Genomic DNA, 48573 nt, shown 5'->3' with positions numbered 1-48573 from the left:
TTACTACCGTTTTTGTTTTTAGTTCCCGCTAATCCGCGATGAACCATAAAAAAGCCCCGCTATAGGGGCGGGGAAAGTTACCAAAGGTAAAAGAGAAATCAGTGCTCAAATGTCAGCGCTGCGTCTCACAGATCAGCACTGCACATTTCAAAGACAGTTCGTTAGATTGCGAAGCAAAAACCTAGGTTATAGTCTTCACCATTTTTCGCAGTGAACTCTTTGTCTTCACTTGATGCATTCGGGCGGCCACTTTCATCGCCTTTTACTAAGCTCACCCAGTGACGGATGCCAGAAGAACGGCTGGCCTCAGTTTGACCAAACGTAGTGCACGTCTCTAATTGGATATCTTGAATATCAACCAACTCCAGACGGCCTGTGCCTTTACGAGCGCCGATTGTCACTTCAACGTGCGTACCGCTTTCATCACGGAATAGGATTGCTGAAGGCTTAGATTTATCACCTGTGTAAGCTACAAAGTGTTTAGCGCGTTTTAGGCCGGTGTGCTCACCGTTTTTGAAGTAAACCTGAACATGTCGGTAATCAATCTCGTAGCTCACCGCGTCTTCGTGTGAACCCGCCTCAAGAGGAAATAAAGTATCAAGCAACTGTTTCGCCATTTTCTGTTTTTCGAGTTGCTTGTCTGCTTTCACCATTTCGACGGCAAAGACAGCTTCAGCAATAAATGTTGAATGGTTTCTGTGAAGTTCTGTTTTGTCTAGTGTCAGCATATTCATAGTCTATCCCTCGTACGGCTTTAAATTTCATTTAGGTCAAACATCCCAATAGACCCTTTTCAAAATTGTTCTTTACTGTGTGGTTTCCATGTTTTTCATACTACTTGTATTTTTGTCACAATTTCACAACAAAAATTTCACAGTGTGAATTTTACTAAATTGCTTTTTTACACAAACCGGTATTTCGAGCCCCCAGCCCTTTATTTCACTGGGTTGAGGGTTCAGTAGAAACACGTTTACGTGTTGTTTGAATTTGTGTAATAACCCACTCCAACCAACTTATTGTCGATCACTCGATAGTAAGTATGCTTGGTTTCTACTTTGCTCGACAGCGGGTTTAACCATCGGTAGGTGTAAACACCTCGGCCGTTTTCTTTCGCAAGGTGCAACATCTCCGTGAGAATCGGTTTATCGTCAGGACTTAGATTTTTACGCTGATTTTTCCGTCTTTCAGGGTAAACACATCAACCATACGAGCTTCGATGACGCTGCCATCCGGGTTCGTCGCAGAAAACGTTGATTCACTCACAGCACGGTCACCGCATACAAAGTGGACAGGGTCACTCCAAGCCGCATCTGGAAAGTTCTGCCAAACCAATTCAAAGCTATTTCGAACCGCTTCGTACCCTTCGATAGTGTTTCCAAGCAAGCCTTCTCCTGCCACCGTGTGGAATACACAGTCTTCTGTCATGAAAGACATGAGTGCTTCAATATCATGGTTATTCCACGCATCACTGAAAGACTGTAAAAAGGCTGTATCGACTTGGTTTTCCAGCACGAATGTCGCCGCATTGGTTTGCATATTCATATTCCAGAATCCTTTATGTTTTCGTTATTGGTTTAAATTTCAGTAGCTTTGCGCCACTTTTTTATTAGAGTGTTTAAACTAGATTTGTGAAAATTTAACAACTCGATAACAAGGTTCATCACTCTAACTTCGAGTTAGGTTATAAACAATCTCTAAGCTCACAGATTTCATCTTTTTATAAATTAATTAGTGTTCTAATTTTATTTAATCAACTTTTCACTGACGACATAAGAGGTATAATTAAATTAGAACGTGTTAGCCTTTAGTCGAAATCAAAGTCTTGATGATACTTTCGACCATACTGTTCAAGTTGACGATCATGAGTATTAACTTGCAATTCAATATTACCGTCACCTTTATTTATGACTTGGTTGTTATCTGCATGTGCTTCGTTTTTTAAATCCGTTAGTTTCTCTTCGACATACTCTGTCGGTTCATTTAAAACATTCATGGATATTAACTCCTTTATCAGGTTTACTTTCACTGATGGAAGAATATGAACGGACACTAGACCGTTTGAATATTCTTTCTCATCGTACAAAGGCTGAATGGCATCATTGCCACCTTCCTTAAATGGGTGAATGGAATACCACTTGTCCTTGCGTGGCTCTTGCTGATCGCAGTCCGCCACATTAAATATCTGAGTTTTGTTGAGATCACACGGCGAGCTAAAAACACTAACATTTTGATAATCAATAGCTTTTATAATATTGATACAGTCTTTACTTTGGCTATGACACACAGACCACAACGCATTGACCAGGTTATCTGTCCACTCAAGTAAACGGGTAGGAAACCCCTGTTTCTTGGCTAAACACATCAATAACCAATCGTTTATCTCGTGTGCACTCAACGAATGCCCGCCATAAACTCTCACGGTCGAGAGAATCTCTTGTTCGACACGGCGAATATTCTTTCGATTTGAGCGACCTAAGCTTGGCATCAGATTACTGTTTTCATAATCACACACGTTATAAATTAAACCACGATACCCACTACATTCAGCAATTAGCGAATCGATTATTTCATACAGTTCTTCTATTGAACTTATATAACGTTTATTTTTCACAACATGCATGTAATAGGTCACTTAATTTAAATTCGGTACAATCCAAGCATCAACATTTACGATTATAAAATTAACATCGTCAGCTATAACTTTCCAAAATAATAATAGGTATACATCTTCGTCAAAGAACTATTTTTGGATCCATTAGTTAAGGATCGATTAATAATAACGAGTGACAAAGTGTATATATCTAAAACCACTTATATACTTATGAGCCATTTAATTAGTGTTCTAATGTTTAACTAGAGATTATTGAACTAAGCGTTTATGTTCTTCACCTAAGCACTTGCCAATACCCGTTAATATTACCCGACCATGCGCTCGATAACCTTCTCGATGATGCGCTGGCCGGGCAAACTTCCTATGACTTATACGTAATCTTTGTATTTATCTAGGAAACGAACCGGTGTTGATAGTGCATCTCGGCGGAACGGGTCGCCCAACTCCTGAGTACACATGATTTCAATGATGGTTGTTTTGCCTTCGTTCATCTGCATGTCGATGGCTTTTTGCAAGGTTGGACCTACATCTTCAAGCTTATCAACCGTGATACCTTCAGCACCCATTGCTCGTGCAATCTCTGCAAAGCTTTGGTTATCCAGTTCACCAGCAACAAAGCGTCGGTTGTAGAAGTCGACTTGGTTCTTCTTCTCTGCACCCCATTGACGGTTGTGGAATACCACGGCTGTCACTGGAATGTTATGACGAACACATGTCATGGTCTCCATCAAGCTCATACCCCACGCACCGTCACCTGCATAAGAGATAGCAGGACGATGAGGTGCTGCCGCTTTCGCACCAATAATGGTCGGGAACGCGTAGCCACAGTTACCGAAACTCATTGCTGCAAAGAAGCTGCGTGGTTTTTCAAAGCGTAAGTAACTGTTTGCCACTGAGTTGATGTTACCGATATCCGTCGAGACCATTACGTCTTCTGGCATCGCTTTTTCTAGTTCACGCAATACTTGGCGTGGGTGTAGATATTCACCACCAGAGAACGGAGTCTCGTGTGAGTTTTCCTCAATCATATCTAAGCTGAACGAGTCACGTTCGTGTGTCCACTCATCAAGCTCTTTTTCCCAAAGTGCTTTCTCTGTTGCGACTGTATCTTGGCGAGCGCCTTTGTTGTCATCACACAACAGTGCGCGGCCTTCCAATCTTTCAGATAGAGCAACCGCTGCTGCTTTTGCATCACCACAGATACCAACCGAAATCTTCTTAACCAGACCAAGCATCTTGTTGTCTGCATCAATCTGAATGATTTTCGCGTTCTTCGGCCAGTAGTCCATGCCATGTTGAGGCAAGGTACCAAATGGACCAAGACGTGTACCCAAAGCGATAACCACATCCGCTTGAGCCATCAATTTCATTGCTGCTTTCGAACCTTGGTAGCCTAAAGGACCACACCATAATGGGTGACTAGCAGGGAAAGAGTCATTGTGTAGGTAGCTGTTCACTACAGGTGCACCTAGTCTTTCTGCCAACGCTGCACACTCTTGAACTGCATCTGCCATGACCACACCGCCACCAGAAATGATGACTGGGAATTTCGCTTCAGCAATCAGGTCTGCTGCTTCATTCAGAGATTTCTCACCACCTGGACCACGGTCTAAACGCGCGGGTTTAGGGATCTCGGTTTGAGTTTCACCGTAGAAGTAGTCACGTGGAATATTCAGCTGAGTCGGACCCATTTCGCTCATTGCACGGTCAAAGCATCGACCTGTGTATTCTGCCATACGGTCTGGATGCGTTACGTGTCCTTGATACTTAGTAAACTCTTGGAACATTGGAAGCTGGTTACACTCTTGGAAACCACCTAAGCCCATTGTTTTTGTACCTGTCTCTGGCGTCACAATTACGACCGGGCTATGTGCCCAGAACGCCGCTGCAATCGCAGTCACACAGTTACTAATACCTGGGCCATTCTGCCCGATAACCACGCCATGGCGACCAGAGACACGAGAATAACCATCTGCCATGTGAGCAGCACCTTGCTCGTGAACCACTGGGACCAATCGAATGCCAGCAGGAGCAAAGATATCCATTGCGTCCATAAATGCTGACCCCATGATGCCGAACATGTCGGTAACATCATTAGCAACCATAGTTTCAACGAACGCTTCTGATGGTGTCATTGTTACTGTGCCGGAAACAACCGTACGTTTTTCTTGCTCACTCATTCTTCCATTCTCCTTGAGTTAACCAAAATTTCATTTTTCGGAATGAATCGTCTCTTTTTTGAATTCATTTTCACCTTAGTAGTAGATTTTTTGCGCGTCAACTTTTTATATTAAATTGGAACAATTCATTCTAATTAATAAAACTGGATCGCATTATTGATAGTTTTTCGTACAAAAAGTGCCGTTAACTTAGAGTGAGCTGTTATTAATCGATGACATACCGCCCATCGCGGCAGTCATGGAAGCTATTAAGAGGGAAGAAAAATGAATGATGCGGAATTGATACCAACACAACCAATAAGTGTGAGAGAGTGTTTTGGCATCGACAGCAACCTAACCGTATTGGCGTTTGAACATGCGGGAGAGTATGTACCCAAGGTCGATCCTAACTACTGTTTTGATCCTGAAGTAACGCTAGCCATATTGGCGGGCTTCACTTCTAATCGCCGCACGTTGATACAAGGTACACACGGAACGGGCAAGTCTTCCCACATTGAACAAATCGCCGCGAGATTGAACTGGCCGTGTTTGAGGATCAACCTAGACGGGCACTTAAGCCGATTGGATTTCATAGGAAAGGACAGCATCGTCATTAAAGATGGAATGCAGGTGACAGAATTTAAAGAAGGCATTCTTCCACAGAGTATCCAGCAACCCATAGCTCTGGTATTAGACGAATACGATGCAGGACGACCTGATGTAATGTTTGTGATTCAACAACTCTTAGAGCAAGACGGCAAATACACCTCTTTAGAGCAAAACCGAGTGATCACGCCTCACCCTTCTTTCCGCCTATTTGCTACCTGTAACACACTTGGTTTGGGTAATTTCTCGGGTTTGTATTCCGGTACTCAGGTGCTTAACCATAGCCAACTTGACCGATGGAACATCATCGCCACGCTTAACTATTTAGATCCACAACATGAAACTAAGATCGTGTTATCCAAGCGCCCAGAGATGAACAGTGAAATCGGTCAGCAGTTAGTTGAGAAAATGGTCGCAACTGCTGGGTTAACACGAAATGGTTTTAGAGCAGGCGATCTGTCGACGGTAATGTCTCCGAGAACCGTGATCACATGGGCCGAAAATATCCGAATATTCGATAACGTAGCCACGGCATTTAGGCTTTCATTCCTAAACCGTTGTGAAGATGAAGAGAAAGAGTTGGTAAGCGAATATTACTTCCGCTGCTTTGGTGAGGCCCTAGAAACGCCTACTCAGAGTTATGCGCAGTCGGAGTCGTAAACCATGGCCAATGTTTCTTCTCAGCAGAAAAAGATCCTCGACCTTGGTGTGTCTGTCGCTAGAGCGATCAGTGGTGAATTGAACCTGAATTATCGGGGAGAGCGTCTCTATAACGGTAATAGTCCCTGCTATTATCAGTCTGCACACACCAACGATCTCACCTTTGTTTCTCGCCATGATTTAACAAACAGCAAGCTCTCAATGCAAGGCAAGATCGATTCATCGGCACTGAGACTATTGTTGTCAGATACTGATCTTCACTATTCATTACGACCAAAAAACGAAGTCGAACGTCTGTTATATGATTTCTGCGAACAAATACGAATAGAATCACAAGTCCCGTCTTACCTAAAAGGTGTGACTAAGAGCATTCAGTTCAACTTTGCGTATTGGAGCGATCAGTACCATCAAAATGGCTTTACTGAATCACGAATTGGCATGCTGCTGTTCACATTGATGCAGGTTATCCACACCCGCTTAACCGGTGTTCCAGTTTCTGAGCCGATTGCTGAAACCGTTGAATCAACTCGTGCGGGCATCGTACCTATATTCGGAAGCAGCCTGAAGCGCTTGAAGGCACATCGAGCCGACCAACAACAGTTTGCTCACTGCGCCAATGAACTGGCCTCTTTAGCGCAAGAACTCATCAACCAAGAACAAGAGAGTAATAACTCGCCAACCCCTACGGTTGAAGAAGATATCAAGATCCTCGCGCAGCTTGCTCTTATCGTTGATGGCGACATTCAAGACGAAGACGTCGATACCGATATCACGGGTAGTAGTAAGGTGTTTGAACTGTCGGGCGCCAATTATCAGGTCTTTAATTCAGAATTTGACCAAGTGGTTGCTGCAGATAAACTCGTCAGGCGCGCCCTGTTACTCGAACTGAGGCAAAAGCTCACCGATGACATTATGGCGAGACAAGTGAACACCCGCCGTTTAGCCGCTATGCTCACCAGCTTTGTTGCGACGTCCCAAAGGAATCGACGTCAGGATCATTTAGAAGAAGGCATTGTTAACGCCACCACCATCACCAAGCTCATCACTTCACCGTTGGATCGTTCTGTCTTTTATCAGCCAGAGGTTGGCGCATCTCATCAATGTGCTATCACATTTTTGATGGACTGCTCAGGCTCAATGCAAAAACACAGTCACAAACTGAGTCTACTGATGGATACAATTCTCAAATCGGTCGGGCTAGCCAACATCCCTTTCGAGATTATCGGCTTCACCACCAACAACTGGAACGGTGGCAAGGTTTACCGACAGTGGCTCAAGCAAGGCCAACCGAAACACCCAGGCCGTTTAAACGAAGTTCGACACATAGTGTTTAAGGATTTTGATACCCATTGGAGGCGCTCTCGTCTTGGCATTGCGAGCCTTCGCAAAGCAGACATCTTTAAAGAAGGGATTGATGGTGAAGCGGTTCAGTTCGCTAGCCAGCGCTTGCAGCAACATAGCGCACAGCGAAAGGTTTTGATTGTGTTCTCAGACGGCTGCCCGATGGATACCGCCACCAGCGCAGCCAATGATCAGTTCTATTTGGATAATCATCTCAAGCAAGTGATTGAGCGCGAATCGTTCAAAAACAGTATCGAGATTCATGGCGTGGGAATGGGCGTCGATTTGAGCCCGTACTACCGCAGTAACATCACTTTAGATGTGCAGGAGAGCTGCTTGTTTGGGTTATCTAGGAGGATCTTTGAGATGCTAAAGCGTGTTTAATCAGAGAGGCTTAGGCTAGCGAATCACTAGCCTCCTTTGTCGAGAATGATTTTACGAAAAGCCAAGCAACGACCATGCAGAAACAGCCATCAAATACCCACCAATCAACATCAACACTATAAATACCAACTTTCTGAGTTGGTCATTCGACAACGGCGGCGGGAAGCGCCGAGCAAACATAGTCACAAGCGCCACCAAGGGAACAGCAATAGCAGACAACCACAGTATGCTCGCTTCCATATCACCAGCGGCATAGACATTAACGGTACGGGACATCGACGTACAAGCGAACACCATCAGCAATGTACTTCGTACCAGATCTAGGGTAAAAGGCTGTCGATAGAGATGATAAACAATCGGTGGGCCCGCCATCCCAAACAGTCCTCCCGCGAGCCCAGAACTAAAACCAGACAACAAAAACGATACAGTTGCCGAGCGCTCTTTTCTGGTTTTAGGTTTGAACATAAAACTCAAACCTGCGAATAGCACCATCGCACCCAATAGTCCTCGGAGAATATGCGTTGCCGAATCGCTTAACTCGTCCAGCAAGTACACCCCCATCGAAACGCCGGGAATAATACCGATGACCAACACCACCAGAATCTTGAGTTCCCCAAGCAGTGGCTTACCCATCAATGCGACCAAGCAATTGAACAAGGTCACAATACTGACCACAGCGGCTATAACGGGTAAGGAAACCAGATTAAGGCTAACCGTTAAACCAATCACGATGATACCGAGGCCAAATCCGGTGACAGTTTGAAAATAGGTACCCACCGCGATGGTGGCAAGAATAGCGAGTAAAACAGGTAACTCCATCAGCAGTCCTAGTTAGGTTGTTTTTGGGGGGTTGATTTGAATGTGAGTATCAGCTTCAGGAGCTAGATTTTAGTATCTAAAATCAAATGTCGATTCATCTCTTTTTTCAGAATCAGCCGCCACGTCAGTCTTTGAATTTGCTGTTTTTCCTTGCTGCGCTTGTACCGCGGTCACCGCGATCACATTAAAGATGTCTTGTGCGCAACACCCTCTTGATAAGTCATTCGCAGGTTGATTCAACCCTTGTAACAGTGGACCAATCGCAACTGCCCCGCCTAACCTTTCCGCAAGCTTATAACCAATATTACCGGCTTCTAAATTCGGGAATATCAACACGTTCGATTGACCTTTCACCTCTGAATCTGGCAGCTTCTTCGCGGCAATCTCAGTCACAATCGCGGCATCGAGTTGAACATCCTGATCGACGGCGATTCCGGGACAACGCTGTTTCACGAGTTGAGCCGCGTTACGAACCTTATCGACTGATTCGTGCTTGGCGCTGCCGTTGGTCGAAAAAGACAGCATTGCGACTTTAGGTTCTTCCATCAGTAGCGTTTGAGCGCTGTTTGATGCGGCCACTGCAATCGATGCTAGCTCGGTTTCATTGGGGTTAATCACCAAACCACAGTCACTGAAAATCATGCCGCCTTTAAGATTATGGAAAGGCTCACACAACATCATCAGAAAGAAACTGGACACCAATTCACTGTCTGGCGCGGGGCCGATAATCTGCAGCGCAGCTCGCACCACATCAGACGTGGTATAAACCGCGCCATTAACTGTGCCGTCTACCAGTCCTTCCCTTACCATCAAATTGGCAAAAACAAGTGGATCTTGAACCAGCTCTAGGGCGTCATCATAAGTCATGCCTTTAGCTTTTCTTAATGTATACAGCCGCTCAGCGAGCACTTCTTTGAGTGACGACGCCTGTGGAGAAACAATATGAATGCCAGCGAGGTTAATGTGGTGAAGTTCTGCAGCAGCGATGATCGCCGATTCATCGCCCACAAGTGTGATGTGAGCGAGCTGTTTATCGATTGCTATTCTTGCAGCAGCTAGCACTCGCGGGTCCTCCGCTTCACTCAAAACAACGCGCTTACGATCTAAATGAGCTTTATCAATAATCCGTTCAATCGCCTTCATCTTAAAATTCCATTTATTGAGATTAATTGTTCCATAATTTATATTTATATTATTAGAATAATAGAAAAGGTCAAATTTTATTCAGATAATTGAAGAATAATGATTTGGTATGTACACTCTTAGGCATAGACATATCGCAAGGATGAATCACTGTATGCAAACAGAAACACCGCAAGTTCAAGGGGATACACCGACCCTCCGACTTTTTGCACTATTAGAGGTGATAGCGCAAAAAGACGAGTTTATTTCTCTGCAAGGTTTAGTCGAAGAGACCGGATTGCCAAAACCCACGCTGCACCGAATGCTTCAACAGTTAGAAGCGGCGGGCATCATTCAAAGAGATGGCGACGAAAAGCACTACAGCTCAGGTATTCGACTCAGAAAACTTGCCGAAAACCTACTTTTGAATAGCACCATGCACAGCGCGCGACGCACTATCCTTGAGAACCTGAGAGCAGAAGTCGGTGAGAGTTGTAACCTGACCGCTCTTTCAAGTGGCGAAATCATCTATCTCGATCGTGCCGAAACTGAAGCCCCCCTTCGCTTTCACCTGCACCCCGGCTCTCGCGTTCCCGTGCACTGCTCGGCTACCGGCAAACTGTTTTTAGCACACATGTCTAAGTCGCAGCGCAGACGATTAATTGAAAATGTGCCGCTGACTCAATACACAGTAAACACGATTACCGACTATTCGACTCTAGAGAAAGACATTGAAGAAGCGAAAATCCAAGGTTTTGCTATTGATGATGAAGAGTTTTTACCAGGCTTAGTCTGTATCGCTGTGCTGATACCCTCACCAACTGGTCAATCAAACCTAGGCCTAGCGATCCAAGCACCTGTGATTCGAGTGAAACCGGATGAAGCAATAAAATTCTTGCCCGCACTTCAAAAAGCAGCAAAAGCATTAGCGAAGATAGAAGCAGACAACTGGGCGCAAGAATAACCTTGGCAGGCTAAAGCGAATCATCAGCACTGCATAGACATCAACTCAATAACAGCACCAACACGTGTTAAGTAATCATCAAGAAGGAATCACATGCTAGAAATTAATAACCAGCGCTTACTCTCTTTTATGGTGACAGAAGCGAATAACGCGGTTGCCGTGACCAATCCAGCAACGGGTGAACTCATCGGGCACGCACCGGTATCATCAAAAACAGAGTTAGCGAGCGCGATTGAACGAGCTCATGTAGCACAGAAAGAGTGGGCAAAAATTCCTGCTAAATCTCGTGCTGCACTGCTTCATCGCTGGCACCAGCTGATCCTTGAAAACAAAGATGACCTTGCTCGAATCATGACAATGGAACAGGGTAAGCCGTTAGCCGAAGCGACAGGCGAAGTGGTGTATGGCGCGAGCTTCATTGAGTGGTTTGCAGAAGAAGCAAAGCGCACTTATGGTGATTCCATTCCTAGCACAGTCGCTGGCAAACGCTTGGTGACCATCAAGCAGCCTATTGGTGTCGCATGTGCGATTACGCCATGGAACTTCCCGATTGCAATGATCACTCGTAAAGCGGCTCCTGCCTTAGCAGCGGGTTGTAGCTTTGTCGTGAAACCTTCGGATGAGACACCGCTTTCTGCGTTTGCTGTGGTTGAACTGGCTTATCAAGCGGGTATCCCTAAGGATCTACTTCAAGTCGTTCTTGGTGAAAGCCCTGAACAAGTGGGCAACCTATTCACTTCGCATCCGTTGATCAAAAAAATCTCTTTCACTGGGTCGACCCGTGTGGGCAGCATTTTGATGGCTCAAGCTGCAAAAGGCATCAAACGCACCTCTATGGAGCTTGGTGGCAATGCACCTTTTATTGTGTTTGACGATGCTGACATCGACGCGGCCGTTCAAGGCGCAATGGCGTCGAAGTTCCGTAATGCAGGTCAAACATGTGTCTGTGCGAACCGATTCTACGTTCACAGTAAAGTGTACGATGAGTTTGTGGCTAAATTCGATCAAGCGGTTCAGCAGCTTAAGATTGGTAACGGTTTAGATGAGGGTGTCACGATTGGACCTGTTGTCAGCCTGAATGCGAAGAACAACATCCAAGCTTTGATAAACCGAGCGATTGAACAAGGTGCTGCGCCTGTCACGCCAACTCAGGAGCTTAATGGGCTTTTCATTCAGCCTGTTGTTCTTAAAGATGTAAAACACAGCATGGACATCGTTCAACAAGAGATATTTGGCCCAGTCGCGCCTGTGATGAAATTCGACACGGACGAAGAGCTTATCGAGATGGCCAACGATACCATTTATGGATTAGCGTCGTACTTCTACAGTCAGAACATTCATCGAGTATGGAACATCGCAGAGGCACTTGAGTACGGTATGGTGGGTATTAATGATGGCCTGATCTCAACCGAAGTCGCGCCTTTCGGTGGCGTGAAACAATCAGGTATTGGCCGTGAAGGTGCGAAAGAAGGCATCGATGAGTACATGGACATTAAGTATCTTTGCTTTGGCGGAAAATAAGGTTGGTAGTAACTAAGTTCTGGCAGTGATTAGGGCTCGGAAATAATTAAGTCTTAGTGATCACTAACCTGACCCACTTCCACCTTTCCCTTCACAAAAATGAATCAAAAAAAAGCCGCGCTATAAAAGCGCGGCACCTTGGGCTCGGTTAAAGGGGGGTTTCTTTTTTTAGTATTTTACATTCTCTATTTTTGTTATTCGGTTGCTTCGCTATTCCTGTGCTTTCAGTTTTAGACGCATCGCGTGCAGTACTGGCTCGGTGTAACCGCTCGGCTGAGCACAGCCTTCGAATACCAACTGACACGCCGCTGAAAATGCAATGCTGTTTTCAAAGTCAGGCGCCATGTTACGGTAGCTCTGGTCGCCAGCGTTTTGCTCATCCACCACTGCGGCCATGCGCTTCATGGTTTTCATTACCTGAGCTTCCTCGCAAATGCCGTGACGTAACCAGTTCGCAATATGTTGGCTTGAAATACGCAGCGTCGCTCGGTCTTCCATCAAGCCGACATCGTTAATATCAGGTACCTTCGAACAACCAACGCCTTGATCAATCCAACGAACCACGTACCCCAGAATACCTTGTGTGTTGTTATCCAGCTCACTTTGAATATCTTGCGCAGTCAGCTTTTGGTTGCCCAGTAGCGGGATAGTAAGAATATCATCAACATTGGCTCTCACTCGCTCACGAAGCTCTTTCTGACGACTTGGTACACTCACCTTATGATAGTGCAGCGCGTGCAAAGTCGCGGCGGTTGGAGAAGGAACCCAAGCGGTATTGGCACCCGCTTGTGGATGTCCGATTTTCGCGTCCATCATCTTCGCCATATTATCCGGCTCTGGCCACATACCTTTACCAATCTGGGCTTTACCTTGCAGGCCACAAGCTAAGCCAAGATCAACGTTTTGATCTTCGTATGCGCCAATCCAAGTCATGGTTTTCAGCTGTGTTTTAGGAGCAAAAGGCCCCGCTTCCATACTGGTGTGAATCTCATCACCCGTTCGGTCTAAGAAACCTGTGTTGATAAACACAACGCGATCTTTAGCCGCTCGAATACACTCTTTAAGATTGACTGAAGTACGACGCTCTTCGTCCATGATGCCGACTTTGATCGTGAATCGATCTAGCCCTAATGCATCTTCAATGCGGCCAAACAGCTCATTGGTGAACGCGACTTCTTCAGGACCATGCATCTTAGGTTTTACAATATTGATACTGTTCGCGGTCGAGTTTTGGTAAGCACTGTTCCCTTTTAAATCGTGCATTGCGATTAGCGAAGTGACCATGCCATCCATAATTCCTTCAGGGACTTCGTTACCGTCTGCATCAATAATGGCAGGGTTGGTCATCAGGTGGCCCACATTGCGTATGAACAACATGCTGCGACCTTTCAGCGAGATCTCACCGCCCGTCACGCTAGTGTATTGGCGGTCTGGATTAAGGTTACGAACGATGGTTTTGCCGTTTTTCTCTAGCGACTCTTGTAAGTCACCTTTCATCAAGCCTAACCAGTTACGGTAAGCCAACGCTTTATCTTCACCATCGACCGCAGCTACTGAGTCTTCGCAATCCATAATCGTAGTCAGTGCCGATTCCACCAGCACATCTTTAATACCAGCCACATCAACGCTGCCAATTGGTGCGCTTGGGTCAATTTGAATTTCAATATGTAGATTATTGTGCTTAAGCAGAATGCTTGAAGGTGCACTTGCATCACCCTGGTAACCAATGAACTGGTTGCGATCGATTAGAGTGACTTCTTCGCCGTTGTCTAAGGTCGCTGTCAGTGTATTACCAATGCTGACGTTGCTGATGCTGTATTTAGTCACGTCTTTATGAGAGACACCGTTTAACGGTGCAGCGTCATCAAGGAAACCTCGAGCGTAGCTCACCACTTTAGCACCGCGTACCGGGTTAAAGCTTCCTCCCTTTTCCGCGCCATCACTTTCACTGATGACATCTGTTCCGTAGAGCGCATCGTATAAACTGCCCCAACGTGCGTTGGCCGCGTTAAGTGCAAAACGTGCATTCATAATAGGTACAACAAGCTGCGGACCCGCTTGTGTTGCAATTTCAGGCTCAACGCTGGCAGTCGTTACTTGAAAGTCATCACCCTCAGGAACTAGGTAGCCAATCTGCTGTAAGAACTGTTTGTACTCGGCCGCATCTAGCGTTTGTCCCGCACGCTCTTGGTGCCAAACGTCAATTTGATGTTGAAGATCTTCACGCTTGATAAGCAGTGCGCGGTTCTTGGGAGCCAAGTCTTTAAGGATAGTTGCAAATGATTGCCAAAAGTCTTCAGCGACAATGCCTGTTCCAGGAATTACCTGCTCATTAATTAATTGGTAGAGGGTGCTATCAATGTTCAAGCTTCCCTGTTGAATACGACTGCTCATAAAATCTCTCTCAAGCTAACTGATGACTACTCATTAAATCTACGTAACTGGCTTAAATTTACGTTACTAGCTCAAATTTACGTTACTAGATTAAACTTACGCAACGGACATAAATTTAGCTAATTTATGCCAGTTATACTGGATATTCACAAAAAAAATACCCCACAAACTGTGTTATTCCGTCACTCCACTCTCGATTTCATTAGCGACACTTTTAATCAAGCGACGCATCCACTGATGGTCGGGATTGGTTTGTAATAATGGACTCCACGCCATCTTCACCTCAAAGGGTTCAATCGCAAATGGCGCAGGCTTGATCAATAATCTAGGGTTATTGCGCTGCAGTTGAGCCGCTTTGGTTGGAATGGTCAGGATCAGATTCTTTTGTTGTGCGAAGAGAATCGCCGATAAGTAGTGTCGAGTAAACACCGTGATATTGCGCGTTTTACCAATGCGCATTAATGCTTCATCTATCCAACCGAGCTTTTGCGCTTCGCTTGGGTTGATCCCAACTCCGGTTCCCATTCCGGTCTTACTTACCCAGATATGTTGCGCCTTTAGATAAGACAAAATATCGAAGTTGTCGGCTATTGGATTGTCACAACTAAATAGGCAAGAAAACCCGTCGTGCCAAAGGCTCATTTGGTGGAACGACTGTGGAATATCGTCAAATCGATTGATAATTATATCAACGGTACCTTGCTCTACATCCTGATAACTCACGTCACTTGGCGTCATGATATCCAGTCGTATTTTCGGCGCGATCTCGCTTAACCTTTTCAGAAGAGGTTGAATAATAGTCGACTCAGCATAGTCACTCGCCATGATACGAAACACACGTTCACTGTCTTCTGCATTAAATTCCGTGGTCGGCTGCAGTGTCTTCTCTACATTAACCAAGATGTTTCGAATCAGTGGCTGCAACTTATGTGCTCGTTCAGTCGGTATCATCCCTTCACTGGTTCTCACCAATAGCGGATCTTCAAACAGATCACGCAATCGGCGTAGGCCATTACTCATGGCTGGCTGAGTAATACCCAGTTGATTTGCTGCACGCGTTACGTTTCTTTCACGTAGCAACATGTCTAAATACACAAGTAAATTAAGGTCTACACGAGCAATATTCATAAGAAAAATACCGAACATAATAACTATAAATTAACAAAATTATCACATACATGATTATTCTTTGTCCATGGTTAGATTTAATCCAAATCAAATGACCTCGCCAAATTGGCCAACATGTCCACGTGAAACTAAGGAATAGTTATGTCGCAAATTACACAAGATATCGAAAAGATTGAAGTTGCAAAAAGCGCTGCTGGTGCTCCATGGGATGCAATTAACCCTGAATCTGCAGCCCGTATGCGAGCTCAAAACAAATTCAAAACAGGTCTGGATATTGCGCAATACACGGCAGATATTATGCGTGCAGACATGGCGGCTTACGACGAAGATAGCTCTCAATACACTCAGTCTCTGGGTTGCTGGCATGGTTTCATCGGCCAACAAAAGCTGATTTCGATTAAAAAGCACTTTGATGGCAAGACAGACCGTCGTTACCTATACCTTTCAGGTTGGATGGTCGCGGCACTTCGCTCTGACTTCGGTCCACTTCCAGACCAATCAATGCATGAGAAAACCTCGGTTGCAGGCCTAGTAGAAGAGCTATACACCTTCCTACGCCAAGCAGATGCTCGTGAACTAGGTGGTTTGTTCCGTCAGCTAGACGCGGCACGTGAAGCTGGCGATGTGAATCTACAAGACCGAATCCAAGACAAAATCGACAACCACGTAACACACGTAGTGCCAATCATTGCCGATATCGATGCTGGTTTCGGTAACGCAGAAGCAACTTACCTAATGGCTAAGCAGATGATTGAAGCAGGCGCATGTTGTCTACAAATCGAAAACCAAGTAGCCGATGAGAAGCAATGTGGTCACCAAGACGGCAAAGTAACGGTTCCTCATGCTGACTTCCACGCAAAACTTCGCGCACTTCGTTACGCTTTCCTTGAACTAGGCATCGACAATGGCGTTATTGTTGCTCGTACCGATTCACAAGGTGCTGGTCTAACAAAAGAAATCGCCGTAGTGAAAGAACCTGGCGACCAAGGTGATATCTACAACTCATACCTAGATGTTGAAGAGATCGATGTTGCTGATATGGCTGAAGGCGATGTTTGCTTCAACCGTGACGGCAAGCTAGTTCGACCTAAGCGTTTGCCTTCAGGCTTATACCAATTCCGCGAAGGTACAGGTGAAGACCGCTGTGTATTCGACTGTATTGAAGCAATCAACGCGGGTGCTGACCTTCTTTGGATTGAGACTGAGAAACCACACATTGGTCAAATCAAAGAGATGATGGATGGCGTACGTGAAGTTCACCCTAACGCTAAACTGGTATACAACAACTCTCCATCATTCAACTGGACGCTAAACTTCCGTCAACAAGCATACGATGCACTGGCAGCAGAAGGTAAAGATGTATCAGCTTACGACCGTGCAAGCCTAATGAGTGCGGAATACGATGAAACTGAACTGTCTGCAAGTGCTGACGAGAAGATTCGTACATTCCAAGCGGACGCATCTCGTGAAGCGGGTATCTTCCACCACTTGATTACTCTGCCTACTTACCACACTGCAGCGCTGTCTACCGACAACCTTGCGAAAGAGTACTTCGGCGACCAAGGCATGTTGGGTTACGTTGCTAATGTTCAACGTAAAGAGATCCGCCAAGGTATCGCATGTGTTAAACACCAAAACATGTCTGGTTCAGACATCGGTGATGACCACAAAGAGTACTTCGCTGGTGAGAATGCACTAAAAGCAGCGGGCGAAGCGAATACGTCTAACCAATTTGATTAATCGCTAAAACTAAAGCCTCCCCCGCCCTTCTCTCTTACTTAGGTAAGATCCGGGGGAAGGCTTTGAGATAAAGCTTGTACTGCCAGCTTTATCTCAAAGCCTCAGATTTGTGTTCCACACCACGGTTAACCGAACAACTTCTGTTTAAGCTAACTGTATACATAATTGTTCAGATTCCTATTTGTTGAGAGTGCCTATGACTTCAATACCTACACACCTACAAGATGCAAAAACACTGTTATCAGAGAATGGTTTCGCGACGGGTGATACTTGGTATCACGGCACATCTTCCGCTTTATTGGCTTCTATTCAAGGCCAAGGTTTAAAACGTTCTGGAGACAAAGCGCTCAACGAAGCAGCTTCAAAAACTATGGCGACCATCGGCAACAACTACACCGAATCGGTTGAGCCAGTGTTTCTCACCCAGAGCAAAGAACTGGCATATTACTGGGCTCAACAAACCGTTCGTGAGCGAGGCGTTCGCTTCGAAGGTGAAGAACAGCCTATCGTATTAGCGGTAAACTTATCTGAAAAGCAACGTGCCAAAGTAAGACCGGACGTAGGAGCAATGAGTCTATTGATGATGAGTGTGGGCGAGCAATTCATGTCTCACCTCACTGAAATTTATCAAGCCAATAACATTGCAGGCCCCGACATCGAGCTTCGCACTGCTGATCGCATGGACTACCTCAATAAACTCGGTATGGCCTACATTGATGAAGACATCAGCCGTGCTTGTGTTCAGGAGTTAGCTGAGCCCGAGTTGGCCGACTGAAAACGTTCAACAAATCAGTCTTCTTAAAAACAAAAATGGCTCCCAATACGGAGCCATTTTTATTTGCTATCAGCCTATCTCACAAGACACTGGCACATCTAGATTATGAGCACAGAAGACCTTTCTGTGCAGGTTGCGTCATTTCGATGTCACCTTGTAGAGAACGGTAAACGATGGTGTTCCACACTTCACCATTATCCATTTCAAACTCAATAGCGTAATTCAAACCCGCGACAACCTGAGTTCGAACACTCAGGATCTGCTTGAGCTCAGCTGAAGTGTTCATTTGGCTAAGAACTGCGTTTAAAGCTTGCTTGGCTTCTGGTGTTATCTCACTTTTCGACCAACCACCCGTCAGGTTTTTAGTGCTGCAGATAGGGTTCGCATTCTCTTGCGGTTGAGTTGGTACCTCTGATTTCTGACTACACCCAGCTAACGCCACGACACTAAACAAGGTTGCTGTTCCAAGTAATGATGTTAATCGTACGTTCTTCATAAATTCTCTCTACCTCAATCATTTACGAGGGATTACTCGCAATAATGTTTCATATGCAGGCAAGCTTAAACCTCGAATGTCATCACTTCATCAGAGATTATGGTGTAACTACTCTATAAACACAGGAGATTGTCAGGAAAACAAGACGAGCACTGGAGCTCTGCTTTTATCCACCTGATATTTAAATCATTAAAATGAGTAGCGAGAGAATAAGCGAGTAATAATACAGACATAATTAATCAGATAATTACATACTTCACACCAAAAACATTCCTATCACGATTAATAAGATGAGCTCATCTTGATGTGGATTATGATATTGGTTCAAAAAATAGATATTTGAAATTATTTTATAAATCCAAAAGTTTATGCTCGACTTAATCATGTCTGATTTTAAAACTGTGATCCAACCCTACAAGTTGTTGATAATAATGTATTTTGTTCATCTTTGAATTCATTCAAATATGGAAAATCTTTATTGTTGAGGGTGAGTGCAAGTAGTAAAATCTCGCCCGATTATGCAACTTACTTCTCACACCATGGACACAAGTAAAGTTACGATTGGCTCTCTCAAAGTAACGTAACTTCAAACACATACCTAAAATCAGTGTCCTATAGATAGTGCAGATCAAATAAAAATAATTATATAAACCTAGGCTAGGTTAAACATGAAATTAACGTCGTCTTTAGGCTCACTGTTGGCTAGCAGTCTGTCTATCGAAATAAAACAGCGAGCGCTGATAGAGCTCGTCATCAGCACTTATCAGCCACATGAGCGCACTGAGCTTTTTCAAAGCGTGACTGAATATCGTAGAAGCCAATTAGAATTGCTTTTCCCAGAGCATCAAAACAAAAGCTACTCTGTATTGTTTGAGGTGATGGACTACCGCGATCTGATTCTGCGCTATCCAAATACACTATCTGCAGAGATTGCTCTTCTAGAGCAGGCTGTAGGGCAGTGCTATATGCATTGGCTAGATTTCTGGTGTGAGTGTGAAATTGCTGCGATCAAAGCAAAATCTCCATTAAATCCAAGCTCCATTTCTCATGTCGACCTCCCTATCAATGACAGTGCTTATTACGGTGCGATCATCGAACAGATAGAACATGAGCCACTTTTGGTACAAACACCGAGTCACCCACAAGGAATGCCAATCAGCGATGCCATTGCTTTAAGCAATCTCGAGGTGTTCATCAAGGGCGAGAAATGGTTTGAGATGCTGCCTTTATTACACCTTTCTCAGGCAGGTAAGCATTTTATTCTGCTCAAGCATCCAGTCGATGAAGCCTTTCCAACACTGGTTTCCTCTGCGCTGATTCAAGACTGGTCTAAGAATGACACTTGGCTAAGTTACGCACCGCCGTTCAGCAATGAGCAATGGCAATACTGTTTACCCAATTACGGCTACGATGAACTCGCAGGGTTACAACTTTTCACACCGCCTACACTGTCAAAATGTTACTCTCTCCCAGAATTTGACCAACAATTCCAGTTACAATTGTCCGACAAAGATGCCCTGTGTGAGGTGTTACGTCTGACAGTCAGTGGCAATACCCAACAAAAGCTCTATTTCCTCTACCTTTCTCAAAAAGAGCTGATGAGTGTGTTACACCAAATAGGCTATAAGATTGGCTTCACTATTATCGAGCAACCTTTCATGCTTCAGTTTTATCAAACCATTGATTCCAATGCATACTTCCATTCTGGATATTGCGAATTAAATGACGATGGCACGACAATTTATCGTGGATTCTGGAATTTTGAGATGATGGTAAAAGCGTTCAATAATGTCGATTTTCGAAGCTACAAACGCGCAGTGCGAGAAAGCAGAAAGTCATTAGAAAAGTCGCGCTCGGCAGGAAAAACTAGCTCGGTGAAAAAGGATGAACATGTTTGATTTCGGCCTAGAGGCGATCATCTATGCAAAAGCAATCACACTGCTTGCAACCGTGGCTGTGGTTGTCATGTGGTTGTTCTATTACTGCTATCGCCTGAAACAGAAGAACGAAGTGATCGCAGGGACACACCATGCCCCTTACATCGCGTATTCGATCTGCATTGTTGCGTGGATCAGCAGTAACGCTTATTTCCATACCGACTTATTACCGGAACTTGGGGCCTCGGCCGCCGTGTTCGCCGCAAAGTTTGCCAACCTCGCCTCGTTCTTTGCGTTTGCCTTTGCCTATTACTTCTCGTGCAAACTCGCCGCTGAACAACGTAATGGTAAGGTTCATGTGTGGCAGCAAGCCATTTTCGTCACCCTGACCGTCTACTCCTTCTTTATCAATTTAAGTCCGGGGTTAACCGTTGAACACGTCACCATTGCAGGCCCAAGCCAGTTCGTGATTGAGTTTGGCCCGCATACGCCGTACTTCTTTATTGGGATGATTAGCTTTGTAGTGCTAACACTACTCAACCTGGTGGCCATGCGCGCCAACAGCAGCAAGCTAACTTTAGCCAAAACCAACTATATGATCGCCGGCATTTTAGTCTTCATGCTGTCTACTGCGACGATCCACCTAGGCATGACCTACTTCTTGCGTGATTTCTCGCTCACTTGGCTGCCACCAGCTTTGTCGATAAGTGAAATGTTGTTCGTTGGCTATGCCCTGCTGACCTCGCGCTTCTACAGCGTGAAATACCTGGCGTACATGAGCCTAAATGCGATGTTGGTTTGTGCTATTTTGGTGATCCCTTTTGCCGCGATATTTATCCCGCTGACAGACGACAGTCAATGGCTTGTTGCTATCCCAATCTGCGCGATTATCGGCATCACGTGGCATGTTCTCTACAAGCGCGTAAGCCACTACGCCTCGTTCTTTGTCTACGGAAACAAGAAAACGCCAGTACAACAGATCCTCTCACTAGAAGACGATTTCAAGCTGTCGATTGATGATGCAATGCGTCGATTAGGTAGCCTATTGCAGATTCCCGAAGACAAGTTGCGTCTGGTGAACAGCAACTACAACGAAACCTTCTACGAAGATTACCTGTCTACCAACAAGTCCGTTTTAGTGTTCGATGAGCTGTCTCAGGAGCTTGATTACACCGCACCAGCCAAGCGCTCGATAAAAGCCCTATATGACAAGATGAGCTCAAACGACACCGCTTTGGTGATGCCTTTATTTGGTCAGGGGAAATCGGTCACGCACTTATTGGTCTCATCACATAAGAGCAACGATAAGATGTTCTCTAACGAAGAGATCTCTGCACTGCAAACCTTGTTAACTCGTGTACAAAGCACCATTGAAGCCGATAGACGCATTCGCCAAAGTCGCGCGCTTGCTAATTCTATCGCACACGAAATGCGTAACCCGCTGGCTCAAGTGCAGCTGCATTTTGAGGTGTTAAAACAGCACATTGATAACCAAGCCCCAGCTAAACAAATCCTAAAGGATATTGAGAATGGCCAAGCGGCGATTCAACGCGGGCGACAACTGATTGATATCATCCTGCGCGAAGTCAGTGACAGTACGCCTGAACACGGCCCTGTGGCCATGACCTCTATCCACAAAGCCGTAGATCAAGCCGTAAGCCACTATGGTTTTGAGAATGAAAAGATCATTGAACGCATTCGTTTACCACAACACGCTGATTTTGTAGCAAAGCTCAATGAAACCTTATTCAATTTCGTTATTTTCAACCTGATACGTAATGCAATCTATTACTTTGATTCTTATCCAGAAAGCCAAATTGAGATCAGCACCAACACAGGGCCTTACGAGAACGTTCTGATATTCCGAGATACCGGCCCTGGCATTGACGAAGCCATTGCACATAAGATCTTTGATGACTTCTTCTCTTACCAAAAAAGCGGTGGTAGCGGCCTAGGGCTTGGCTATTGCCAACGTGTGATGCGTTCATTTGGCGGCCGAGTTGAGTGCCACTCTAAACTTGGGGAGTTTACTGAGTTCCACCTGTACTTCCCGGTAGTACCCAATGCACCCAAAGCAGACGCACTTCGTACGCCTTACTTCAATGATTGGAAAAGTAATCAAACTGCAACTGAAAACAAAACCAACGCTGAAGCTAAGCCAAATAACCCGCCAGAAACGCAAAGTTCAGAGCCAACAAGTACGCTAACCCCAGAGAACCATTTGGCTCCAACCGTGCTTATCGTCGATGATAAAGAAGTGCAACGCACGCTTGTTCAGATGTACCTGAGTCGACTTGGCGTAAATAGCTTACAAGCTAAAAACGGCGAGAATGCCGTCGAGCTGTTCAAAACACACAAGGTCGATTTGATCTTAATGGACGTACAAATGCCGATAATGAATGGTTTTGACGCAAGCCAAATCATCAAGGCACGCTCTCCTCAAACGCCAATCATTGCTTTGTCTGGCGAATCAGGACAGCACGAGTTAGATATGATCAGCAAGTTGATGGATGGTCGCCTAGAGAAACCAACCTCCTTGAACGTGCTGCAACACGTGCTGCAACACGTGCTCGATAACTGGCTTGAAAAAGACTGGGCGTCGAATGCTCCCAAAGAAACCGAAGATGAAGAGTAAATTCAGGAAAACACGAATCGCCATTTTTCCAGTTGATTACTGTCTGCCTCACAACTTTCCTTTAATTATTCATCAAAAAGCCAGCCGAACAAGGCTGGCTCTATCAGAACTAAACGCTCTAATTAATCTAAAAGTGAACGAACATAATCAGCGATTTCTTGGTTTTGGCAATGCTCAAAGAAGCATTGTTGGAAACGTTCGCTGCCAACCGCTGTTTTCACTAGATCTTGGTCGATGGCTCTCAGAGAATCAATAAAGTTATCTTTTACCACCGCCGCTTTCACTTCATTCAAAATTGCTGCATTACGTTGCTGTGGTTCTGCACGCTCTAGTGGATACCCATTACCACGCTCGCCTGTGAACGCTTTTTCAAAGATATAACGAATGTTGAGTTCACCTGCCCAGCCAAAGCCTTTAGCAAAAGCGAGAGCGAGAGCATTGCCGTTGTTGATTTGGTTAAACAAGAAAGCATCTGATGGCTCTAGGCAGTAACCACAAACCACACCCGGGTGCAGGTTCAGTGACATCAAAGCACCTTGCCCTGTTCCACATCCCGTCACAACAAAGTCCACAGCCTTTGAGTTGATCAGAATACTGGCCATGATACCTAAGTGGATATACGTTAAGTGGTGATCATTCTCGTCGGTCATACCTAAGTTGAAAACATCGTGACCAATGCCACCCGCCACTGACTCTAGCTCAGCTGCAACCATGGCATTTTTACCTGCCTGACTGTTTTCCATCATTAAAGCGATTTTCATTTATCTTCTCCTGCAAGATTGCTGCAAACTCAAAATTTAGAATAAAAAACCAACTAGCGTGCTAACCAACCACCGTCAACAGCAATGGTATAGCCATTAATGTAATCCGATGCTGATGATGCTAAGAACACACAAGGACCTGCGATATCTTGCGGTTTACCCCAACGTTCAGCCGGAATACGCTCAAGAATCGCTTGATTACGCTCAGCATCTTCACGCAGAGCTTGAGTATTGTTCGTTTCCATATAACCGGGGGCTATCGCATTCACGTTGATATTATCGCGCGCCCATTCGTTCGCCATCGCACGTGTCACGCCCATCACAGCACTTTTTGAAGCCGTATAGGAAGGAACTCGAATGCCACCTTGGAATGAGAGCATCGATGCAATGTTAATGATCTTTCCGCCAGTACCTTGAGCCTTAAATTGCTTTGCAACAGCCTGAGACATAAAGAACACCGTCTTGGTGTTCACGTTCATTACGTCATCCCAATCTTGCTCTGAGAACTCAATAGCATCTTGGCGGCGAATAATTCCTGCATTGTTCACGAGAATGTCGACTTGGCCAAACTCAGCCAAAGTGCGCTCTATAACCCCTGGAATGCACGCTTGCTCGAGAAGATCAGCACTCACGTTTAGGAACGAATGACCTGCTGCACTCATTTTCTCAATAGTCTCTTCAGGCTCTGTTCGGTTAACACCGACAACCTTACAACCGGCTTCCGCTAGGCCTAATGCAATACCTTGCCCAAGCCCCGTGTTACAGCCTGTCACTATCGCTACTTTACCTTCCAGACTGAATGACTCTAAGATCATGCTCGCTTCCTCAATTACATTGGATTCATTGCGTATCGTTATTACCAATAATTAAATCATACAATAAGATGTAAATACGAGAGCGACGTTGTAGAAGTTCGATCTTGCACCAAAATCAGTCGAACAAGTGAAACGGCACCACAAACTAAATGAATAGGGGAAAGTGATTTGAAGACGAGAAACCTATAACCCACTATGAACAATGAGTTCGAAGATCACCCAAACCAGATATTTTAGGGATTTGGCAACAATTCCATGATTTAAAAGAGTAAAAGGGTTATACATAATAATGTGTTATCTAAATTACTGAAATTATCATGACGCTCAAAGAGATCCTTAAAATTCCCAATGTCCGCTACTTCTTGATGTTTAGAAGCAGCTACTTTGCGCGTTTTTACTACCCTATATTCACACTACTTTATTTAGATTACGGGTTAACCCTGTCTCAATTCGCGATGCTCAATGTAGTTTGGGCGGCCACCATTGTGCTTGCTGAAGTACCGTCGGGTGCATTCGCCGATACCTTAGGCCGCAAGAAACTGGTGGTGCTGTCTTCGATTGTGATGTTTGTTGAGATCGCAATGATCGCCTTAGTGCCAACCGGAAACCCCGACTTGGTGTTCATAGTCTTTCTGATTAACCGGATTCTCAGTGGCTTAGCGATGGCACTGGCCAGCGGCGCCGACGAGGCATTGGCTTACGACACCTTAAAAGAACAAGGTAATGAAGAGTTGTGGCCGCGAGTGCTGCAAATCCAGCTTCGTGTCGCCTCAACGGTCGGTATCTTTGTCACGCTGATTGGTGCGGCGATGTACGACGTGAACTTTATGACGAACATCTTTCATTTCCTTGGACTAGCCGAACCAGAAAGCACTAAAGACCTGATGCGTATTCCTGTGTTCGCCACCCTATTTGTAGCGATGATCGCCATCTATGCCGCGATTAATATGCGCGAAGAGAAAAAGGTGATGCCAAGCGACCAAACCAAATTGGCAACCACCATCTCAAGTCTTAAATTGACGATCGATGCGGGTAAATGGGTATTCGCTACACCTTACGTGCTGTTCATCTTGCTCTACTACAGCCTATTCGAACACACCTCACGCATGTTCCTAACCATGAACAGCCAATACTATCTGGCGATTGATATTCCAATTATCTACTTTGGTTTTATTGGTGCGGGTATAAGTTTGCTTAAGATTATATTGGCAGGACAAAGCCGAAGATTAGCAGAGAGTATTGAGCCTAAAACCTTCATTGTGGTCATGGGTTTAGCAAGCATGGCGACTTATTACTGGATCAGTTTAGGTTGGTCGATTTACGGGGTCATTCCGGCGTTGGTGTTAATCTTTATCATCATGACGATGAACATTTTCATCAGCTACCACCTGAATAAAAAGACCGAATCGCACAACCGAGCCACCGTTCTTAGTTTCAAAGGTTTAATGTTTAACCTCGGATACGGGCTGATCGGGATCTTGTACGCTTACTACTATAAGTTGGTGTCTCAGGGCTTCACCGAACAAGAAATAGAACAGAACCTTGCCTTCTTGGCCTCACTGTCTTCGTTTTTCTATTACTTCACCTTACTGTTCATTTCGATCAGCGCGCTGTTCTATTTCAAAAACAAGAAACAGCCGATCTTCTGAAGAAAGCATCGAACTGTTGAAGATATCTCTACTGCCGAATAGAGAATCAAGGTGAGCCTGTGGCTATAAACAGATAATGACACTTCTTATCAAGTGATTTTTTGTTAGTATCACCACCAAATTACATAACACATGGACGCGTCATGTCTTTTAGTTGGATAGCCTTTACTCTCCTTGCCGCCTTTAGCCAATCTTGGCGCAATGCCTTTCAAAGTAAATTAAGTGGCACCATGAGCGTGGCTGGCGTAACGTTAGCGCGATTTATTTGGGCTAGCCCTATCGCCCTTATTTACCTCTGCGCCCTCTATCAATGGCAGCCCGTATCCGCACCGGATTTTTCGGGTGAGTTTGTTTTCTATATTGTTGCTGCCGCCATCATGCAGATCCTCGCGACCGGCTTAATGGTGATGCTGTTCAAGCTCGAAAACTATGCGATAGGCGCAGGCTTAGCCAAGTGTGAAGCCCCCGTATCTGCTGTGCTATCCGTATTGTTTTTTGGTACTGCTTTGACACTAACAGGTTGGGTCGGCGTACTTATTGGTACTTTAGGCGTGCTAATCATGAGTAGCGCTTCTGGCTGGCGAAGCTTGTCCCCGAAAGTGTTCTTATTAGGTATGGCGTGTAGCACCGCCTTTGCTTTAACGTCTCTTTGGGTACGGGAAGCAAGTTTGAGCATAGGGTTGCCCTTCCCTCATAGCGCTGCTTGGGTGCTGTTCCTCGTCATTTCCCTTCAGACAGTGATTATCTGTACGTATCTCTTTTTCAGAGAACGCGACACGCTGCGCCTGATATTCAAGAAGTCGAAACTAGTCATCATGACAAGCTTAGCGAGTGTTATCGGTTCTCTGGGTTGGTTTAGCGCGATGTCGCTTCAAGCCGTGCCGTACGTAAAGACACTCGGGCAAGTCGAAGTGATCTTCATGGTGTTGATATCCTATTTCTGGTTAGGGCAAAGCATCGCGCGCAAAGACATTCTTGCGCTCATCTTGCTTTCTATCGCAGCAGTATTGGTTATGTGGCAGTGACGAGCTCGTTAATATGACTAGGACAAATTGAAGTCATATTGCGACCGTTTGTTTTCGCTTGATATAACGCTTTGTCGGCTCGGCTAATAAACCCATTCCAACTCTCATGCGGGTGAAGCTGAGCAACACCAAAACTCGATGTCAGAAACATCTCATGTTCTTGTACTGCTGATACCTCTGAAATAGACAATCGTAACTTGCAGGCAATAACCTGAGCTTGTTGGAAATCGACATTAGGCAATAAAATCATTATCTCGTCTCCGCCAAAACGAAACGCACTGGCTTTAGGCGATGTTTTTATCGCACTTTGAACCATTTCAGCAAAAGACTTGATCACGAGGTCACCTACAATGTGTCCGTGTTGGTCATTGATCGACTTAAAATTATCAATATCCATCATAATGGCACTAACAGGTGCGGTTTCCGCCTGCTTCATGATAACTGGAACCATCTCATCTAATGCTCTGCGGTTTCCCAGTACCGTTAGAGGATCGCTGTAGGACAGCTCGTGAATAGAACTAAGCAACCTTGCGTTAATCAGCCAAAGCATTGTAAAGCTCATCGACACAATAAGAACGATGCTCACTAAAAAGGCAAGTTGATGAATGAGAGTGGCCGCCATGAAATCCTGGAGCTCAGCGGAAAATAGTGTCACCACAACTCGAAAAACCATAAACCCGCCATATATCGTAAATGACAAGGCCATCATCCGAATACCTAGAGTCAAGTCATCACGCCGGCCCTTTAATACCGCAAAGGCAGTGCAAAGAGTCACAAAAGCCAGATATAAACTAATGAGGATAATTCGAGCCTTTATGGAAGGCTCATAGAACGTGAAGTAAATAAAACATGGCAAAAGAGCCAACATCATTAGACTACTGAGGTAGGTGCATTTGAGAGAGTATTCTCGAAACAGACATAAGCTATACAAGGCGAGATGAAAACCAAGCGCAATGACCATATTGGCACCAATAACGGTGACCCAATCAGGGAACTCCCCTCTTAGGCTCAACATCAACGGCCCAGTTCCGATAACAAATATTGAAATGGAAAAGATTGAAAGCCCTTTAATGGACTGTTGAGTGAATTGAAATAACAACAAGCCAATACAGTAAATGAAAGAGAACAAAATAATAATAAAATTAAGTGTTCTCATATCCAGCGAAAAACCATCCATGATTTTCTATCTTCCATACGCAAACCAAATCACAACATGGTTAATAATCATACAAACCAAAGAAACATTCACTATATGAATCTTTGTATTTTATAAAATAAGGGATAGATCACATATGCAGAGATTCTTGTCGCATGAGTACATGATCTGGATAGGCATGTAAAACTCGCCCACACATGGCTCCATAGCATCACGGAATCTACAGGCTTCTGCACTCGTTACTTGGTTGAATGGCGACTGTCTGGCATTATGCGCCCAAGAAATCTGTGGTTATTGCACAGCAAAGAATGAACGAAGGTAATCAGTGGTAGAAAACAGCCAACAATTAAGTGACCGTTACGACGAACATGGTTACTTTGTTATCAGAAATTATTTCAATGAAGCTCAAATTGCATCGCTTAGAAAAGTCGTGCTGAAATTTCATGAATCATGGAAAGCAGACAACGAAGAATTCTATAAAGAAGAAGCATTTAACTCGTCTTTAATTACGGGAAGCGAGTATTTGCCTGCCGACGATAGAAGCGTGCTTTTCGACTTCATCAGCTCGAAACAAGTGATGGATGTGGTTGATGCGGTGATTCCGAACAAGCCGGCATTCATGAATACACAGCTGTTCTTCAACCCAGTAAACCCGCAGCAAAAAGACTTCTGGCATCGTGACTGTCAATACGACTACGACATTGATGACCAGATGAAAGTCATCATGGAAACCCAAGTATTGCATCTGCGAGTGCCCCTTTTTGATGAGCCCGGCATGGAACTTATCCCCGGCACGCACAAACGTTGGGATAACGAAGAAGAGTACAATGTTCGCCAAGAAGAAAACGGCAAAGTGAGCAGCGATGACATCTCTGGTGGTAAGCAGATACCGTTAGCCGCAGGTGACTTATTGGTGTTTTCAGCGGATATGATCCACCGAGGCCGATATGGCTTGGATCGTTTGGCTTTGGATATTTTGATCTTCGATTCGGCGGCAGACTATGTCGACTACGTTGATGACGACTGTTTACCGACGCCAGCTATGTTAAGCAATATTAGCGACCCAAGGTTGTTTATGAACACGCTACACTTAAAATCAATGCAGTACTCATAATCCATAAAGGTGCCCAAACTATGACTGACACTAAGCAAAATACCCGAATTAGCCAGTTCCGTTTCGGTCAGCCAAAAGAATCTCTCAAGTTAGAACATGTCGCTTTAGGGGTACTAGACAAAGATAAAGTTCGCGTACAAATTGAAGCGACTAACATCAACCCTAGTGATCTGTTGTCGATTTATGGTGTGGGCCAATACAAACATAGCCATCAGCCGCCGAGAGTACCGGGATTTGAAGCGGTAGGAAGGATTGTAGAATCCAGCAGTGCTGAGTTTATAGTGAATCAACGAGTGCTTGTGGCAACCAGTGGAACATGGCAGAACTATGTCGATGTATCACCAGATGATCTGTTCCAAATTCCTCAACATTTAGACAATGGCTACGCCTGTCAGTTGTACATTAATGCGCTAACCGCATGGGTGCTAACGACAGAAATAGCCAAGCTGACCCAAGAGGATGTGTTGATCATCAACGCGGGCAGTTCAGCCATCGGTAAGATCTTCTCCCAGTTATCAGCATCACTCGGCTTCAACATCATTGTCGTTACATCACAGCAGACACAATACCCTGCCACTTCCTGTTGGGTGATAGATGCGAACGCTGATCTAGTTTCTCAAATTAAGGCATTAGGCTTGCCTATGCCAACCGTTGCCTTTGATGCGATTGGCGGCTCACCCGGAACCGATCTTGTTCACACCCTTGGCAACAACGGGCGCTTTATCAACTATGGGACGCTGTCGTTGGATTTTTACGAGCCACGCTTCTTTGAGTACGCGAAAAACCAACACATCGATTTCAGCACCTTCTTCTTGCGTTATTGGGAGGAAGCAGAAGGTAAAGATGTTCGCCGTGATAAGTTCACGACCATGCTAGATCACTTCATCACAAACGACATTCAGCTCGACGTTGACCGCTATCTACCATTCGATGAAGTGCAAACCGCGATTGATCTCATTGAATCGAAAACCACACGCCTAGAGGGCAAGATCATCTTACTGCCACAGTAAGTGAGAGTTGGACGATATATAGCTTGTTTATTTCAACAGGCAAGACGTTCAACAGCTTACAAGCGTGCTTGTTAATACACCATCGCTTAGGAAGTTTGATTAAAGAAATCGAAGATTGAAAAGATAGCGAAGAGTTGTGGTGCATTTCTCCATAACTTAAGTGGTTACGAGATGGTCATGAATCACATTTATTTGAAACATCAGTAAGTTATATCACTATAAATATGACACCGATCACCCATAAGGTAATCTCGATTCTATATGGTAGCGTCATACTTAAAACCACGATGCGAACATACTGATGAAAAGACACATACTATCAAGCGCCATCCTACTCTCTCTAGCCTTTCCCACCTTTGCAGCTGATGGCGACATACACGATGTCACGATACTGGGTACTTCAGATATCCACGGTCATTTTATGGCGTGGGATTACGCGGCAGATAAACTCAACACTCGTGGTAGCTTGAGCCAAATCGCGACCAAGGTTGGGGATATCCGTAAAGAGCAGTCTAACATTATCCTTGTCGATGCTGGCGACACCATCCAAGGCAACTTCGTAGAAACCTTCAAAGACGAGCCTGTTGATCCAATGATGCTTGGCTTTAATCACATGAAATACGATGTATGGGTTTTAGGTAACCACGAATTCGACTTTGGCCTTAAAACGCTCAACAGAGCCGTTACCCAATTTAAAGGGCAGTCTCTCGGCGGCAACATCAAGAACAAAAACGGAAATCCATTCTTACCGGGTTACACCATTCTAGAACGCGGTGGCATTAAGATCGGCGTGATCGGAATGGATACCCCAATGACGGAGGTTTTTGCGCAAGGCACCAACCGTTTAGAAGGCGTCACTTTCACGAATCCAACCTTGGAAGTGAAGAAAATCGTCAAAGAAATTGATGATAAAGTGGATGCCATCGTATTGGTTGCCCATATGGGGATTGAGAACGAGAATGACATTGCTGACACAGGTGTCACCGACATTGCCAATGCAAACCCAGAGCTTGACGCCATCGTCGCTGGCCACATGCACACTCGCATCGATAAGGCCGTTGTGAATGGCGTTATTATTACTGAACCCGACAAATATGGCCGCGCCCTATCTCGTATTGATCTTCAATTTGAAGAGCGCGATGGCACATTCACTCTCGTCAACAAAGACAGCTTCACCTATAAAATTAAAGGTATAGATTCTGATCAGAATATGGACGAGCTATACCAGCCTTATCACAAACAACTCCGAGAAATGGCGAACAGACCTGTCGCTCAGCTTACCGGCGTTGATTTAGTCCCAGAAAATGAAATCCGCGGTATCCCTCAAGTCCACGTTCAAGACACAGGCATCAGTGCGCTATACCAAGAAGCGAGCTTCTTCTATGCACCCAAAGCCAATGTCATTGCACTTCAAATAGACAACGACAATGCAGAGCTCGATGTTGGTCCGATCAAAGCCAAAGACATCGCGTACAACTACCAATACGCAGGTGGCGAAATCACTGTCTACCAGATGACAGGCAAAGAGTTAAGAACCTACATGGAATGGTCTGCGGGCTACTTCAACTCAGTGCAACCCGGCGATGTAACCTACAGCTTTAACCCTGAGCGCAGAGCTTCAAAATACTCGACCAATGACTTCTTCGCGGGCGTGATTTATACCATAGACCTCACTCAACCTGCAGGTACCCGCATCACCAACCTCGCGTTTGCAGATGGCACACCGGTTACTGATGAAACCGAAATCCGTATTGGTATGAATAGCTATCGAATGGGTCATCTCACCAAGAAAGGCGGCGTGCTAGAAGGCGAATCGTTCACTGTACTCTTTGATACTGAGGAAGAGTATGGAGAAGAAGCAGGCACGATCCGTAACATGACTATCAAGTATCTTAAAGAAGAAAAGAACGGTCAGTATGAAGGTAAAACTCAGCAGCGATGGGCTCTTTCTGGTTTAGAGAGCCGTTATAATGAACAACGAGAGATAGTGAAGTCATTGATTAATGATGAAACCATATCAATCCCGACCAGTGACGATGGCCGCTACACAAACATCGCTTCTATCAACGTAAAAGAACTGATGTTCAAATCTGACGAAGCGAAACAAGCTGCCATAACCACACGCGAAAAGAAACTGGCGCAAGCAACTGAGCAAGAGAGTAAGCAGATCAAACGCGAAATCACTCTGATTGAAGCGCTCAATTAATCCCTGACCTCAAACCAATAACGACTTAACGACGCTTAGAGCGTGGTTAGGTCGTTGATTACGGAAAGTTGAGTACGATCCATATTAAGTGACGTTGAAAAATAGAAGTAAAAGCAGACTCTTTGACACACTCATAACTATTGTAAGCAAGTACTTTGCAACTTGAAGGCTACACCGCCTCCGCCCCTTTTAGTAAAACCTAATAAATCAGATAGTTATCCACAGGTAGCCCCATTTCTTTATCTTGCCTTCCATCACATGCATGTTGATAATACGAAGAATCTCTCACATAAGGCGAGAGCTTCTTTATAGGTAATAATATGAATAACCCTGAATTGGTTTTCGCTATCGCTGCTTTGTTAGGTGCCTTAGCAAAATTAATCCTCGCAATAAAGTCCAAGTAACTAGATTTTCTTGGGCCTTACTAACCCTGATTGGCTTCAACCAATCGGGGGCGTTTTCTTTTAAAACGAATTGGAATTGGGACAATTTTTAACATAGATATTTATTATCTATAAACAGCCCCAAAAGCCTCCTAGGTGACTCTAAGCTCCCACTTACACCTGTATTCCATCTCACACTGATCTATTCCCCTCTTTTTGCAGTACAAGTTATTAATAATTCGATATAAATCGCTCTATTGTTTGAAATTGTTGTCTACAGTTTTATAGAGCTTGTCGCTTCAATAATTGCCACAAGTAACGACACCTTTTGATGGTAAGTTTTGGTTATAAGGAAAGGAAATGGAAAGCCCAATTGTCACACTTACACATGCCAGCAAAAGCTTTGTTGATGGCAACGATACCCATCACGTGCTGGAAAATGTCGACTTCGCTTTGGCGACAAGCGCAAGCGTGGCTTTAACAGGGGCGAGTGGCAGTGGAAAGAGTACTTTACTCAACCTAATCGCGGGCTTTGAACCTCTAACTGGTGGCGAGTTGTGGCTCGATAACGAGAACACATCAGATTGGAGAGATCCACAGTGGAGCCGATTCCGCCATCAAAAGCTAGGCGTGATCTTTCAACAGTTCAACTTACTAACCCCACTCAACGTAAAACAAAACATCGCCTTCCCGCTCCATTTGAATCAACAAAAATGGAGCGACTGGTGCGATTATTTAGTTGATGCATTGGGTATCAACGAGTTACTCGAAAGACATGTATCCGCACTCTCTGGCGGTCAGCAACAACGAGTCGCAATAGCGCGCGCGCTAGCCCATAAACCCAAACTATTGCTTGCCGACGAACCCACAGGCAACCTCGACCACAAAGCAGGGTTAGAGGTTATGAAGCTGCTGAGTGAAATCACCACTCAAGGCAACACTGCGGTGCTTTTGGTTACGCACAGCCCAGAATGCGCCAGCTTTATGCAGACAAAATTGGTGTTAGATGATGGTTGTTTAAGGAACGCCGATCTAACCCCAAGAGCAGCAGCGTTGTGAGTAATCCAATGAAGCAAACTGGCTTCGCTCAGAACCAGCTCACCCATACCAAACTGACTCTGAATCTATTCGCGGCGCACTATCGTCAATCACCATTGCAAGCCGCAGCGATTCTGATCGGCATTGTGTTAGCGGTCACCTTGTTTGTCGCAGTGCAAGCCATCAACCTCAATGCCAAGCGCAGTTATGCAGAATCGACCGAGCAACTTAGCGCTCAAGCGCAGAACCTTATCATTCCACTAGCAGGGCAAAACTATTTGCCGGAATCGCTCTACTTCAGCTTAAGACAAAGTGGATTAAGCGCAGCGCTACCTGTTATAGAAGGGCGAGTAAGAGACGAGCAAGGTCGACGTTGGTCAGTTCAAGGCAGTGAGTTGATCGCCGCCCTCACTTCAAGATCTCGTCACGCTCGCGTCGACGAACAAAGCAACACTCAAACCAAAGAACCAAACATTTCCCTGTTCGACAATGCCTTACCTTTGCCGCAACTCTTAGCAGGTGAACCCATTGTGATGATGAGCCAGTCGCAACACCAGAACTTGGGAGGAGTAGACACACTCACTTTGGATGAAGTGCTCACTCAAGTGGTAGTGCTACCGGATGAATGGCAGCTAGGTAGCCGAATGTTGATGGATATTGGGTTCGCTCAGCAACTGCTTAACAAGCAAGGGCAACTGAGCTACATCGCTATTTTTGACACTAAGAGCGACACTAAGAGCAATCCTCAGGATAAATGGCAAAGCCTTATTGGCGAGCAAGAACGATGGATTTCCAACAACCAAAGTACGGATCTGGGTTCAATTACCGATAGCTTTCACCTCAATCTCACCGCCATGAGTCTGTTGGCGTTTTTGGTTGGCCTATTCATCGCTTACAATGGTGTGAAGTACAGTTTACTGAAGCGTAATCGGCTATTGGTGCAAATTCAACAAGCCGGCATTGCGCCAAGCATCGTGTTTTCAGCTCTGTTAGTCGAGCTGACTCTTTTAGTCACACTAGGCGCGTCGCTTGGTTTCATTCTCGGCATCCAACTCAGCCATTGGCTGCATCCAACCGTCGCGATAACACTTGAGCAACTTTATGGTGCAACACTGCTTCCCGGTACATGGCAGTGGCAATGGTTAATGCAGGCACTGCTACTCACGCTGGCCGCAACGCTTGTCGCTTGTTGGCAACACTTTAAACAGCGGGTGCGACAACCCCTCTCTTCCCATGGCGGTTTCTATCAAGCGCCGGAAACGTCTAACGAAAATCAGCTGTTTGTTATCGGGTCAGTATTAACTATTCTCGCGTTAGCAGGTTTATGGATGAGCGAACATCATCGCTTCACCATGGCATGGCTCGGTGTGTTAGTGGTATCGATTCCTTTGTACCTGCCCAAAACGCTAAGCGTGCTAGCGAACTGGAGCGAAAAACGCACCCAATCGGGGTTAATACAATATCTGTTTGCTGAGCTACGTGAACTTATTTCCCCTCTCTCCCTTGCCATGATGGCGTTGCTTCTCGCTGTCACCGCCAATATCGGAATGAATACCTTAGTCGGCAGCTTTGAATCCACGTTAAAGCAATGGCTTGAACAGCGCTTACATGCCGATATTTACGTTAGCCCTTCCCAAGGTGAAATCGCGAATGTGGAACGTGCGTTAGAGCAGTTTGAAAATGTTGAAACCGTTTATAAGCAATATTATGTCGATGATAACTTGCAGGGCTTACCTACTTTGCTCGGCACCAAAGACAAAGACACACTTGAGCAAACCATGGTATTTCAATCCCACCTTGATGATTTCTGGACGCGCTTTTACCAAGGTGAATTCGTGGCGATCAGCGAACCTACGGCAGTGAAGCTCGGCTTGCCGCTTGGAAGCCGACTCAAGCTCGACGCGATCCAAGACAAAGCGCTCATCGTCGGGGCGATTTTCCACGATTACGGCTCACCGAATGGCGAAGTGTTACTTGCACCTAATTTGTGGATCGAAAGCGGATTTACTGACTTACCCACCAGCTTGGGAATCAAAGTCTCTGGCGACCCACAAGTGGTGTACGAACAGCTACGCCAACAACTCAATCTGCACCCAAGTCAGCTTTACGATCAAGCACAGATCAAATCGATCGCTTTAGATATCTTCTCACAAACCTTTGCTATCACTCGGGCGCTTAATGGCGTCACTTTAATGGTGGCGGTGATTGGGTTGTTCTGCGCCTGTTTCATGTTGCTCGATGCACGCAAAGCCGCCATTGCAAGGCTGTATGCACTCGGTGTTAGTCAGAAAAAATTGATGGCAATGGTGGTCGGGCAAATCGTTGTTCTGGTCGCCTTCACTCTGGTTATCGCTTTACCACTCGGCGCTATGGTCGGTTATGTGTTGACGGACATCGTTACCCTGCGCGCCTTTGGTTGGAGTTTAAATTATGTGTGGAATTGGAGTGATGCACTCAGCATCGCAGCCATCACCATTTTAGTGGCTGTGATTGCGACCTTGATCCCACTGTGGCGTTTGGTCAGTAAACCCGTGGTATCCAGCTTGCAAAGTGAGGTGTTGTGATGAATCGATCAATGAGAGTTTTCGTTCTCACACTTGGCATCTTACTCCTTTTAGGGTGTGAGGAGTCCACTCAACCATCAGCTCAAAATATGGGTTCGATACTCGGTACTGAAACACAAACCGAGAATGAAACGGCAATCGATCAAGCGCAATTTTCTCCGGTAGTAAAAGGTATCGACATCACTTTCCCTGCCGACCATCAAGCGCACCCTGATTTTCGTCATGAATGGTGGTATTTAACCGCAAACTTAATTGATGAAGAAGACAATGTGTTAGGTGTGCAATGGACACAGTTCCGCTTTGCGGCTGCACCACATGAAAGTGGCAATAGCACCAAGGAAACTACGTGGCAAAGTCAGCAGATTTACATGGCGCACAGCGCTGTCACCACTAAAAATAAACACTATGCCGATGAAAAATGGTCTCGTGACCAAGCTGAACTGGCGGGTGTAAGCGATTCGCCGTTTCGTGTTTACCTCGATGATTGGCAATGGACGTCGACGACCGATGACCTGTTCCCAGCTACATTGGTCGCTAACTCGGGTCAATTTGGATATTCGCTTAAGTTAACCAACAACGCGCCATATCAAAAGCAAGGCGAACACGGCTACAGCACTAAAAGTAGCGATGGCAAAGTGGCTTCCTATTACTACAGCCAACCATTCATCAATGTATCGGGCGAGGTAACTATTGATGGCGTCACCCATCAAGTTTCCGGCAAAGGTTGGATAGACAGAGAATGGAGCTCGCAGTTTTTACTCGACTCGCAACAAGGTTGGGATTGGTTTGCGCTAAGGCTGAGTGATGAAACCAGCTTGGTGGTATTTCAACTTCGAAACTCAACTACAGGCAAAGCCAGCTATTCTCATGCGAGGTTGATGAATCAAGATGGCTCCGGCATCGCGATTAAGCAGCAAGACATCAGCTTAACCGCCATCAAGCAAACTAAAATCGACGGGCGTGACTACCCAACAGAGTGGCAAGTTTCGATTCCAAGCCAGCAAATAGAACTGACCGTCTCGGCACTCAATCCAAATGCCAAAATGCCGCTGTCGGTTCCTTATTGGGAGGGGCCAATCATGATTAAAGGTTCTCATTCCGGATCTGGCTATATGGAGTTGACTGGGTATTAGATTGTGTATTAATACAGGTGGAATCTAACAACAAATACATCGCGATAACCATCAACTAAAACACTTTCAACCAAAACCTCCACCACGGAGGTTTTTTGTTATTCCATATGTTCTATTTACCTTAACGCCTGTTGAAAAATATCTAATTTAACCAAACACTGGGCTCCCCTAAAATACCAATCAAATGGTTAGAGGAGATAGAACATGCTTAGCTCAGTGCACAATGACGAACTCAACAGATACATCGAGAAACTAGACTTAAACCTTACCAAGGATCAGGTTCGTGAACTTGGTTGGCAGCAAAGTAATGAAGAGGTAGGAAAAGAAAAAACAGTATTAGGCTCGTGGTTTTTCTTTTCTTTCTTTGGCTTATGTACGTCTGCATGTCTTGCGCTGCTAATGTATATCTCATGAAGATAAACAAAACAATGACCACGTATAACCAGCATGGAACCTTCAATTGGTTCGAGGTCGACGGAGAAACGTACATACTGTTCAAAGTGGGCAGCAACAGTGCTCTATTGAACCAACACTATGAGGATGTCACCGAACAACAGAGCGAAATATATGGGCTGTTAAGGGCGATTCCATAAGCTCATACTGCACGTATTCACTTATGGTCTATCTATTCACTTGTGGTCTATCTACGCACTAACTAGCGCAAACATCCGTTCTTTTGGCAACAAGACCGAGCTACAACAAACGGTTCTTATACTGCTCTGGCGTTTGGTTCGCGTAACGTTTGAACATGGTGATAAATGGGCTTGCTTGGTTATAACCCAATGTAAGAGCGACCTCTTTAACCGATTGGCCGTTTCTCAACAAGTCCATTGAGTATAGGTAGCGCACTCGCAGTCGCCACTCGGTAAAGCTCATTCCAAGCTCGGTCTGGCAGTGGCGAGAAAGGGTTCTTTCCGTGGTGTGGACACGTTCAGCCCAATCTTTCAGCGTCACTTCATCGGTTGGGTTCTCTTCAACAGAAGCCAATATAGGCGCTAGATACTTATTATCGGTTGAAGGCAAGAAGTGGTGTTCAACCTCACGCTGCGCAAGTTGGTCAAGCAGTACCTGAACGAGCCTTTGGTCTTGCTCGGTTTCCGCAACATTGATCCCACGATCGCGAAAATCATCGATAATAGAAGACACAATCGGCGTGATCTTTATAAGGCTGGTTTTATCTGGCAGGTGTTGCGTGAGTTCTGGGGCGATATTTAGTGAACAGTAGTCCAAAGGCTTACGGTTATAACTGCAATGCATCACCCCGGCCGGTACCCAAATCGCTAGATGTGGTGGCGCTAGAAATCGAGTGCTTTCCGCTTCCATCTCTAATATACCACCACTGATCAATTGAACCTGTCCCCATGAGTGGCTATGAACTCGGGTTTCAGTGTTCGAAAGAAACGCTTCAAAATTCATAAATACGTTGGATGGTGCCTTATCAATTAATAAGGATGGATGAAGGTTTCTGGAGTGTTTTTTCAAACTTGTCTTCCTATCGCGCTTAATGTCTTTCTAAAGATACTTGTAAGTATAACGACCTGTCAAACTAGCCGCACCAACTCATTCGCCACGGAATTCACATGCATTACCTATTACCATTTTTTACAGTCTGTATCTGGGGCGCCAATGCAATCGTCAACAAGCTTGCTGCAAGCACCATAGAACCTAGCGCAATGAGTTTTTACCGCTGGTTTTTTGCGATGTTAATTCTCACGCCTTTCTGTATTCGCCCAGTGATGAAGCAGTGGGCTGTCATTAAGCCAAACTTATCTAAATTAGCGTTCCTCGGCTTTTTGGGCATGGTGTTGAACCAATCTCTAGGTTACTACGCAGGCTTAACCACAACCGCCTCTAACATGGCATTAATCACTTCTTTGGTTCCATTGGTCAGTGTATTTTTAAGCGTCCCTTTGCTGCACAAGTCGATTTCTAGTTTGAGTATTGTTGGCGGTGTGTTGTCACTATCAGGCTTAGCCCTGATGTTAGGCAAAGGCGATCCGTTATTCTTCATGCATCAAGAATTGACTCAAGGCGATGGCTATATGCTAATTGCAGCCTTTGTTTATGCTTCTTACTGTGTACTACTGAAACGCTGGAAAATGCCAATCAGTAGCTGGGTGGTGATTTACATTCAGGGTCTGTTTGCTGTCGCGATGCTTACGCCACTTTGGCTTACCAGCGAACAACTTTTACCACCACAACAAGCGCTCCCATTGATAGCTTACGCCGCGGTTGCCGCTTCGATTTTAGCGCCTTGGATGTGGGTGAAAGCGATTGACACCATTGGTGCTGACTCAAGCGCGATGTTCATGAACTTGCTTCCGGTTGTAGCGATCGTATTAGCCGCGACATGGCTTGGCGAAGAGATTAACCAGTTCCACATCATTGGTGGTGTGATGGTGATTTCAGGTGTCATCCTTGCTCAAATCAGAAGAAAACCAAGGCTTGAGGCTCCTCTCCCTCAACAAAGCTAAACGCATTACCCAACGCTCACATTAGGGTAAAAATTCAAACTCACGTTTCACACAGCAAATGAGAGTGGCTACTGTAATCCATACTATGATGAGCCCTTACAGCAAGCGAGTAAAACGGAAGATTAGTCTAAACGCTTTACTTTATATCAGCACGATGAGTCGTTACTCAACTATTCTTCAGCAGTTATACCTTTATATCATTACAATCACACACGATTAGTGCGAAATACACTAAAAGGCTTCCCAAACAATAATCCGAAAGGAAATATCTACGCGAAGGATCTATACTTTTTAAAACAGTAAAAGTGAGCTGATAAGAAAACAATAATCACTACCACTTTAGTGGTGTCTGAGATACAGCCACTTTAACTAAACCAAATCAACAGCGGTTGGTTGGCTAACACAAAAAAGTACCGACATGAGTACCACACGGCTTAGAAACACCTAGCATTACGCTAGGTGTTTTTTTTGCAATCGACCTATCTAGTGACTTAATCAGTATTTCTATTCTCTTGCTTGATATCACTTCATCCATGTTTGCCATTCGCCTGATACGCCTTTAAGCACCAATATTCATCAACTGATCATCTGTTTGAAAAAAATAGTCTTAACCATGAGATTATCCGCTTTAACTTATGTCATCTTAAGTATATTGTTACTAGCAAGTAACAAGCATGTTACGCAGCAAAATAATAATGAAGGAAGATAGATGAGCAGTAGCAATAGCCGACAAGATGGTAAACGAGACGTTACTCTGCGTTTTTTAGCTGAACCCGGGGATGTGAACTTTGGTGGTAAAGTTCATGGTGGTGCAGCAATGAAGTGGATCGATTTAGCAGCCTACGCTTGTTCCGCAGGTTGGAGCGGTAAATACTGTATAACAGCCTATGCAGGCGGAATTCGATTCGTTGCCCCAATTCATGTAGGCAACCTTGTGGAAGTAAGTGCAAAGGTCATTTACACAGGTTCATCTTCAATGCATATCGCTATCGACGTGCAAGCAAGCGACCCTAAAGAGCTCAATAACCGCCTAACAACTCACTGTATCGTTATTATGGTCGCTGTCGATGAGAATGGTAATCCGACTAAAGTGCCAGAGTGGATACCAGAGACGCCAGAAGACATCGAATTACGAGATTCGGCTATTCGCCTAATGAACATGCGAAAACAGATTGGTGAAGAGATGGAAGCTCACGTGAAGTACCTTAAGTAAGGTCCACCAGCTGCCCTCCCCCTACAAAACCTTATTACAATGCCAAGCGCCTGCTTGGCATTGATCTATTTGATACCTTCGTGCTCTACACAGCCAAATCCGCTGCACACCCAATACAGACGATAAGAGCGTGATACCCAGCCAAAGGTTGAAATGAATCGGCACTTGTTCACTGATTTATTTTGACTGTAATAAAGTCGTCATTTTGCTCTGATTAAATACCGCCAATCATAATAGATGCATTTGAATTTCTTGGAGCCACTCTTGAGCGTCATACGCCCCACTCTTAGCGAGTCTACACTGAACAATTTAAAGGCTGTTGAGTACCAATGGGTTAGAACTTTGTACGTCGAAGGCTACGACAGCAATGAAATCAACCACTATATCCAAACGTGTTTCGGTGGAGATCCGACATTTGCCGATCTATTTCGTCGCGTGGCACTCGATCAAGAAAGCATCTATGTGCTATTGCAACACTTAGGTTGTGCTCCTTCTAGTAAAGAGTTCTAACTTCTAAGTCCCACCAAAAACCAGAAGCATAAATAAACCTACCTCCATAACCCTCATGAATGTCACTTGAATATTCTGTAACTACCTCTCGCTTACCCATACATTTTCAGTGCAATTTCAGGTTTTGTTGCATACAAATCATTGAAGTATCACGCATTGGAATATTCACAACATATCAATAGTACAACAGCCACTTATACTGAGTGTCTGATTTGTGAGACTAGTTCATTTCTACAAGTAACCAAAATGAAGTGGTCGGTATTTAGGAGAGAAGTAACTCGAAACTTTGGGTTTTAAAGTAGATATGAGCGCGATAGTTAACGAGTAACGCTGACACAAAAAACAAAAAGTAGCAGGCATAAAAAAACCCAAGTAAATACCTGGGTTAGAGTTACAAAAACCACTAATCATTAATAGCGTAAGGAACCTGATTAGTAGCCAGCTATGCGTAACCTGAGGGTTATTTTTATTACTGATCGGCGGCCAAACCAAATGATGTAATAAAAATGCCAATATAGAGCGACCTAACGGTCGCTCTTTTTCTTTCTTATAGAGTACAGCTTATCCTTTTACACCACCTGCCGTCAAACCACCAACTAACCAACGTTGAGCAAGTAAGAACACGATAGTAATCGGAAGTGCTGATAGTACAGCCGCTGCCGCAAAGTCACCCCATAGGTAGTTCTGAGGGTATAGGTACTGCTGCATACCTACTGCTAGCGTGTAAGAGTTCACATCTGTAAGTAGGATAGACGCTACTGGCACCTCACCCACTGTCGCGATGAAAGATAAGATAAACACAACCGCTAGGATTGGCACAGACAGCGGTAGTAGAACCAGTCTGAATGCTTGCCAAGGCGTTGCACCATCAAGGGCTGCTGCCTCTTCCAGAGAGTTATCAATCGTCTCAAAGTAACCCTTAATCGTCCATACGTGCAGTGCAATACCACCTAGGTAAGAGAAGATTAGACCACCGTGTGTGTTCAAGCCTAAGAACGGAATGTATTGACCAAGTTTGTCAAACAGCGCGTAGATTGCTACTAGAGCCAATACTGCTGGGAACATTTGGAAAATCATCATCGCTTTCAGGATTGTGTTCTTACCTTTAAAGCGCATACGAGCAAACGCGTAAGCCGATGTCGTAGACAGTGTCACAATCAGAATCGATGTGATACCTGCAACCTTCACTGAGTTCCATAACCAAGTTAGCACAGGGAACGGAGGTGACGTTACCGAGCCATCTGCGTTCGTTACTGACATACCCAATGCTAACTTCCAGTGTTCCAATGATGGGTTATCTGGAATCAAACTACCGGTTGCGAAGTTACCTTCACGGAACGAGATCGCGATGATCATCAGTAGTGGGAAGATAATCATTGCCAAGAAGCACCACAACACTGCATGCGTTGCCCACACTCGGTATTTAAGGCCTTTACCTTGTACCATAGCCATTGTCGTGCTCCTTAATCTTGAGACAGTTTAGTGAAACGAAGGTTTAGTAACGCTAGTGCACCAACCAATAGGAAGATAAGCGTTGCGATAGCACTTGCTAGACCGAAGTCTTGACCGCCGCCGCCTTCGAATGCAATTCGGTACGTGTAGCTTACAAGCAAGTCTGTGTAACCCGCTGGCTCAGAAGTACCAATCATGTTCGGGCCACCGTTCGTCAATAGTTGAATCATTACGAAGTTGTTGAAGTTAAAGGCAAACGCTGCAATCAATAGCGGTGTAAGCGGTTTAATCATCAATGGGAACGTAATGCGCTTGAAGTTATCAAGGAAGTTCGCACCATCGATTGCTGACGCTTCGTATAAATCATCAGGAATCGCTTTAAGCAGACCCATACATAGAATCATCATGTAAGGGAAACCTAGCCATGTGTTAACCATCAACACCATGGTTTTCGCTAAGATAGGGTCTGAGAACCAGTTCGGGCTTAAGCCGAAGATATTCTCGAGCACCATGTTGATCTCACCAAAGCTTTGGTTGAATAGACCCTTAAAGATAAGAATCGAGATAAACGCGGGTACGGCGTAAGGCAGAATCAGTAGAACACGATAAATAGAACGACCTTTCAACTCTTCCCATTGCACGATGTTAGCCAATACAAGGCCGATAACTAGCGTGAACGCTACGGTACATACCGAGAAGATAACCGTCCAAATAAAGATGCTGATAAAAGGTTCTTTAATGCCGTCATCTTTCCATACACGCTCAAAGTTATGCGTACCAATGCTAACCACGAAACCTGGAGAGATGGTATTACCCGTAAACTCACCATTTGCATCAACAGGCTGGTAGAAACCCACATCCATATTTGGCTTGAGAACTTCACCCGTTTCATTGTTGATTAACGTTTCTTCATCGTCTTGTAGCGTGTAAAGCGGAGCAACAGAAGCAAACTTACGTAAGCCACTCATGCGGATGTCACCACCGTCAGGTAGATTGAAATCAACACCACTGATTGCTGCTCGGTTTTGAATGATCGCTTTGATCTTCTCTTTTTCACCTTGCGCAGACTCAATAACAGATAGGTCCATCTCTGTTTCTGTCATATTGTCTAGAGAAAATACGTCAGTCGCTAACAGTTGATCGCCATCTTTTACAACGATCTGGTGACCGTCATCTGTCTTGTACAAAGTAAATGGGTAGCTCTCACCGCTTTGGAAAGAACGGTCTAAAAGAACGGTTTGAGTGCGCTCTAGAGAAAGTTGGTTTTTCGCGCTGTAGTTAGTAAACGCAAGCCCTACGGTGTATGCCAATGGGAAAAGAATGAACAAGATCATTCCGGCAATACCTGGGTAAATATAACGGTGGGCGTAAGTTTTTTTACTACCAAAAATGTAAAGTGCCAAAGCCGTTAAGATCACTGTAAGCAGCGCAAAAGCGAGCTCACCGCGAGAATACATTAGAATTGTAGCGTAGCCGTTTATTAAGCCAACGCTACCAAGCAACCCCCATTTAATGAAGACGCTTTTACTGCCTGGAAGGCTTGATGGTGCTGGGATAGCATCTGTACCTTGAACTGACTGCATAGAGGAACCTGCTAGCGATATAGATAAAAAATAGAAAAGTAAGGAGAGGTTACCCTCTCCTTAAAAGGTAGTGCCTGGGTGTTACTTAACCATACGACCTTCAGCAGCTTTTAGTGCTTGGTCTACTGCTTGACGGCCGTCAACTACGTTGCCGATCGCTTCTTCCATGCTGTACCAGAATGTTGTGAACTGAGGGATGTTAGGCATGATTTCACCGTTCATCGCGTTGTCCATTGTTGCTGCAATACGAGTATCGCTGTCTAGTTGACGTTGGAAAGAGTTAAGAGCAACAGCGCCTAGTGGCTTGTCGTCGTTCAGGCTCTTCATACCTTCATCTGTTAGTAGGTAGTTTTCCATGAACTCAACAGCTAGATCGCGGTTTGGAGACGCAGTGCTGATACCACCTGCCCATACACCAACGAAAGGTTTAGACGCTTTACCGTTGAACTTAGGTAGTGTTGTTACGCCGTAATCTACGCCAGCTTTCTTGATGTTTTCCCAACCCCAAGGGCCGTTGATTGTCATTGCAACGTTACCCGCAACAAATTCAGACTCAGCAACTGAGTAATCCATGTCTGCAGAGATAACCTTGTCTTGTACCATCTTCTCGATGAAACCTAGAGACTTCTGAACACCATCAGTCGCTACGCCCGCATCTTTAATGTCGTAACCTTCTGCAGTCTGTTTGAATGCGTAACCGCCGTCAGCTGCAAGTAGAGGCCATGTGAAGTAAGCGCCGCCACGTAGAGGCCACATGATCGCTTTCTTGCCGTCTTTTTTAAGTTCAGCATCAAGTGCTGGGATTTCTTCCCAAGACTTAGGTGGGTTAGGAACAAGCGCTTTGTTATAAATTAGCGAAACTGACTCAACAGCAACAGGGTATGCGATTGTTTTACCTTCGTATGAAACAGCGTCCCATGCGAAGTCTACGATACCTTCTTTAGTTTCTTTAGAAGGTTTGATATCAACAAGAAGTCCCGCTTCTGCATAGCCGCCAAAACGGTCATGTGCGTAGAAGATCATGTCTGGGCCATCGCCAGCTGCTGCTACTTGAGGGAATTTCTCTTCTAGCTTGTCAGGGAAAGCGACGGTTACTTTAACACCAGTATCTTCTTCGAAGCGTTTACCTACTTCAGCCATGCCTTCATAAGCTTTGTCACCACCTACCCAGATTGTTAGTTGTCCTTCTTCGATAGCAGCATTTGCACCAAAAGAACCCAGAGCAACTATTGTACCTAGAGCTACAGCGCTTAGAGCGTTTTTCATGTGAATATCCTTTTTATATTTATACGTAGGGCACATCTACCAAGACGAGCCAGTTTTCGGAGGTTATGATCTGAGAAAACAGACCCTAGCTCATCATCCTAGCCACTACGCCCTAGCTATTATGGCTTAAATTCGTGATCGCCATCCGGTCAGATTAGAGACTGCAATCACAAAACGTATACTCATCGTGATCAACATCACCGTTACGCGGTGGATTTATTTGAACTGGATCGCCAATTATTAATAACCCCATTTATCTACTCCTCCCCTCCTACTCCCCCTAGTTAATTTTCCATTAGGAGGATGTACCCTTACGCCAATTCACCGAAACTGCATTCATCCAAGAGTGGATAGTAAGAACCCTTTACCGGCAAGTGTTATGCGTTGACGCATTATTCATTTAGTTGGCTTCACTGCCCGCTGGTGTCTTATATTAGCATCGAGCTAAATCTGTGATTGAATCACGGGGGAGGTTTAGCTGGATGTGGGGGAAATGGGCATCAGTTTGGCTATGACGGGTGGGCTTGGTTAAAGAAGCCAAGTCTCACCCACTTTTTTCTTACTCACTCAATACTTACCAATTCCTACAGTTACTGCTGACCCAAAAATTTCTTATAATGATAAGCAGTAAAACTTAAAATTTGATCGATCGAGGACAAGCTAGATGGCGAGTGTCACGTTAAAAAACGTTTATAAATCATATGGTGATGTACAGATTTCTAAGGACGTAACCTTAGACATCAACGAAGGTGAATTCGTAGTATTCGTTGGACCATCAGGTTGTGGTAAATCGACGCTATTACGTTGTATCGCAGGTCTAGAAGACATTACGTCTGGTGATTTGTACATTGGCGACCAACGCATGAATGACGTTGAACCGTCAAAGCGTGGCGTAGGTATGGTATTCCAGTCTTATGCGCTTTACCCTCACCTTAACCTATACGACAACATGTCTTTCGGTCTTAAGCTAGCAAACGCAAATAAAGCTGAGATCGACAAACGCGTTGAACATGCTGCAGAAATCCTTCAGCTTGGTCACCTTCTTGAGCGCCAACCTAAAGCGCTTTCTGGTGGTCAACGTCAACGTGTTGCGATTGGTCGTACTCTGGTTTCTCAACCAAACGTATTCCTACTTGATGAGCCTTTATCAAACCTAGATGCCGCGCTACGTGTTCAAATGCGTTCGCAAATCACCAAGCTACAGCGTCAACTGGGTTGTACCATGATCTACGTTACCCACGACCAAGTGGAAGCGATGACAATGGCGGATAAGATCGTTGTTCTTGATGGTGGTTATGTATCTCAAGTCGGTAAGCCGCTTGACCTTTACCACTACCCTCAAAACCGTTTCGTTGCTGGCTTTATTGGTTCACCGAAGATGAACTTCATGTCGGTACACATTGAACAAGCTGAAGCAGAACGCGTACAAGTTCAACTTTCTAACGGTATGACTTTCTGGATCCCTGTTGATGGTACGACTGTCAATGCTGGTGATCGTATGTCTCTGGGTATTCGCCCTGAACACTTGATGTCTGCTGAATCAGGTGACGCGACGATTGAAGCTGACGTGATGATGGTAGAGAAACTAGGTAACGAAACTCAGGTTTACCTAAACCTTGAAAGTGCCGATGCTGATGTTATCTATCGCCAGCCAGACACGTTGAAAATCGAATCAGGTGACAAGTTGGCGATTGGTATTCCAGCGCACCGTTGTCACCTGTTCCACAGCGATGGCCGCGCATGTCGTCGTTTGTACAAAGAATACGGCACAGACTAATCGCTTAGCCTTTTAGGATATAACTTGCCCATATCGAATCCCTCTTACTCAGTAAGGGGGATTTTTTTATGTGCTGGATATTTTTATGTGTTGGATACGAGTTTCACTTACATTGAATAGTTCATGAGTCAGCCACTCGGTCTTTCGCTAGCGGCAATAAAAAAGGTTCATCGCGGCTTTCCGGGGAAAGCCGCTTTTATCTTCAAGAAGAA

At 45.0% G+C, this 48573-nt stretch carries 37 protein-coding genes and 2 pseudogenes; 22 read left to right on the top strand and 17 right to left on the bottom strand.

Going from position 1 to position 48573, the window contains the following annotated elements; genetic code table 11:
• Window positions 1-161: 161 nt before the first annotated feature.
• From AB6E78_RS14465 to xsc, 5 genes and pseudogenes are all read right to left on the bottom strand, one after another.
• Complete coding sequence (locus tag AB6E78_RS14465; protein WP_017070684.1) at window positions 162-734, bottom strand: malate synthase; 573 nt, start codon at window positions 732-734, stop codon at window positions 162-164.
• A gap of 236 nt (window positions 735-970) precedes the next feature.
• Window positions 971-1162, bottom strand: a pseudogene (locus AB6E78_RS14460) (hypothetical protein); the annotation flags it as partial.
• Complete coding sequence (locus AB6E78_RS14455; RefSeq protein ID WP_372133857.1) at window positions 1156-1542, bottom strand: nuclear transport factor 2 family protein; 387 nt, start codon at window positions 1540-1542, stop codon at window positions 1156-1158. The pseudogene AB6E78_RS14460 and the gene AB6E78_RS14455, both read right to left, overlap by 7 nt.
• Window positions 1543-1804: 262 nt before the next feature.
• Window positions 1805-2620 carry an FRG domain-containing protein gene (locus AB6E78_RS14450; protein WP_372133856.1) on the bottom strand — a complete coding sequence of 272 codons (816 nt, stop codon included), beginning with the start codon at window positions 2618-2620 and terminating at the stop codon, window positions 1805-1807.
• 359 nt (window positions 2621-2979) lie between these two features.
• Window positions 2980-4791 carry a sulfoacetaldehyde acetyltransferase gene (gene xsc / locus AB6E78_RS14445; RefSeq protein WP_017057935.1) on the bottom strand — a complete coding sequence of 604 codons (1812 nt, stop codon included), beginning with the start codon at window positions 4789-4791 and terminating at the stop codon, window positions 2980-2982.
• A 264-nt stretch (window positions 4792-5055) separates the two neighbouring features.
• On the opposite strand from xsc, the gene AB6E78_RS14440 reads away from it, so the two are divergent.
• Together AB6E78_RS14440 and AB6E78_RS14435 are read left to right on the top strand one after the other, a co-directional pair.
• The gene (locus tag AB6E78_RS14440; protein ID WP_372133855.1) at window positions 5056-6036 is read left to right on the top strand and encodes an AAA family ATPase; all 981 of its coding nucleotides are present in this window, start codon (window positions 5056-5058) and stop codon (window positions 6034-6036) included.
• A gap of 3 nt (window positions 6037-6039) precedes the next feature.
• A complete protein-coding gene (locus AB6E78_RS14435) occupies window positions 6040-7761 on the top strand; it encodes a cobaltochelatase CobT-related protein (protein WP_372133854.1) in 1722 nt (573 codons plus the stop codon).
• A 51-nt stretch (window positions 7762-7812) separates the two neighbouring features.
• Here the strand turns inward: AB6E78_RS14435 and AB6E78_RS14430 are convergent, their stop codons facing one another.
• The gene (locus AB6E78_RS14430; RefSeq protein ID WP_372133853.1) at window positions 7813-8580 is read right to left on the bottom strand and encodes a TSUP family transporter; all 768 of its coding nucleotides are present in this window, start codon (window positions 8578-8580) and stop codon (window positions 7813-7815) included.
• A gap of 69 nt (window positions 8581-8649) precedes the next feature.
• Complete coding sequence (gene pta, locus AB6E78_RS14425; RefSeq protein ID WP_372133852.1) at window positions 8650-9723, bottom strand: phosphate acetyltransferase; 1074 nt, start codon at window positions 9721-9723, stop codon at window positions 8650-8652.
• 154 nt (window positions 9724-9877) lie between these two features.
• Here pta and AB6E78_RS14420 point away from each other — a divergent pair, with 154 nt between their 5' ends.
• Together AB6E78_RS14420 and AB6E78_RS14415 are read left to right on the top strand one after the other, a co-directional pair.
• Window positions 9878-10666: an IclR family transcriptional regulator gene (locus tag AB6E78_RS14420; protein ID WP_017064281.1), complete on the top strand. Its 789-nt coding sequence runs from the start codon at window positions 9878-9880 to the stop codon at window positions 10664-10666.
• A gap of 93 nt (window positions 10667-10759) precedes the next feature.
• Window positions 10760-12187 carry an NAD-dependent succinate-semialdehyde dehydrogenase gene (locus tag AB6E78_RS14415; RefSeq protein ID WP_102332701.1) on the top strand — a complete coding sequence of 476 codons (1428 nt, stop codon included), beginning with the start codon at window positions 10760-10762 and terminating at the stop codon, window positions 12185-12187.
• A 210-nt stretch (window positions 12188-12397) separates the two neighbouring features.
• Here the strand turns inward: AB6E78_RS14415 and AB6E78_RS14410 are convergent, their stop codons facing one another.
• The gene (locus AB6E78_RS14410) at window positions 12398-14581 is read right to left on the bottom strand and encodes a malate synthase G (RefSeq protein ID WP_372133851.1); all 2184 of its coding nucleotides are present in this window, start codon (window positions 14579-14581) and stop codon (window positions 12398-12400) included.
• A gap of 174 nt (window positions 14582-14755) precedes the next feature.
• Complete coding sequence (locus AB6E78_RS14405; protein ID WP_017077357.1) at window positions 14756-15709, bottom strand: LysR family transcriptional regulator; 954 nt, start codon at window positions 15707-15709, stop codon at window positions 14756-14758.
• 141 nt (window positions 15710-15850) lie between these two features.
• Between AB6E78_RS14405 and AB6E78_RS14400 the strand changes: the two genes are divergently transcribed.
• Together AB6E78_RS14400 and AB6E78_RS14395 are read left to right on the top strand one after the other, a co-directional pair.
• A complete protein-coding gene (locus AB6E78_RS14400; RefSeq protein ID WP_372133850.1) occupies window positions 15851-17449 on the top strand; it encodes an isocitrate lyase in 1599 nt (532 codons plus the stop codon).
• Window positions 17450-17645: 196 nt separating this feature from the next.
• The gene (locus tag AB6E78_RS14395; protein WP_017067975.1) at window positions 17646-18224 is read left to right on the top strand and encodes a hypothetical protein; all 579 of its coding nucleotides are present in this window, start codon (window positions 17646-17648) and stop codon (window positions 18222-18224) included.
• A 103-nt stretch (window positions 18225-18327) separates the two neighbouring features.
• On the opposite strand, the gene AB6E78_RS14390 is transcribed toward AB6E78_RS14395, so the two are convergent.
• Complete coding sequence (locus tag AB6E78_RS14390; protein ID WP_017064277.1) at window positions 18328-18720, bottom strand: cystatin domain-containing protein; 393 nt, start codon at window positions 18718-18720, stop codon at window positions 18328-18330.
• Window positions 18721-19388: 668 nt separating this feature from the next.
• On the opposite strand from AB6E78_RS14390, the gene AB6E78_RS14385 reads away from it, so the two are divergent.
• Together AB6E78_RS14385 and AB6E78_RS14380 are read left to right on the top strand one after the other, a co-directional pair.
• On the top strand, window positions 19389-20618 hold the full coding sequence (locus AB6E78_RS14385; RefSeq protein WP_017064276.1) for an acyl-homoserine-lactone synthase: 1230 nt from the start codon (window positions 19389-19391) through the stop codon (window positions 20616-20618).
• Complete coding sequence (locus AB6E78_RS14380; protein WP_372133849.1) at window positions 20611-23232, top strand: response regulator; 2622 nt, start codon at window positions 20611-20613, stop codon at window positions 23230-23232. Before AB6E78_RS14385 ends, AB6E78_RS14380 begins: the two co-directional genes overlap by 8 nt.
• Window positions 23233-23354: 122 nt before the next feature.
• On the opposite strand, the gene AB6E78_RS14375 is transcribed toward AB6E78_RS14380, so the two are convergent.
• Both AB6E78_RS14375 and kduD read right to left on the bottom strand, forming a co-directional pair.
• A complete protein-coding gene (locus tag AB6E78_RS14375) occupies window positions 23355-23993 on the bottom strand; it encodes an RpiB/LacA/LacB family sugar-phosphate isomerase (RefSeq protein WP_017059986.1) in 639 nt (212 codons plus the stop codon).
• A gap of 53 nt (window positions 23994-24046) precedes the next feature.
• Window positions 24047-24808: a 2-dehydro-3-deoxy-D-gluconate 5-dehydrogenase KduD gene (kduD, locus tag AB6E78_RS14370; protein ID WP_017067926.1), complete on the bottom strand. Its 762-nt coding sequence runs from the start codon at window positions 24806-24808 to the stop codon at window positions 24047-24049.
• A 317-nt stretch (window positions 24809-25125) separates the two neighbouring features.
• Here kduD and AB6E78_RS14365 point away from each other — a divergent pair, with 317 nt between their 5' ends.
• Together AB6E78_RS14365 and AB6E78_RS14360 are read left to right on the top strand one after the other, a co-directional pair.
• Window positions 25126-26457: an MFS transporter gene (locus AB6E78_RS14365; protein ID WP_017067925.1), complete on the top strand. Its 1332-nt coding sequence runs from the start codon at window positions 25126-25128 to the stop codon at window positions 26455-26457.
• Between the two features lie 143 nt (window positions 26458-26600).
• Entirely contained in the window at window positions 26601-27482 is an 882-nt protein-coding gene (locus AB6E78_RS14360; RefSeq protein ID WP_372099890.1) for a multidrug transporter, read from the top strand.
• Here AB6E78_RS14360 and AB6E78_RS14355 read toward each other — a convergent pair.
• Entirely contained in the window at window positions 27469-28659 is a 1191-nt protein-coding gene (locus tag AB6E78_RS14355) for a GGDEF domain-containing protein (RefSeq protein WP_137002317.1), read from the bottom strand. The genes AB6E78_RS14360 and AB6E78_RS14355 overlap by 14 nt on opposite strands.
• A gap of 304 nt (window positions 28660-28963) precedes the next feature.
• Here AB6E78_RS14355 and AB6E78_RS14350 point away from each other — a divergent pair, with 304 nt between their 5' ends.
• The 7 genes from AB6E78_RS14350 (at window position 28964) to AB6E78_RS14320 (ending at window position 38500) form a co-directional block, all read left to right on the top strand.
• Window positions 28964-29752, top strand: coding sequence for a phytanoyl-CoA dioxygenase family protein (locus AB6E78_RS14350; RefSeq protein ID WP_017059991.1), 789 nt, complete (start codon window positions 28964-28966; stop codon window positions 29750-29752).
• A 20-nt stretch (window positions 29753-29772) separates the two neighbouring features.
• On the top strand, window positions 29773-30762 hold the full coding sequence (locus AB6E78_RS14345) for a zinc-dependent alcohol dehydrogenase family protein (RefSeq protein ID WP_017059992.1): 990 nt from the start codon (window positions 29773-29775) through the stop codon (window positions 30760-30762).
• A 301-nt stretch (window positions 30763-31063) separates the two neighbouring features.
• Window positions 31064-32968, top strand: coding sequence for a bifunctional UDP-sugar hydrolase/5'-nucleotidase (locus AB6E78_RS14340; RefSeq protein ID WP_372133848.1), 1905 nt, complete (start codon window positions 31064-31066; stop codon window positions 32966-32968).
• Between the two features lie 743 nt (window positions 32969-33711).
• Entirely contained in the window at window positions 33712-34410 is a 699-nt protein-coding gene (locus AB6E78_RS14335; RefSeq protein WP_017072425.1) for an ABC transporter ATP-binding protein, read from the top strand.
• 8 nt (window positions 34411-34418) lie between these two features.
• Window positions 34419-36953, top strand: a complete 2535-nt coding sequence (locus AB6E78_RS14330; protein ID WP_372133858.1) for an ABC transporter permease — start codon at window positions 34419-34421, stop codon at window positions 36951-36953.
• The gene (locus AB6E78_RS14325; protein WP_372133847.1) at window positions 36953-38086 is read left to right on the top strand and encodes a lipocalin-like domain-containing protein; all 1134 of its coding nucleotides are present in this window, start codon (window positions 36953-36955) and stop codon (window positions 38084-38086) included. The genes AB6E78_RS14330 and AB6E78_RS14325 overlap by 1 nt, the downstream gene beginning before the upstream one ends.
• Window positions 38087-38290: 204 nt before the next feature.
• Window positions 38291-38500: a hypothetical protein gene (locus tag AB6E78_RS14320; RefSeq protein ID WP_048609786.1), complete on the top strand. Its 210-nt coding sequence runs from the start codon at window positions 38291-38293 to the stop codon at window positions 38498-38500.
• A 279-nt stretch (window positions 38501-38779) separates the two neighbouring features.
• Here the strand turns inward: AB6E78_RS14320 and AB6E78_RS14315 are convergent, their stop codons facing one another.
• Complete coding sequence (locus AB6E78_RS14315; protein WP_029235520.1) at window positions 38780-39568, bottom strand: helix-turn-helix domain-containing protein; 789 nt, start codon at window positions 39566-39568, stop codon at window positions 38780-38782.
• A 98-nt stretch (window positions 39569-39666) separates the two neighbouring features.
• Between AB6E78_RS14315 and AB6E78_RS14310 the strand changes: the two genes are divergently transcribed.
• The 4 genes and pseudogenes from AB6E78_RS14310 (at window position 39667) to AB6E78_RS14295 (ending at window position 42283) form a co-directional block, all read left to right on the top strand.
• Window positions 39667-40560: a DMT family transporter gene (locus AB6E78_RS14310; RefSeq protein ID WP_017065645.1), complete on the top strand. Its 894-nt coding sequence runs from the start codon at window positions 39667-39669 to the stop codon at window positions 40558-40560.
• A gap of 48 nt (window positions 40561-40608) precedes the next feature.
• Window positions 40609-40863: pseudogene (locus tag AB6E78_RS14305) on the top strand (peptide ABC transporter substrate-binding protein); the annotation flags it as partial.
• Between the two features lie 406 nt (window positions 40864-41269).
• On the top strand, window positions 41270-41773 hold the full coding sequence (locus AB6E78_RS14300) for an acyl-CoA thioesterase (RefSeq protein WP_019822926.1): 504 nt from the start codon (window positions 41270-41272) through the stop codon (window positions 41771-41773).
• A gap of 237 nt (window positions 41774-42010) precedes the next feature.
• Window positions 42011-42283, top strand: coding sequence for a hypothetical protein (locus AB6E78_RS14295; protein WP_019822928.1), 273 nt, complete (start codon window positions 42011-42013; stop codon window positions 42281-42283).
• 561 nt (window positions 42284-42844) lie between these two features.
• Here the strand turns inward: AB6E78_RS14295 and malG are convergent.
• From malG to malE, 3 genes are all read right to left on the bottom strand, one after another.
• Window positions 42845-43735 carry a maltose ABC transporter permease MalG gene (gene malG, locus AB6E78_RS14290; protein WP_017060050.1) on the bottom strand — a complete coding sequence of 297 codons (891 nt, stop codon included), beginning with the start codon at window positions 43733-43735 and terminating at the stop codon, window positions 42845-42847.
• Between the two features lie 11 nt (window positions 43736-43746).
• Window positions 43747-45318: a maltose ABC transporter permease MalF gene (gene malF / locus AB6E78_RS14285; protein ID WP_017060049.1), complete on the bottom strand. Its 1572-nt coding sequence runs from the start codon at window positions 45316-45318 to the stop codon at window positions 43747-43749.
• 81 nt (window positions 45319-45399) lie between these two features.
• Entirely contained in the window at window positions 45400-46584 is a 1185-nt protein-coding gene (gene malE, locus AB6E78_RS14280; protein ID WP_372133846.1) for a maltose/maltodextrin ABC transporter substrate-binding protein MalE, read from the bottom strand.
• A gap of 664 nt (window positions 46585-47248) precedes the next feature.
• On the opposite strand from malE, the gene malK reads away from it, so the two are divergent.
• Window positions 47249-48361 (top strand): maltose/maltodextrin ABC transporter ATP-binding protein MalK, encoded by a 1113-nt coding sequence (malK, locus tag AB6E78_RS14275; RefSeq protein WP_081229370.1) that lies wholly within the window; start codon window positions 47249-47251, stop codon window positions 48359-48361.
• Window positions 48362-48573: the final 212 nt, after the last annotated feature.

The organism is Vibrio sp. 10N.247.310.98, from assembly GCF_041467395.1.
GTDB classification, from domain to species: Bacteria; Pseudomonadota; Gammaproteobacteria; order Enterobacterales; family Vibrionaceae; genus Vibrio; species Vibrio crassostreae_C.
The sequence above is the reverse complement of the archived record's forward strand: the minus strand, read 5'-3'. Positions and strand labels throughout refer to the sequence as shown.

Bases quoted from the DNA above. Each gene is read 5' to 3' on its own strand.
- AB6E78_RS14380 (WP_372133849.1), top strand. From the start codon at position 20,611: ATGTTTGATTTCGGCCTAGAGGCGATCATCTATGCAAAAGCAATCACA.
- AB6E78_RS14430 (WP_372133853.1), bottom strand. From the start codon at position 8,580: ATGGAGTTACCTGTTTTACTCGCTATTCTTGCCACCATCGCGGTGGGT.
- AB6E78_RS14415 (WP_102332701.1), top strand. From the start codon at position 10,760: ATGCTAGAAATTAATAACCAGCGCTTACTCTCTTTTATGGTGACAGAA.
- AB6E78_RS14440 (WP_372133855.1), top strand. From the start codon at position 5,056: ATGAATGATGCGGAATTGATACCAACACAACCAATAAGTGTGAGAGAG.
- AB6E78_RS14385 (WP_017064276.1), top strand. From the start codon at position 19,389: ATGAAATTAACGTCGTCTTTAGGCTCACTGTTGGCTAGCAGTCTGTCT.
- AB6E78_RS14450 (WP_372133856.1), bottom strand. From the start codon at position 2,620: ATGCATGTTGTGAAAAATAAACGTTATATAAGTTCAATAGAAGAACTG.
- AB6E78_RS14455 (WP_372133857.1), bottom strand. From the start codon at position 1,542: ATGAATATGCAAACCAATGCGGCGACATTCGTGCTGGAAAACCAAGTC.
- xsc (WP_017057935.1), bottom strand. From the start codon at position 4,791: ATGAGTGAGCAAGAAAAACGTACGGTTGTTTCCGGCACAGTAACAATG.
- AB6E78_RS14345 (WP_017059992.1), top strand. From the start codon at position 29,773: ATGACTGACACTAAGCAAAATACCCGAATTAGCCAGTTCCGTTTCGGT.
- AB6E78_RS14400 (WP_372133850.1), top strand. From the start codon at position 15,851: ATGTCGCAAATTACACAAGATATCGAAAAGATTGAAGTTGCAAAAAGC.
- AB6E78_RS14320 (WP_048609786.1), top strand. From the start codon at position 38,291: ATGCTTAGCTCAGTGCACAATGACGAACTCAACAGATACATCGAGAAA.
- AB6E78_RS14435 (WP_372133854.1), top strand. From the start codon at position 6,040: ATGGCCAATGTTTCTTCTCAGCAGAAAAAGATCCTCGACCTTGGTGTG.
- pta (WP_372133852.1), bottom strand. From the start codon at position 9,723: ATGAAGGCGATTGAACGGATTATTGATAAAGCTCATTTAGATCGTAAG.
- AB6E78_RS14410 (WP_372133851.1), bottom strand. From the start codon at position 14,581: ATGAGCAGTCGTATTCAACAGGGAAGCTTGAACATTGATAGCACCCTC.
- AB6E78_RS14420 (WP_017064281.1), top strand. From the start codon at position 9,878: ATGCAAACAGAAACACCGCAAGTTCAAGGGGATACACCGACCCTCCGA.
- kduD (WP_017067926.1), bottom strand. From the start codon at position 24,808: ATGATCTTAGAGTCATTCAGTCTGGAAGGTAAAGTAGCGATAGTGACA.
- AB6E78_RS14465 (WP_017070684.1), bottom strand. From the start codon at position 734: ATGAATATGCTGACACTAGACAAAACAGAACTTCACAGAAACCATTCA.
- AB6E78_RS14360 (WP_372099890.1), top strand. From the start codon at position 26,601: ATGTCTTTTAGTTGGATAGCCTTTACTCTCCTTGCCGCCTTTAGCCAA.
- AB6E78_RS14325 (WP_372133847.1), top strand. From the start codon at position 36,953: ATGAATCGATCAATGAGAGTTTTCGTTCTCACACTTGGCATCTTACTC.
- AB6E78_RS14330 (WP_372133858.1), top strand. From the start codon at position 34,419: ATGAAGCAAACTGGCTTCGCTCAGAACCAGCTCACCCATACCAAACTG.
- AB6E78_RS14300 (WP_019822926.1), top strand. From the start codon at position 41,270: ATGAGCAGTAGCAATAGCCGACAAGATGGTAAACGAGACGTTACTCTG.
- malE (WP_372133846.1), bottom strand. From the start codon at position 46,584: ATGAAAAACGCTCTAAGCGCTGTAGCTCTAGGTACAATAGTTGCTCTG.
- AB6E78_RS14405 (WP_017077357.1), bottom strand. From the start codon at position 15,709: ATGAATATTGCTCGTGTAGACCTTAATTTACTTGTGTATTTAGACATG.
- AB6E78_RS14295 (WP_019822928.1), top strand. From the start codon at position 42,011: ATGCATTTGAATTTCTTGGAGCCACTCTTGAGCGTCATACGCCCCACT.
- AB6E78_RS14375 (WP_017059986.1), bottom strand. From the start codon at position 23,993: ATGAAAATCGCTTTAATGATGGAAAACAGTCAGGCAGGTAAAAATGCC.
- AB6E78_RS14395 (WP_017067975.1), top strand. From the start codon at position 17,646: ATGACTTCAATACCTACACACCTACAAGATGCAAAAACACTGTTATCA.
- AB6E78_RS14335 (WP_017072425.1), top strand. From the start codon at position 33,712: ATGGAAAGCCCAATTGTCACACTTACACATGCCAGCAAAAGCTTTGTT.
- malK (WP_081229370.1), top strand. From the start codon at position 47,249: ATGGCGAGTGTCACGTTAAAAAACGTTTATAAATCATATGGTGATGTA.
- AB6E78_RS14355 (WP_137002317.1), bottom strand. From the start codon at position 28,659: ATGGATGGTTTTTCGCTGGATATGAGAACACTTAATTTTATTATTATT.
- AB6E78_RS14390 (WP_017064277.1), bottom strand. From the start codon at position 18,720: ATGAAGAACGTACGATTAACATCATTACTTGGAACAGCAACCTTGTTT.
- malG (WP_017060050.1), bottom strand. From the start codon at position 43,735: ATGGCTATGGTACAAGGTAAAGGCCTTAAATACCGAGTGTGGGCAACG.
- malF (WP_017060049.1), bottom strand. From the start codon at position 45,318: ATGCAGTCAGTTCAAGGTACAGATGCTATCCCAGCACCATCAAGCCTT.
- AB6E78_RS14340 (WP_372133848.1), top strand. From the start codon at position 31,064: ATGAAAAGACACATACTATCAAGCGCCATCCTACTCTCTCTAGCCTTT.
- AB6E78_RS14365 (WP_017067925.1), top strand. From the start codon at position 25,126: ATGACGCTCAAAGAGATCCTTAAAATTCCCAATGTCCGCTACTTCTTG.
- AB6E78_RS14310 (WP_017065645.1), top strand. From the start codon at position 39,667: ATGCATTACCTATTACCATTTTTTACAGTCTGTATCTGGGGCGCCAAT.